We start from the raw sequence: 56,267 nt of genomic DNA on the forward strand, positions 1-56,267 counted from the left end.
GTGGTGTTCTCCGACCACCTGGGGCGGGGGCTGATCTTCGACCCGGGGTGGCGGGGGCCGCTGTGCGGGCTGCCGCCGGTCGGCGGCAGCGTGCCCGTGGTCTACGCGCAGGACCGGCCGGCCACGGCCCGGTTGTGGACGCTGCGGTATCTGCTGGCGCCGTCGTTCGGATGGTTCCTGTCCTCGACCCTGGCGTTCGGCACCGGCGTCGTGGTCTCGTCGTGAGCCCTCTGCACCCGTGTCGTGGGCTCGTCGTGAGCCGGGGCTCGTCGTGAGCCGGGGCGCGGCGGCGGCGCGGCGGGGCGGGGGCGGATCCGACGGCCTCGGGCGGGTTCACGGGGTCGACGTGCTGCGCGGGTTCGCCCTGTTCGGCATCCTGCTCGTCAACGCCCAGCTCATGGCGGGTCCTTACACGGCGTTCGGCGGCGGCCCCGACGCCTCCGGCATCGACCGGGCGGCGGCGTGGGCGGTGACCGCGACCACCACCGTCTATCAGCTCCTCTCCTTCCTGTTCGGCTACAGCTTCGTCCTCCAGAGGCGTGCCGCCGGGAAGGCGGGTGCCGCGTTCGCCGCGCAGCATCTGCGGCGTACGGCCGGGCTGTTCGCACTGGGTCTCGCGCATGCCGTGCTGCTCTATCCCGGCGACATCCTCATGACGTACGCCGCTCTGGCCCTGGTGCTCTACGGCCTGCGCGACCTCGGCCCCCGGGCCGCCCTGCGGGTCGCGGTCTGTCTGGTGGCGGGCCTGGCCGTCCTGCTGCTCGGGTACGGGCTGGCGACCGTCGCCCTCACCGAGCCGCTCACCCCGGCCCGGTACGCCCCGCAGGTCGCGGACGCCGTGGCCGCCTACCGGGGCGGTGCCCTGTCGGTGATCGGGGCGCACCTGCGTGAACTGCCGACCGCGCTCGGCGCCAACCTGATGTACGCCCCCGACATGCTGGCCGCGTTCCTGGCCGGACTCGCGGCGGCGAAGGCGGGACTGGTCGAGCGGCGCGGGCGGGACCGGGTGTGGCTGCGGCGGACGGCCGCACGGTGGCTGCCGGTCGGTCTGGCCGGCGGCGCGGTCACCGCGTGCTGCGCGAACGGGCCCCTGGACAGCCGGTGGTTCCTGGTCGGCCACGCGGTGTCGTTGCTGACCGCGCCGGCCCTCACGGTGTCGTACGCGTGCGGAGTGCTCCTGCTGGCCGACGCGCTGCGCCCGGCGGCGGGCGTGCTCGCCGCCTCCGGGCGCATGGCGCTCAGTCACTACCTCACCCAGTCGCTGGTCCTGGCCTGCGTGTTCACCGGGTACGGCCTCGGGCTCTACGACCGTGTCGGCACGGCCGTCGTCCTGGCGGGCTGCGTGCCGCTGTACGGCCTCCAACTGGCCCTCGGCGCCTGGCTGATGAACCGGGTCCGGTACGGGCCCGCCGAACTGGTGCTGCGCACGGTCACGCTGGCGCGGCGTCCCGCCCCGGGACCGTCTTCTCCAGGGCCACGCCCGGCAGCAGACGGCCCGCTGCCCGTTCCGTGATCGCCGCCGTCTCCGCCTTCGCCGCCGCCGAGATGACGCCCGCGCCGGGCTCCTTGTACCAGGGGCGCAGCCGGATCAGGGCGGGCCTGACCCCGGTCGCGAGGAGCAGCGCCGTGCCCTTGGGCAGCGCGCGGATCCTGTCGGGCGGCAGGACGGCCTCCTGACGGTAGGAGTACGAGCGTGACGTGCCGTCCTTGCTGCGCGAGATGCTCGGGGTCCTGACGTCGTGCTGGCCGACCAGGGTGGAGATCTTCTGGACGAAGTCGGCGTCGTCCAGGCCCGCGCCGAGGAGCTTGATGGTCGCTGCGCTCCACAGCGCGTCCATCCCGACCTCGCCCCACACCCGGGCTCCCTGTCGGTAACTCTGGAGCAGCGTCACGACGTTGATGCCACGGGAGCCGAAGTGCGAGTACAGATCGGGGAGATCGGAGATGCGGCAGACGTTCGCCGCCTCGTCGAGGACCGCGGTCAGCGGCGGGTCGAGGCGCCCGCCCATGCGCTCGGCGGCGACGACTCCCGCCCGCATGGTCGCGTCGGCGAGACCCGCGATGACGCCTGCCGCCGAGCCGCCGCCGTCCTTGGACAGCAGGTAGAGCGTGTCGTGGCCGAGGACGTGCCGGTCGGGACGGAACTCCGGGAGGTCGGGGTCAGGGGTGACCCAGGCGAGGATCTCGGGGTCGAGGAGGCAGGAGACGGTCTGCCGGGCGGTCTCGTAGATGCCGTCCCGCGTCTCGACCGCGCCCCGCACCGTGCCCTGCAACTGCTCGGCCATCGCGACGAGTCCGACCTGGCGCAGGAGGTCGATCGGGGCGCGGTCGGCGGGGTCGGCGAGCCAGGCGAGGATCTCGGTCACCGGGGCCCGGCCCCGCGCGGCGGCGAGGAAGAGCGCGGTGAGCGTGTTCTGGGCGGCCGAGATCCAGAAGTCCTTCTTCGCGGTGTCGTCGTTGACGGACGCGACGAAGTGACCGGACATCCGGCGGGCGCCCTCGATGGTGTGGCACTCGCCGAGGAGGTTCCACCACATCGCCCGCGGGGTGTGGGCGATGCCCTGCGGGTCGAACGTCCAGACCGTGCCCGCCTTCGCGCGCTCGGCGCGGGTGACGGCGTACACGTCGGCCTTGTTGGACGTGAGCAGGACGGCGCCCTGGGCGCGCAGCACCCGGGGCACGGCGATCCCGGTCGACTTGCCGGCCCGGGGTGCCATGAGGTCGAGTTCCACGTCCTCGTAACTGCTGCGCAGCTCGGGGCCCTTGGGATCCAGGTCGCCGAGGAGGTTGCCGGTCTCGTCCGGGTGCACCTGGTCGCGGCCCTTGAGCCCGGGGCGCAGTTCGCGGGCGCGGGCCTCGATGCCCTTCGGGCACATGGCGGCGAGTTCACGGCGCCCGGCCAGGCCCTTGGGGCGGGCCGAACGGTCCATGAAGAGGCGTACGACGAGGGCGACGGGCAGCGCGACGAGCGCCAGCAGGCCGAGCATGCCCGCGTAGACGGCGGCGGCCGGCGCCGTGGGCCACAGCGCGCCCGGTCCGTCGGAGACCAGGTGGGTGACGGTGGAGAGGGCGAACGGCGGTGCGTCCCAGCCGTTGCCGGAGAGACCGGCCCCCAGAGTGCCGCCCGACCAGGCCACGGTGAACATCAGCAGACCGGTGCCGGCGAGGGCGACGATGGCCCACGGCAGCAGGTCGTGCGGGTCGCCGCCACCGCCGCGGGAGGCGCTCACGCGGTCCACCGCCCGGCCGCCGCCTCGGTTCCGGGAGTGCCGGGGAATCCGTGGACACCTTCCTGGGCGGCCCGCGCCACCTGCTCGGCGGCACGGGCGGCGGCCTGCTCGACTGCCTCCTCGTTGGTCGTCCAACGGGTGTTGGTGTTGTGCAGCCGGCGCTCCGCGTCGGTGATGGCGACCTTGATGGGGATGCCGGGACGGCCGCCGACCTTGATGAGGAAGCGGCCGCGGCCCGGCGGTTCCTCGTTGTCGCCGTTGACGCCCCAGCCGGGCGGTGAGGACCAGGACGACACGAGTTCGATCTCGCGCCGGGACAGGCCGACCACCTTGCCGAGGTCCTCCATCTCGGTCTTCGGCAGCCCGGCGCACACCACCATCCCGGCCCGCTCGACGAAGCCGCGGGCCTTGGCGCGGTCGGCGTCGGTGCCGAGCGCCTCGGCGTCCTTGAGGGTGTGGGTGATCTTCGCGTCGCCGAGGCCGAGCGAGCGGTTCAGCCGGGTCAGCGCGTCGATGCGGTCGACGATGCCGGAGGCGGCCCGCAGCGGGCGCCACAGTTCGTCGAGGACGGTGAAGAACCAGCGCCTGGGGGCGAGTCCGGCGTCCGCGAGGGCGTGCGAGGCGGCCACCGTGCCGAGTCCGTCGGACCAGGCGGCGAGCATCGCGGCGGCGGTGAGCTGGGTGTCCGCCTCGCCGATGCCGGAGATGTCGATGCACACGGCGGGCGCGTCCGGGTCGATCCGGGTGGACGTCTCGGAGGCGAAGGTGTCGCCGAGCGGGCCGTCGAGGATGCCGAGCAGCGAGCGGTGCAGCGGGTCGACGGCGTCCCGGTAGCGGGCGTCGTCACCCCGGTCGAGGGTGACCGCGCGGACCCGGGGCGGGCCCTCGGTCAGCACCCGCAGCACGTCGGGCAGCAGCAGCGCGCGGCCTCCGACGGTGCGCTCGCGCAGATGGTGCAGGACGGCGGAGAGCACGGACTGCTCGTGGTCGTCCATGGGCCGCCCGCGGACGATGGTGATGAGGGCGGCGACCATGTTCAGTACGCGGCCGTGGGCCTCGGCCTTCAGGACCTCGCCGGCCTCGCCGCCGATCTTCGCGGCGGCCTCGCCCATGGCACCCGGGTCGAGGACGTTGATGCCGCCCCGGCCGCGGCCGATGGAGATCACCTGGCCGCCGAGCGCGCGGACGGTGTCGGCGTAGTCCGGCTTGAGGTCGCCGAGGACGAGCGGGACGACACCGGTCGCGGCGAGCCCGATCAGCATCCGGTTGATCAGGGTGGACTTGCCCAGGCCCGGCATGCCGAGCATGAACAGCGAGGGGTTGGAGATGTAGCGGGCCCGGGTGAACCAGTTCAGCGGGTCGCCGCACACGGTGGCGCCGGTGAACAGGTGCTGCCCGAGCGGGACCCCGGTCATGGGCGAGCCGGAACCGGCGGCGAAGGGCCACATGCCACAGGCCTGCACGGTAGTTGCCCGCCACATGGTGGGCGGGTCCATGTAGCCGACGCGCCCACCGCCCACGCCGTACCAGCCGCGGTGCGGGACGAACAGTTCCTTGGGCTTCGCCGGAGTCTTCTCCTTGGGGGACTTTGCGGACCTGGCGGACTCGGGCGGGCTGCCCGACGGGACGGTGGCGGGGGCGAGGCCCGTTCCGCCGTCCCGGCCGCCGGAGCTCCCCGCCCTGGACTGCTTCTTCCGTCCGGACGTCTGCGCCCAGGGCTCCGCGCCGGTCCCGCCGGGGGCAGGTGCCCTGAGCGCCTGCTCCTCGGCCAGCCGGTCGGCCCGCTCGGCCTGCTTCTGCTCGCGCCGGCTCACAGCGCCTCCTGAAGTTCGTGCGGGACGAGGGTCTGCTCCCAGGGGAGGATTCCGGCGGGCAGGGTGCAGCTGAACGCCGCCGCCTGCATCCGGTCCGCGGGCCGCATCAGCACCCGGGACGCGGCGGTCAGGTTGCGGACGGTGACGCTCGCGTCCGCCAGTTCCTCCACGCTGTCGACGGTGACCGTCAGCATCAGCGAGAACTCGACCAGTCCGGCGCCCGACGCCTCCTCGGCGGCGGTCTGCTCCGCCGCCCTCACCTCGGAGGCCGCGCGGGCCTGCACCATGCCCTTGCCGGACGACGCCATGAACTGGGCGCTGCGTCGGTCCGCCTCGACGATGCGGGCCGAGGTGGCCGGGTCGATGGGCCGGTAGACCAGGGCGACCCGCTTGCGCCGGGTGCCGGGGGCCGCCTCCAGCATGCCCCGGAGCACCGAGGAGCGGATGGTGCCGCGCGGCGCCAGGGTCAGCATCCAGGTCCGGGAGACGCCGGAGTCGTGCTGGTAGCTGTTCACGGTCTCGACGGCGGCGGCGGGCCCCGCGTCGTCCCACTCCAGACCCGTTCCGCCCTGCTGGGCGCGGGCGTTGAGGACGTCGGCGGCGACGGCGGGGTCGTAGGCGACCCGGACGACCTCGGCGATCCGCTCGGCCGACAGCGGGTACGCGGCACCGCCGCCGGCCGCGACGAGCCCGCTGAGCAGGCCCGGGATACGGATGGCGAGATCGGTGATCACGTCGTCCTTCTTGCGCCGCTGGCCCGGCGGGATGCCGTAGGTCAGGGTGATGTAGGTGTGCATCTCGGAGGACGCGCTGGGGTACCGCTCCACGACCTCCTCCATGACCGCGCGGGCGGCCGGCGGAGCGTCGGGGTGGATGCGGGGCAGCACCTCGTGGGCGAGCCGGGTACCCGGGTCGGGGGCGGTCTCCACGATCACGGTGGCGCCGCGCAGACCGGGTTCGTGGGCCAGCCGGGCCAGCCACTCGCCCCACAGCGCGACCCAGACGTCGACCTGGTCCGGGTCGATGAGCGAACCGCCGTCGGGGTCGCAGCCGAGGACGATCGTGTACAGGTTGCGGACCGGGTGGTGCAGGACGCCGAAGGGGCGGTCGTAGGCGTCCCGGCCCTCGGTCGCGGTGACCTTGTTGAGCAGGCCCGGCGGGCGGAACCGGCCACCGGGGCGGGCGGACAGCGGGCCGGAGACGTAGAGGTGCGCGCCCTTCGCCTTGCGGCGCATCCATCCGATGCGCAGGGTGATCAACTGGTAGACGTTGCGCCCGTCCTGGGTACGGATGGCGAGCGGCACGAGGAACACGACGACCGGTACGAGCACGACCAGCGCCGCGTACAGCGAGATCAGCGACGCCAGCAGGGTGACGACGAGTCCGCCGAAGACCCCGAAGGTGCCGACGAGTCCGAGCGGTCCGAGCCCCGGCCGCCGTGGCCTGCGCCAGTTTCCGTAGGTCGGATGGATGACGGCTTCCGTGGACATGAGTCCGGTTTCCCTTCGTGGAGTGACGGGGGCGGCGCGGCGGTGGGAGACCGCCGGGCTCCCAGGGGGGAGCGGGAGCCCGGCGGCCGTTCATGGGGGGGGAGGGTCGGGGAGGGGAGACGACGGGGAGTCGGCCGGTCACCGGCGGGGGCCGCCCGCGGGTGACGACCGGTCGCGCCCGCGCCGGGCACGCGGTCCGGACGCCGCCGTCTCCCCGGGGATCACTTGTTGTGGCCCAGTTCGCCGTCGGCGCCCTCGACGGCGCCGGAGACGGTGGAACTCGCCACCTGTGCCGCGGCCACCGCCGCGAGGACGGCGACACCCGCGGGTCCGGCCGCCGCTGCCGCGCCGCTCGCACCCCCGCCGGCCGCTCCGGCACCCGAGGCACCGGCCCGGCCCGCCCCGGCCGCGCCACCCGATCCGGTCGCGCCGGCCTCTCCGCTCCCGCCGGAGGAGCCGCCCGCACCGGACGAGCCGCCCGAGCCGCCGGATCCGGTCGCTCCGCTCGGACCCATCTGCCCGCCGCCGCCCGAGCCGCCGCGGCTGCCGCCGAGCTGGACGGCGCCACTGGCCAGGCTGGAGCCCGCCTGTCCGATGCTGGACATGGGGTTGCCGGTGCCCATGGCGGCCGTCGCGGGAACGATGAGCTTCAGCAGCGCGGGCAGCGCGATGGCGGACAGCAGCATCACGCCGATGCCGGCGATCCGGGTGTTGATGGTGGCGGTGTCACCGGTGCCGCTGTTCTTGCCCGAGTTGATCATCGCCATGCCCGCGTTGAGGACGAGGGCGACCGCGGGTTTGTAGAGCAGCCAGGCGATCATCCAGCCGATGTGCTTGCGCCACCAGCCGGCGCCCCAGTCCGTCATCGAGGCGGCGGCGGCCAGCGGGAGCGTGCCGAGGAGCAGCATCATCACGCCGAGCCGGATGTACATCAGGACCGTGTGGACGATCCCGGCGATCAGCAGCAGGAACGCGAGGACCAGCAGCAGGAAGGACTGGATCCCGCTGCCGTCCGAGCACGCTCCGACGTTGCTCAGCGAATCCCGTACGGCGTTGTTGAACAGGTAGTTGGAGTAGCTGTCCCCCACGGCCGCGGCGGCCACGACGACGGTGGTGGCGGCACCCGAGACGAGCACCACGCGCATGATGCCCTTCAGCGCCGTTCGGCCCGCGTCGCCCTTCCGCTCGATGGCCATGCGGCAGGCGGCGAAGAGCAGCGAGCCGACGGCGAGGTAGACCACGATCCACTGGGTGTCGCTGCTGATGTCCTTCGACGTCTGGGTCTGCTCCAGCGTCGGGACGTTGGTGGTCAGCGCCGCGAACACCGCGACCGCGCCCGCGAGGATGGTCTTCGCGATCAGGTCGACGATGGTCCCGATGGGATCGCCGAGAAAGCTGAAGAACCCCTTCACCAGGTCGATGACCGGATTCCCGGACGTGCAGTTCACGTCAAACCCCCCAAAGAATGAAGCCGTTGGTGCTCTGGACGGCCGACACCGGCGTGTGCAGCGAACCGTTGTCGTCGGGCTCGACCTTCCAGTCGCCGCCGCTCCAGAGCAGGGAGATGTCGGTCGCCGCGTATCCCTGGGCGCTCTTGAGGAGCAGGCGGACGGTCGCCGCCGTGTCCGTGTACGAGGTCACCGAGAAGCCGGTGTACGAGGCGACGGCCGTACCGCTGTTCTGGCTGTCGGTGCTCTGGACGGTGCCGCGCTGGAACTCGAACATCTTGCGGCCCTGCCCGGAGACGACCTGCTGCTCGGTGACGGTGCGCCAGTCGGATCCGCTCATCTGCGAGGGGATGATGTGGGCGGCCAGCGCGGCCCCGGTGGGCGTGTGCGCGTAACACCACCACAGGGGCCCCTGGATGCGGGTCGGCCCCGCCGAGACGGAGACGGGCACCCGCGCGACACCGAGCGTGCGCCAGCTCACGTCCTTGGGCGCGGCCTGCGGCAGTGCCGCGCCCGCGCTGTCGTCGGTACGGCAGCCGTGGGGCCGGCCGTCCTTCGTGGCGGACGCGCCGGCCAGCGGGCCTTCGGAGGCCGCGGCGTTCGCATGGGCCGTGGTCGTGTCCGGGCCGGACAACATGGTGACGATCCCGCCCACCACGACCACGATGCCGAGGAATCCCGCCGACAGCTGCCAACCGCGCTGCTTGTAGTACGGACCGGACTCCGCGATCCGGCGCTCCCTGCGTTTGAACATCACGACCGTCCGCCGGGCCTACGCGAAGACGAAGCTGATCAGCGGGCCCGCGGTGGCCACGAGGACACAGCCGCCGAGCACCATGCCGAGCCGGCTCATGTGCTCCGAGCTCTCACCCCGCTTGACGGAGACGGCCATCATCGCGCCGGTGATCAGCACGCCGGCGACACCGGCGGCGGTGCCGGCCCAGGCGGCTATGCCGAGGACGGTGTTGACCTTGGAGGTGAGTTCGCCGGGGGCGTTGGCGGCGGGTTGGGGGACGCCGGCGGCGAGGATGTTGGAGGCTTCGTAGAGCAGAGAGGACATGAGGATCTCCGAGGGATTCGGCGCCCGGCACGAGCGGTGGGCGGGAAGGTGACTGGCTGTACGACTGGGTGTGCTGGGTCAGGGGCCGAGGAGTTGGAGGCTGCCGAGGGCCGCGACGAGCGGACCGGCGCAGGTGGCGACCAGGCAGCTCAGGGTGACGAAGAAGACGCCGCGGAAGTGCTCGCCGCCCTCGCCGGGGTCGCCGCGGCGCAGTTGGAGCGCCATCTGGATGCCGACGATGATCAGTCCGCCGACGCCACAGGCCGAGGCGCACCAGGCCAGCAGGCCGAGGATCGTGTCGGCCTCCACCGGCGGGGTGTAGGCGGCCAGGAACCGCGCGTCGAGGAGGGGGTGGGTCACGACACGGCTCCCTCGCCGTAGAGCTCGCCGCCCACCAGCTTGGCGAGCGTGACGAGTTGTCTGGGGACGGACTTCGGGCGGCCGCCCGTACGCCAGGCCGGTATCCACGGCACACGGTGCACGCGGGCGACGGAGCGGAGCACGCGGACGCGGCGCAGCAGACCGAGCGGCAGCCGTCCGGGGGCGTCGGCGACGAGGACCACGCCCAGCAGTTCGAGGCCCTGCGGGGCGTTGCCGTCCGTGAGGGCGCCCAACGCCTGGGAGACGGACCGCAGTCCGCGCGCGCTGGTCCGGCCGACCAGGACGACCCGGCGTGGCTCGCCGCGGGCGGGGTCCGGCCAGCGGGCTCCCACCTCCACCCCGCCGAACGCCTCGGCCAGCGAGGTCGCGCCGGACCCGCCGTGCGCCTTGACCCAGCCGACCTCGTCGCGCGACGTCCCGCGCGTCGCCCTGGGCCGCTTCGACTGACCCCAGGCCGCCTCCGCGTCGGCGGCGGCGGGCGCCGAGCGCCGCCCGGGAGCGGACTTCGACGAGACCGCCTTGGGCCGGAGCGCGACCGGCGGGGCCTGCGCAGCCGCGGTGAACACCGGCTGGGCGGCGCGGACTTGACGTGACGTGTGCTGAACCGCCGGGGCCGGAGCGAACACCGGCTGAGCCGCGGGGACTTGTTCCGGCGCGTACCGGACCGCGCGGTCCTGCGCGGACGCCGGCTGGGCGGCACGGGCCTGCGGTGACGTCGGTTGGGTCGCGTGGGCCTGTGGTGACACCGGCTGAGCCGCGTGGGCCTGTGGTGATGCGGGATGGCCCGCGGGACCGGGGCCCTCGGGGTGCGCGGGCTGTCCGGTGGGAAGCACCGGCCCCCCGCTGGGGGCCGGGGTACCGGCCGGTGGCACCGGGGTGACCGGTCCGCCCGGCGCCGCCGGCCGGCCGGTTCCGTCGGTGTCAGGAGCGGGCCGCGCTTCCGGCGGCGTCGGCTGCGGGTTCTTCGGTCCCCGTACCCATGACCCCGGGCCCGACGGCATTGCCGAAGGAGTGCCCATGTGTGCCCCGCCCCCCTCTTCGCTTGCTGATCCGCTGCTCTGGCTCATCTGGTTTCCACTGGTTTGAACTTATTTGCTCCGGGCGCCGTTTCGATCTGTCGAGCCCGTCGGACAGCACAACGGGCCATGTGGCCACAGCGGTTCAAGGCGGAGGGAAGAAGGCGGGCGCCCATGAGCGGAGAAGGCGGAGAAGGCGGTTCGTCGACCGCCGTCAGGAACGGGATCATCGCGGGCACCGGCTGCGGTTGCCTGCTGTCGCCGCTCGCCCTGGCCGGAACGCTGGTCGTCGTCGTGGTCCTGGGCGGGTTCGGTGTTCTGCTCGCGCCGCTCATCGCGCTGTACCTGCTGTTCCACGGCGGAGGCGGCAGTCCCCCGAGCCAGGCCGACGCGGACCAGTCGCTCGGCATCTTCCAGGGCGACGGCAAGGGTCAGCTCGACACCTCCACCGTCCCCGCGGACCTGGTGGACCCGATTCAGAAGGCCGGTGAACTGTGCGGCGCCATCGGCCCGATCGTCATCGCCTCGCAGATCGAGAAGGAGTCCGGTTTCAACAGCGCCCTGGTCGGCCCGAACGGCGAGCAGGGCCTCTCGCAGCTACCGCCCGACATCTTCACGCAGTACGGCAAGGACGACGACGGCAACGGCAAGACCTCGGCCCTGGACGCGAAGGACTCGATCATGGCGCAGGGCCGCTACCTGTGTGAACTCGCCAAGCAGGGCCAGCAGATGGTCGACAACGGCGAGGTGAACCAGAGCGACGGGAACGGCACCACCAACACCGTCCTCGACCTCGCCCTCGCCGGTTACGACGTCGGGATGGACGCCGTCCACGCGGCCAAGGGGGTGCCGCAGACGAACGAGGCCCAGGGCTATGTCCTCGCCATCCGCGCCCAGTTCGCGAAGTACCAGGGAATCGGCGCCCCTCCCTCGGGCGCCACCCCGGGCGTCACGCCCACCCCTGACGCGACCACGACCACGAGCACGCCCGTCACCACTTCCACCCAGACCGCCGCATGAGGAGGACAGCCGTGGCCCACTTCGATGTGTACATCTCCGGCGAGGGGCTCGCCGAGATCGACGGACACACCCTTGTTCCGGCGCCCGGCCAGTCCGTGCACGAGGCCGTCCTCGACCGGTTGCAGGGGCACGCGGAGGAACGTGCGGGCGCCGTCGTGGCGACGGTCTACGACAGCCCCGGCGCCGCCCGCTTCGTCCTGGAAGTACTGCCGGACGGTTCGAGCCGCGTCCTCGAACCGGAGGAGGAGCCGTCCCACGAGCCCGGACCCGCGGCTCCCGCGGCGGCCGTTCCCGTCGCCACCGTCGTCGTTCCCCCCTCCGACGCGGACACCGCCTCCGCCGTCGCCACCGCGGTCGCCCGGGCCCGCGCCACGGCCGCCGCCCGCGCCGAGGTACCCGACCCGGGCGCCGTCGCCGCGCCCGCCGTCACCAGCGGTCTCCCCGACGGCCTCACCGAACGGATCGGCCGTATCAACGCGCTCGCCGCCGACGGCCGGCTCGACGAGGCGTTCGCCGACGCGACCGCGCTGCGCGAGAGCCTGACCGCCTCGATGGGCGCCGAGCACCCGCACGCCGTGGAGGCGCGGGCCGTCGAGGCGTACCTCGCGCACCTGCGCGGGGACCACCGGGAGGCCATCGTGCTGGCCCTGGCCGTGGCCCGGATCCGGTGCCGGGCCAGGGACGGCAGGGCACCCGCGGAGGTGGCGCGGGCCGCGGCGGCCTGGCAGCAGCTCGACGACGACCGGGCCGTCGTCGCCCACGGGCGCGAACTCCTGCACATGTGGCACACGTTGGACCGGCACGGCCTGCTGCCCCCCGGCTACGCGGCACTCGTCGGTCAGGTCCGCGGACAGGTCGACGCACTGGAGGCGTACGTCTGAGTCACCGCGCGCGACCTCACGCGTACCGCCGGTCACACCCGACCCGACCAGCTCGTCCATCACTTCGTAGACCCGACGTCAAACGAACGTGGAACACCCCTCGGAACACTCCGTTCCCCAGGAGGCCCCGACCCCAGGTCCCCCTTGACCGGGGCCGGTCATCCCAAGGACAGGAGCACACCATGAACGTCATGGTCATCGGATCGGCGAGCGCGGTCTCTCCCGAGGAACGGGCGCTGCGTGACCTCTACCTGGAACACGGCCCGGCGCTCTACACGTATGTCCTGCGCATGCTCGGCGGGGACACGCACCGCACCGAGGACGTCATCCAGGAGACGCTGCTGCGCTGCTGGAACAAGCGGAACCTGGCCGACGACGAGGGGATGGCCGTACGCCCCTGGATGTTCCGGGTCGCCCGCAACCTTGTCATCGACGCGCACCGGACGCGGATGGCGCGGCCGTTGGAGATAGGCGGCGCCACCTGGCTGAGTGAGCTGGGCGCCGAGGTGGACGACATCGAGAGGATGCTGTCGTCGATCGTGGTGCGGGAGGCCCTGCGGACGCTCACTCCCGCTCACCGCGACGTGATCCGGGCGACGTTCTTCGAGGACCGCACCACCCAGGAGGCGGCCGAGGCGCTGGGCATCCCGCAGGGCACGGTCAAGTCGCGGGTGTACTACGCGCTGCGCAGTCTGCGGCTGGCGCTGCGCGAACACGGTGTCTTCGCGGACGAGGACGGCCGACCGCGGGAGCAGGAACAGGAGCCCGAGCGGCAGCAGAAGCGGGGGCAGGACCCGGATCGGCAGCAGGAGCAGGAGCAGGAGCAGCGGTACGAGCAGGGGCGGGAGCCGGTCCGGGCGGCAGCCTGACCACGGACCACACCCGCCCGCGCCTGATCCCGGCCCGGTCGGTCCCGTCGCGCCCGATCGGATCCGGTCGGTCCCGACGCACCCGGTCTCACCCCGGTCGGTCCCGACGCACCCGGTCTCACCCCGGTCGGCCCCGCCGCGCCCGATCGCATCCGGCCGGGCCCGACCCCTCCGTTCACGCCGGACCGCTCGCTCCGGGTTCGGAGGCGTTCAGGTCGAGCAGGGTCTGCCGCAGGTCGGCGGCCTCCGGGTGGGAGTTCTCCTCCAGGAGGGCGAGCGCCGCCCTGAAGGCGCCGATCGCCGCGTCCCGGTCCCCGGCGGCGAGCCGGGAGTCGGCGATGTGGCGCAGGGTGTCGGCCTCCAGATAGTGGTCGCCGATCTCCTGGTACAGCGCCAGCGCGTGCTCGAAGCGTTCGACGGCGGCCTCGTACTGGCCGAGCTGGTGGTGGGCGTAGCCGACACTGTCCTGTGCCCCGGCCTCGCCGGTCGGGTTGCCGATCTCCTGGTGCAGGGCGACGGCCTTCTCGCAGTGTTCCAGCGCCTTGTCGTGCTCACCGAGCAGGATGTACGTCCAGCCGACCTCGTTGAGGACGATGGCCTCGCTGCTCGTGTCGCCCTTGGCCCGGTACAGCTCGCGGGCGTGCGCGTAGTGGTCCAGCGACACCGTGTACCGGCTCTCCCCGTTGGCCTGGTAGGCCAGGCAGCGCCGGGTGCGTGCCTCGCCGAACGCGTCGCCCTCGGCCCGGAACAGCTCCAGCGCCCGGCCGAGGTCCCGCCGCGCCTCGGCGGAGTGTGCGAACCGGGTGTGGAAGAAGCCCAGACCGCGCAGGGCGTGCGCCTCGCCGAGACGGTCGCCGACGGCCCGGGCGGCCCGGAGCGCGGCACTGTTGATCTCCATCAGGTCGTGCCAGAAGCCCAGCCGGTCGAAGTACAGGTCGAGGCCGACGGCGGTGCGCCAGGCGTGGTCCTCGTAGCCGTGGGCGGCGGCGTGCTCGACGACCGCCCGCAGGACGTGCCGTTCCGTGCGCAGCCACTGCATGGCTTTCTTCGGTCCGGTGAACCGGACCGTGCCGCCGTCCGTTGTGCTGGGCGGCAGGGGAAGGGTCTCGCGGAGCGGGCTGATGATCGCGGAGGCGTGGTGGGTGGTGTGCAGATAGTGGTCGTGCATGCGGCGCAGCGCCGTGCCGCGCCGCTCCGCGGTGTCCTCGGTGCCGGCCAGTTCGCGGGCGTAGGCGCGCAGCAGGTCGTGGAAGGCGAAGCGGCCGGGCGCGTGCTCACCGAGCAGGCTGGCCCCGGTGAGTTCGGCCAGCAGCGCGCGGGCCGGGCGCGGGGGCACCGCGGCCAGCGCGGCGGCTGCCGCCGTGCTGATGTCGGGGCCCGGGTGGAGGGACAGCCGGCGGAACAGTTCCGCGGCGGGCGACGGCAGCGCGTGGTACGACCACGAGAAGACGGCGCGCGCGTCCGTGTGGGCGTCGCCGCCGGTGAACGCGTCCAGGCTTCCGTGGGTCTCGCGGAGTTCCCCGGCGATGTCCGTGAGCCGGAATCCGGGGTGGTGGGCGGCCCGCGCCGCCACGATGGCGAGGGCCAGCGGCAACCGGTCGCACAGCTCGACGATGGCGTCGGCGGCCTCCGGTTCGGCTTCCACCCGGGCGGCGCCGATGCGCCGGGTGAGCATCGCGCGGGCCTCGCCGGTGGTCAGCGGGCCCAGGGTCAGCGGGTGGGCGCCGTGGCCTGCCACCAGTCCGGTCAGCCGGCTGCGGCTGGTGACGATGACGAGACAGCCCGGTGTGCCGGGCAGCAGCGGGCGTACCTGCCCGCTGTCACGGGCGTTGTCCAGCACGATCAGGACGCGCCGGCGAGCGAGGACGCTGCGGTAGAGGGCGGCCTGCGCGTCGAGCCCTTCGGGGACGGCCTGCGGGGCCACCCCGAGGGCGACGAGGAACGTCTCCAGCGCCTCGGACGGGTCCATGACCGAGCCGCCCTGGTCGTATCCGCGCAGGTTCACATAGAGGCTGCCGTCGGGGAAGCGGTGGGCGACGCGGTGTGCCCAGTGCACGGCCAGAGTGGTCTTGCCCGCCCCCGCCATACCGTTGATGAGGCCGATGACGGCCGTGTCCGGATGGTCCTCGGCGGGCAACAGCGCGTCCACCCGTCCGAGTTCGATGTCACGCCCGCTGAACAGGGCCAGGTCGGCCGGGAGTTGGGACGGGTGTACGTCACCCGTGGTGGTCCGTACGCGCTCGTCCCGGTCGGGGTCGTCCGGCTGCTCGGGGTCCGGGCCGTCCCCGGTGTCCGCGGCCGGTACCGGGACCGGCGGCGGCGACAGGTCCGCGTCCCCGGCCAGCAGCCGTGCGTGCGCGGCGCGCAGGGACGGGCCGGGTTCGATGCCGAGTTCGTCGACGAGCGTGCGGCGGGTGCTCGCGTAGACCTCCAGGGCCTCGGCCTGCCGCCCGCAGCGGTACAGGGCCACCAGCAGTAGTTCGCACACGGCCTCGCGCAGCGGCTGCGCGGCGCGCAGTGCCACCAGTTCGGGCAACACCGCTTCGTGGCAGCCGAGTTCGAGCTCCACCCGGATCCGGTACTCCAGGGCGGTCAGTCGCCGTTCGGTCAGCCGCGCCCGTTCGGTCTCCGCGAACGGGCCGGGAACGCCGGCCAGGGGGGTGCCGTGCCAGCCGGCGAGCGTGGTGCTCAGCAGCCGGGCCGCCGCGCGGCTGTCGCCCCGGGCGCGGAACCCCTCGGCCCGTGCCAGGTTCTCCTCGAACTCGGCGAGATCGCTGGTGATCTCCTCGGTCCGCAGCGCGTATCCGTCACCGATGGACACCAGCAGCCGGGGCGGGTCGCCCGGGGTCCGTTCGGACTCCAGCAGCTTGCGCAGCCGCGACACATAGGTGCGCAGCGCGGGGACGGCACCGGTCGGCGGGTCGTGCCCCCAGATGCCGTCGACGAGTTCGCCGACACCGGCCGGACGCCCGCGGCGCAGGAGCAGCACCGCGAGCACGGCCCGTTGCTGCGGGGAGCCGAGTGCCAGTTCCGTCTCGCCCCGCCAGGCACGCATCGGGCCCAGTAGGGAGAAACGGAGTTCCGCACCATCGGTAACCTTCACAGCACCAGAGAGTAGCCAGCACGGTACGAACACTTTGTCGATTCGGCCAATTTCATCGTTCGTGCCGTGTACGCGGCAGATCGGCGGCTCTGCGGCTCTGCGGCTCGGCGGATCGGCCAGGTCGGCGGGTCGCGCCCCCGGATCCCGGGAAGCGACGGGCCTCAGCCGCGCTTTCCGAGCGTCTCCAGCGCCTCGTCCGTGAGCCGGTACACCGTCCACTCGCCCTGCGGGCGCGCGCCCAGAGACTCGTAGAAGTCGATCGAGGGCCGGTTCCAGTTCAGGACGGACCACTCCAGACGCTGGTAACCGCGCTCCCGGCAGATCCGCGCGAGCTCCGTGAGCAGCGCCTTGCCGTGTCCGGCGCCGCGCGCGGTCGGGCGTACGTACAGGTCCTCCAGGTAGACGCCGTGGACGCCGCGCCAGGTCGAGAAGTTCAGGAACCACAGCGAGAAGCCGACCGGCTCACCCGTGACGTCGTCCTGCGCGATGTGCGCGTACGCGGCCGGATTCTTTCCGAACAGCGCCTCGCGCAACTGCTCGGGCGTCGCCCGCGCCTCCTCCAAGGCTTTCTCGTACTCGGCGAGTTCACGGACCAGGGCGTGGATGACGGGGATGTCGTCGGGAGTCGCGGTACGGATCATGGGCCGAGACTAGCTCCGGAGGGCTCCGCCGGAGGGGGCTCGGCCGGGGGGCTCCGCCGGAGGGCTCCGCCGGAAGTTCCCGCGACGCGGGCGGCTCGTCCGGAATGTCGATCGCACGAGGGACACTGCGGGCATGGGTGAATCGGGCCATGCGCATTGACCGGGTCTTCCACAGGGTGTGGATGTATGTGCGCGGCGCGCCGGGCACATACATCTGGCTGACCATTCTTTTCATCACGACAGTCGCCCTGCACCACATGTCTCCGGATTTCGAAGAGGACTTCCTGCGCCAGCGCTCGACGAACATCCACGAGCTGTCGAACAACCCGGTGCGGGTGCTCTTCGCGAGCGCGATGTGGATCGACGGCGGTCACTGGGTGCCGTACGCCGTGCTGTACACCCTCTTCCAGGCGCCGGCCGAACGCTGGCTCGGAACCGCGCGCTGGCTCGCGGTCAACGCGGCCGCGCATGTCCTGTCGACGCTGGTCAGCGAGGGGGCGCTGCTCTGGGCGATCAAGCACGGCGTGGCACCGCACTCCGCCGTCGACACGCTCGACGTCGGGGTGAGCTACGCCCTGGCGGGGGTGGTCGGCGTGCTCACCTACCGGATCGCCACGCCCTGGCGGTACCTGTATCTGGTGATCGTTCTGGCGGTGTACGGGATTCCCTTCATGACCTCGCGCGCCTTCACCGATCTCGGGCATTTCACCTCCGTCCTGATCGGTCTCGCCTGTTATCCGCTGGCCAGAGGGCGCGGAAAAGCATGGAATCCTAAGGAGACAGCCGATACTCCCCGGGGTCGGTAACTGCTGCTCGGTGACTGGCATGAGGGTGTTCCGGCGTGCGTGAGTGAGCGCCGATGGTCTTCGTTCGTACAGGGCCAAGAGGCGTGACCGGGTCGAGGGCGACCGGGCGGTGGCCTACCGCATTCACGAGGACACCGGCCGCCGGCGCTGGTATTTGACCGCCTCCTGGACCCTCCCTCCCGTCCAGACGGTGCCCCTGACGGCCGTCCGGGCCGGTGGCCTGATCGGGGTGGACACCAATGCCGACCACCTCGCGGCCTGGCGGCTGGACGCGCACGGCAATCCGGTCGGCGCCCCGCGCCGCTTCGACTACGACCTGTCCGGCACCGCCGACCACCGCGACGCCCAGGTACGCCACGCACTGACCCGCCTGCTCCACTGGGCTACCCGCCACCACCTGGCGATCGCGGTCGAGGACCTCGACTTCACCGCCGAGACCAGCCGGGAGAAGCACGGCCGCCGGAAGAAGTTCCGCCAGCTGATCTCCGGGATGCCCGTGGCCCGGCTGCGCGCCCGCCTGGTGTCGATGGCGACCGAGCTCGGCATCCCGCTGGTCGCGGTAGACCCCGCCTACACCAGCAGGTGGGGCGCCCAGCACTGGCAGAAACCCCTCACCAGCACCACCAGGAAAGCCACCCGCCACGACGCGGCCGCCGTGGCCATCGGAAGGCGCGCCCTGGGGCATCCGATCAGGCGTCGGACGGCACCGCCCCGTACCCACCAGAGCGATGGGTACGGGCATCGGACCGTCCAGGCCCGACCGGGCTCTCCGGGACGTGAGGCGATGTTCATCAGCGACCTCCGGCCGCGGGCCGCCCCCGCATTCCCGGACCACGGACACGATCCGTGCCGCCCGGACGCGGAGCGAACGCGGGCAACCAGAACACCCAGCACCGTCCGGGGCGTTCGGCTGAGCAGGGGTTCTGGCAACAGGACTCACTTCCGCTCAGTCCCTAGGAACGGTTAGCGTCCGGCCATGAACAGCTCGGCGAGCAAAACCGTGAACGGCGGCATCTCCTTCTGGTACGCGGACGACGGCCTCCCCGCCCCCCGGGAGCCGCTGCCCGGCGACGCGTCCGCCGATGTCGTCGTGGTCGGCGGCGGCTACACGGGACTGTGGACCGCGTACTACCTGAAGAAGGCGGCCCCCTCCCTGCGCGTCACCGTCCTGGAGCAGAAGTTCTGCGGCTACGGCGCCTCGGGGCGCAACGGCGGCTGGCTCTACAACGGCATCGCGGGGCGCGACCGGTACGCGAAGCTGCACGGCCGGGACGCGGCCGTACGCCTCCAGCAGGCCATGAACGACACCGTGCGCGAGGTCGTCGAGGTGGCCGCCGAAGAGGGCATCGAGGCCGACATCCACCAAGGCGGCGTCCTCGAAGTGGCGTACACGCCGGCCCAGCTGGCCCGGCTCAAGGCCTTCCACGCGCACGAGCTGTCGTTCGGCGAGACGGACCGCGAGCTGTACGGCGCGAAGGAGACCGCCGAGCGGATCCGGGTCGCCGACGCGGTGGGCTCGGCCTGGACCCCGCACGGGGCCCGGCTGCACCCGGTGAAGCTGGTCAAGGGCCTCGCCGCGGCCGTCGAGGCGCTCGGCGTGACCATCCACGAGCAGACGCCGGTGACCGAGATCCGCCCGCAGCACGCGGTGACGCCGTACGGCACCGTCCGCGCTCCCTACATCCTGCGCTGCACCGAGGGCTTCACCGCGAACCTCAAGGGCCAGAAGCGCACCTGGCTGCCCATGAACTCCTCCATGATCGCGACGGAGCCGCTGACCGCCGGCCAGTGGGCGGAGATCGGCTGGGAGGGCCGCGAGACGCTCGGCGACATGGCGCACGCCTACATGTACGCCCAGCGCACCGCCGACGACCGCATCGCGCTCGGCGGCCGCGGTGTCCCCTACCGCTTCGGCTCGCGCACCGACAACGACGGCCGCACCCAGCCGGCGACCGTCGACGCCCTGTACGAGATCCTCGTGCGCTTCTTCCCGTCGCTGACCGGCGTCCAGGTGGCCCACGCCTGGTCGGGCGTCCTCGGCGTCCCGCGCGACTGGTGCGCCACGGTCACCCTGGACCGGGCGACGGGCCTCGGCTGGGCCGGCGGTTACGTCGGCTCCGGCGTCGCCACCACCAATCTCGCCGCCCGCACCCTGCGCGACCTCGTGCGGCAGGACTCCGGCCAGGCGGGCGCGACCGACCTGACCGCCCTGCCCTGGGTGAACCACAAGGTCCGCAAGTGGGAACCGGAGCCCTTCCGCTGGATCGGCGTCCACGGCATGTACGCGACCTACCGCACCGCGGACCGCCGCGAACTGACCACCCGCACTCCCGAGTCGTCCCGGCTGGCCCAGGTCGCGGACCGGGTGTCGGGGCGCCACTGACCCGCACGGACGGCCGGTGGCGCCGGTCACGCCGGTCCCGGCGGTCGGGCGCGGGAGCCCCCGCCGGGGAACGGAGCCGCAGCCGTCAGCCCACGGACTCGGTGACGGCCGCGCCCGTGGCCGCGTGCCTCGGGGCCTTCGCCGTGACCATGAGGCCCGCGACCAGACCGGCCAGCAGCAGGATGCCGGTGGCCCACCAGATGGCCACGGTGTAGCCGTGGACGACGCCCTCCCGGACGATCAGCGCCTTCTGGGCGGGGTTGTGGAGATGGGCGGCGATGTACGCCGTGCTGGTGGTGGTGGCGATGGTGTTCAGCAGGGCCGTGCCGATCGAACCGCCCACCTGCTGCGAGGTGTTGACCGTCGCGGAGGTCACGCCCGCGTCCTGCGGGGCGACCCCGGCGGTCGCGGTGGCGAAGACCGGCATGAAGACCAGGCCCATGCCGAGACCCATCAGGAGCAGGCCGGGCAGCAGCTGGCCCGCGTAGTCGGAGTTGACCGTGAGCTGCGTGAAGATCACCATGCCGCCGGCGGCGAGGACCGCACCCGGGACCATCAGCGTGCGCGGCGCCACACGGGGCAGCAGCCGCGCCGAGATCTGTGTCGAACCGATGATGATCGCGACGGTCAGCGGCAGGAACGCGAGACCGGTCTTCACCGGCGAGTACCCGAGGATGACCTGGAGGTAGTAGGTCATGAACAGGAACATGCCGAACAGGGCGATGACGGCGAGTCCCATCGTCAGGAAGCAGCCGGCGCGGTTGCGGTCCTTGACGATGTGCAGCGGCAGGAGCGGGCTCGGCGCCCTGTTCTGCCACCACACGAACGCCACCAGCAGCGCCACTCCGCCCGCGATGAGGCCCAGCACCAGCGGGTCCGTCCAGCCGCGCGAATTCGCCTCGCTGACCCCGTAGACGATCGCCACCAGTCCGCCGCAGCCCAGCACCGCGCCGGGCACGTCGAGGTGGACGTTCTTGAAGCCCGGCCGGTCACGCAGCAGCCCGAACGCGCCGATGACCGCGATGGCCGCGATGGGGATGTTGACGTACAGGCACCAGCGCCAGTTCAGGTACTCCGTCAGCAGGCCGCCCACGATGAAGCCGATCGCCGCACCCGAGCCCGCCAGCGCTCCGTAGACACCGAAGGCCTTACCGCGTTCCCTCGGATCGGTGAACGTCGTGGTCAGCAGGGACAGCGCGGACGGCGCGAGCAGGGCGGCGAAGGCACCCTGGAGGGCGCGGGCGCCGAACAGCATGCCGGACGTGGTGGCCGCGCCGCCGATCCCGGACGCGAGGGCGAAGCCGATCAGCCCGATGACGAACGTGCGTTTGCGGCCGACGAGGTCGGCGATCCGGCCGCCGAGCAGCAGCAGCCCGCCGAAGGCCAGCGTGTAGGCGGTGATGACCCACTGCCGGTTGCCGTCGGACATGCCGAGGTCGTGCTGAGCGGAGGGGAGAGCGATGTTCACGATGGTCGCGTCCAGTACGACCATCAGCTGGGCCAGCGCGATGACGACCAGCGCCCACCAGCGGTGGGGGTCGGGGCCCACGGGCGACTCTGGTTCACCTGTCCGGGTGACACTCATTCGCTCAGAAGACCATGAATCAGGACCAGTCGCATCTTTGGACGACATGGCTTCGCCGGACGCGTTCCACGGGCTCGCGGTCATGGTTCCAGCACCACCTTTCCGATCGTGGCCCTGTTCTCCAGGGCCCGGTGCGCCGAGGCGGCCTCGGCGAGGGGGAAGCGGGTGACGGCCGGGGTGAGGCGCCCGGCCGCGGCCTCGGCCAGGGCCCGCAGTTCCAGGGTTCGTACGGGGTCGGGTCCGCCGGCCTTCCGCATCATCACGGGGCCGAGCACCTGCTCCGACACCCCTTCCACGAGGTACGGGGAGCCGCCGCGGATGCCCGTGCCGGACCAGCCGAAGACGATGTGCCGGCCGCCGGGGCCGAGCAGTCCGACGGCGTCCCGGGCGACATCGCCGCCGACGCCGTCGAGCACGACGGTCGCCGCCCGGCCGCCGAGGTGCGCACGGACCTTCTCCGGCCAGCCCGGCACGGTGTAGTCGACGGCCGGATCGGCGCCGTTCGCGCGGGCCCGCGCCACCTTCTCCGGGCCGCCCGCGAGGCCGACCACGGTCGCGCCCGCGTGGTGCGCGTACTGCACGAGGAGCGTGCCGATGCCTCCCGCCGCCGCGGGCACCACGACCACGGAGGACGGGCCGAACTCGGCGAACTGCACGATCCCCATGGCCGTACGGCCGGTCCCGATCATGGTGACGGCCTGGGCGAAGTCGAGGTTCGCGGGAATGTCGCGGAGGCGCTCGACATCCGTGACGGCCAGCTCTGCGTAGCCTCCGGGCGCGAAGCCGAGGTGGGCGACGACGCGCCTGCCGAGCCAGAGTGCGGCGACGCCCTCGCCGAGGGACTCGACGGTTCCGGCGACCTCGCGGCCGGGGACGGTCGGCAGGGTGGGCGCCGGGGCCGGGCCGCCCCGCATGCCCGCGCGCAGGGCGGTGTCCAGGAGATGGACGCCGGCGGCGGCGACGGCGATACGGACCTGGCCGGGACCCGGCTCGGGGTCCTCGGTCCGTTCGTGGACGAGGTTCTCGGCGGGACCGAAGGCGTGCAGGCGGATCGCGTACATCGGGGGCTCCTCAGCATCTACGAGGTCTGCGAGGCGGCGGGGTCTCGCGAGGTCCGTGAGACCCCGCGAGGTCCGCGAGGTCCGTGTGGCCGCGGGAGCGTCTCGCGAGGTCGGGTGAGTAACCACTCTTCAACCTCAAGCTCGCTTGAGGTCAAGGCGCTGTCGGATGCGCAGGGCCAGCGCCACGGCCTCCATCGCGCTGTTGAAGGACACCTCCGAGAGCACCCCCGGGGCGGCGACCTGGTCGCCCACGAGATAGACGCCGTCACCGCGGTCGATGCGCGGGCGGTCCCGCCAGCTCGTGCCGGGCGGGTCGACCGCGCCCGTACGGCCGTTCGCGACGCTCGCGCGCCGCCAGGTGACCCGCTCGCGCCAGCCCTCGAAGGCGAGGTCGAGCAACCGCTCGGCGCGGGCGACGCCGTGCGCCCCGGTCTCGCCCGGGGCGATCGGGATCTGCCCCTGGAGGAGCTGCTCCCCGGCCGGGGCGAGGGTGCGGTCCCGGGCGGTGAACCGTTCGATCCAGCCCGGCGCGTCCAGGTCACCGACGGCGAACGCGTCGCCGCGGCGGGTCCGCAGCGCCAGGTCCACGAGGGCGGTACGGCCGCTCGGCCAGGTCAGCGACGGGTCCTTGAGGAGGCGGCGGGCCGCGTCGAGCGAGGTGGCCACGATGACCGGACCCCGGTCCGCGGGGACGGCGTCCACCCGGGACAGCGTCTCCATCCGGACGCCGAGGTGCCAGGCGCGCCCGGCCATCCGGTCGATGACGTTCGCCCAGCCGCCCCGGGGGCAGTTCGCCTCCGTCGGCAGTCTCATGGCCCGGCGCAGCCGCTCCTGCACGAACGCCGCGGACAGCGAACCGGGATCGTGGTGGAAGAGGGCGACGGCGGAGTAGTGGGCGGCGGCCCGCGCGCCCTCCGCGCCGGCCTGCCCGGTGGCCCAGGTCATGAAGTCGACGTCCGAGGGGGCCCGCCGGCAGGAGCGGCGCAGCAGTTTGAGCATCGCGAAAGGCGGGGTGCGGCGCAGCGCGCCCTTGTGACGCAGCCGCAGCCGGGCCGCCTCCAGGGGCGGGATCGGGGCCAGTGCCCCGATCAGGTCCCGTTGTTCGAGCCAGGTCCAGTGCGGCCCGGCGCTGTAGAGGGCGTGCGGTCCCTCGTTCGTCCGGTAGGGCCCCTCGGCGGTCCTGGCCCGCCCGCCGAGGGTGTGGTGGGCTTCGTGGACGGTGACCTCGGCGCCCGCCTCGGCGGCGGTGATGGCGGCGGTGAGTCCGGCGAAGCCGCCGCCGATGACGGTGATGCGACGCATGGCTGGAGGTCTCCTCTGCTCGGGGTCGATGTCCGGGGTCGATGCCCGATGTGGATGTCCGAAGTGGATGTCCGGGGTCCGGTGCGCGGGTCCTTCGGCGCTCTGACAGCGGGCCTTCTGTGCGTACGACGGTTCGGGGGCCGGGAATGTGACATGCGGGCGGTTCTCGCGGGCCGGCGCGGATTGTCAGTGGGGGCGGGCAGGATGGGGGCATGGCGAGGAGAGTGGCGGGCGGGCGCGGCGGGACGGGTGCGAAGGCGCCGGAGGCGGGGATCAAGGCGGCGCGGCGGCCGGAGGTCCGGCTGCCGGTGCTGGAGCCGCACGACGGCGCGGCGCTGGAGCCGGACGGCGACTACGACGGCCTGGAGTTCCGGGACGCGGACTTCGCCGGACAGGACGGCGGGGGAGCCCGCTTCATGGACTGCGCGCTGACGGGCTGCGCGCTGGACGAGACGCGGCTGCACCACGCGCGTGTGCTGGACTCGGTCCTGACGGGCATACGAGGTGTGGGCACCGACCTCGCCGAGTCGACACTGCGTGACGTCGAGGTGATCGACGCCCGCCTCGGCGGAGTGCAGCTCCACGGCTCCGTCCTGGAGCGGGTGGTCGTGCGCGGCGGGAAGATCGACTATCTGAATCTGCGCAAGGCGAGACTCAAGGACGTCGTCTTCGAGAGCTGCGTCCTGGTCGAGCCGGACTTCGGGGGCGCCCGCCTGGAGCGGGTGGAGTTCGTGGACTGCGTTCTGAAGGGGGCGGACCTCACCGAGGCCACCCTCGTGGACGTGGACCTGCGCGCGGCGGCGGAGCTGGACATCGCGCGAGGCGTGGACCGGCTCGCGGGCGCGGTCATCAGCACGGCCCAGCTCCTGGACCTGGCGCCGGTGCTGGCGGCGGCGCTGGGGGTCAGGGTGGAGGGCTAGGACCCGTCAGGCCGTGGAGCCGGGCCACCGCTTCGGGGCGGCGCCACCTACGCGCGGCACAACGGACCCGCGGTCCCGCCGGTTCAGGAGACGCGGGGGAAACGGGCCTGGAGCGTCCAGATCGCCGGGTTCTCGGCGAGGTCGTCGTGCAGGTCGGTGAGGTCCGCGAGCAGGTCGTGCAGGAAGTCACGGGCCTCGCGGCGGAGCTCGGTGTGGGAGAACGTCAGCGGCTCCTCGTCGCGATGCATCCAGTCGGCCTCGACGTCCACCCAGCCGAAGCGGCGCTCGAAGAGCATCCGGTCGGTCGACTCGGTGAAGTCCAGCTCTGCCTGCTGGGGGCGGGAGGCCCGGCTGCCGAGCGGGTCGCGGTCGAGCTGCTCCACGATGTCGCACAGCGCCCACGCGAAGTCCAGCACCGGCACCCATCCCCAGCCCGTCGACACCTCCCGGTCCGTCTTGGTGTCGGCGAGGTAGACGTCGCCGCAGAACAGGTCGTGCCGCAGCGCGTGGACGTCCGCGCGGCGGTAGTCGGTCTGCGGGGGGTCGGGGAAACGGTTGGAGAGGGCATAGCCGATGTCGAGCACGAGGTGATGGTGTCACGCCCGGCGGACCGCTTCCGCTCCGCTTTCCCTCCACCTTCCCTCCGCTTCCCCGCCGGTGGTTTCCGGCCGTCCGCGGGGGTCGGCGAGGGGGCCCGGAGTCGCTCCGGGGCAGGGCCGGAGGGCCGGGGAGCCTCCGGCCCCGCCCCGGGCGTCGGGGAGCCGGAGCGGCCCCCGGCGGACGCCGGAGCCGCGCCGGCGGCCGGGCGCGGCGGTACGGGTGCGAAGGTGCCGGGGCCGCCCTCGATCCGGGTGGCACGGCGGCGGTGGTTTCCGGCCGCCTCGGGGGCCTTCGGCCGACGGGCGTCGCCTCGCCCCGCCGCAGCGGGGGAGCGGCGGCCTAGGATCGCGGATGTGCCCCGATCTTCCGTCACCGTCCCCTTTGCCCTGGCTCTCGCGCTCGTCGTCGGCCTCACCGCCTGCGGCGGGGACGGCGTGCACGGCAAGCCCGGCGCGGCCGGTGTCGGCGACCCGTACTTCCCGAAGATGGGCAACGGCGGGTACGACGTCACGCACTACGGTCTGACCCTCGCCTACGACCCGCGGGACAAGCGGCTGACGGGAACGGCCGAGATCACCGCGCGGGCGCTCCAGGACCTCAGCGCCTTCCATCTCGACCTGCTGGGGCTGCACGTCTCCGACGTCACCGTCGAGGGCCGGAGCGCACGCTGGAGCCGGGCGGGCCAGGAGCTGACCGTGCGCCCGCACGACGACCTGGACAAGGGCAGGACGTTCCGTACGACGGTCCGCTACTCCGGCACCCCCCGGACGATCACCGACCCCGACACCTCCAAGGAGGGCTGGCTGCGCACGGCCGACGGCGCCCTCGCCCTCGGGGAGCCGACGGGGTCGATGGCCTGGTTCCCCGGCAACCACCACCCCTTCGACAAGGCGGCGTACGACGTCAGGATCACCGTCCCGAAGGGTCTCCAGGCCGTCTCCAACGGTGAGCTGACGAGCGAGACGACCGCGAAGGACCGTACGACGTACGCCTGGCACACGGCCGAACCCATGGCGAGCTATCTGGCGACACTCGCGATCGGCCGCTACGACATCACCCGCTCGACGACGAAGAAGGGGCTGCCGGTCTATGTGGCGGTGGACCCGACCCAGACACAGGCGAGCAGGAAGGTGCTCGGCGGGATCCCGGGGATCATGGACTGGGAGGAGCGCAACTTCGGCCCGTACCCCTTCTCCTCCACCGGCGCGATCGTGGACCGCCCCGACGACGCGGGCTACGCCCTGGAGACCCAGACGCGCCCCGTCTTCCCCGGCGCCCCCGACACCAGGACCCTGGTCCATGAACTGGCCCACCAGTGGTTCGGCGACTCGGTCACCCCGAAGTCCTGGCGGGACATGTGGCTCAACGAGGGGTTCGCCACCTACGCGGAGTGGCTGTGGCAGGAGGACCACGGCGGCGACACGGCCGACGAGATCTTCAACTCCCTCTACAAGGGCGACTATTACGAGCCGGTCGACAGCGGCGAGGTGTGGGCCTTCCCGCCCGCCGACCCGCCCGGCGCCGCGCAGATCTCCGATCCGCCCGTCTACTACCGCGGCGCGATGGTCCTGCACAAGATTCGCCGGCTGGTGGGCGACGACACCTTCTACGACATCATCCAGGGCTGGGCCGCCACCCGTCGTCACGCGAACGCGGACACGGCCGACTTCACGGCGTACGTCGAGAAGGCCGCGCCGGACAAGGACTTCAGCGGAATCTGGAAGGACTGGCTGTACGGGAAGGGCAAGCCGGCCCACCCGTGAGCCAGCGGGCACCGCGAGGGGCACCTGCCGGGCATCACGGGGCCACGGTCTCCGGGCGTCGCGGGCGGTGCGACTGCCGGGCATCACGGGCGGTGCGGGTGCCGGGTGTTGCGGGCGGGCGGCCGTACGAGAGGAGCCCCCGGCCGAAGTCCGGGGGCTCCTCTCGTCGTGCGGGTGCTCAGGATCAGACGCTGACGCCGAAGTCCTGCGCGATGCCCGCCAGACCCGAGGCGTAACCCTGGCCGACCGCGCGGAACTTCCACTCCGCGCCGTTGCGGTAGAGCTCGCCGAAGACCATGGCGGTCTCGGTGGCCGCGTCCTCCGAGAGGTCGTAGCGGGCGATCTCGGCGCCGCCGGCCTGGTTCACGATGCGGATGTAGGCGTTGCGGACCTGGCCGAAGTTCTGCGAGCGGTTCTCCGCGTCGTAGATGGAGACCGGGAAGACGATCTTCTCGACGTCGGCGGGGAGGCCCGCCAGGTTGACGTTGATCGCCTCGTCGTCGCCGGCGCCCTCACCCGTCGTGTTGTCACCGGTGTGGACGATGGTCTGGTCGGGGGTCTGCTTGTTGTTGAAGAAGACGAAGTGGGAGTCCGAATAGACCTTGCCCTGGGGGTTGACCGCGATGGCCGAGGCGTCGAGGTCGAAGTCGGTGCCCGTGGTGGTGCGGACATCCCAGCCGAGGCCCACGGTGACGGCCGTCAGGCCCGGTGCCTCCTTGGTGAGCGAGACGTTGCCACCCTTGGACAGGCTTACAGCCATTGTTGGGAGTCCCTTCCCTCGTGACGTACGGGCTTCGTACTGGGGACGAAGCTACCGTCACCTCTATGAACGCCAAGGGGGGTACTCGAGGTTCCGTCTGTCTTTACCTTTTTTACCCGGACCCCCCTCTTCACCCGGAGAGACGCGTTTCACCCGGAGAGACGTCGTTCACCCCGAGAGACACCGAAAAACGGGTGACGCGGACCGGCCGGGCACGCGACCATGAACACATGTCCGGTCCCTATGTCATCCGCGGCTCCGTCTCCCTGCCCGAGGCCGAGCTGATCTGGCGTTTCTCGCGTTCCGGCGGGCCGGGCGGGCAGCACGTCAACACCAGCGACACACAGGTCGAGCTCCGGTTCGACCTCGCGAACACCGAGGCGCTGCCGCCCGTGTGGAAGGACCGTGCCCTCGCGAAACTGGAGGGGCGGCTCGTCGACGGGGTCATCAGCGTCCGGTCGTCCGAGCATCGCTCCCAGTGGCGCAACCGCGAGACGGCGGCCGTGCGCCTCGCCTCCCTTCTCGCCGAGGCCACCGCGCCGCCGCCCAAGCCGCGCCGCGCCACCCGTATCCCCCGGGGCATCAACGAACGCCGCCTGCGCGAGAAGAAGCAGCGCTCCGACACCAAGCGCGGCCGCACCGGCCGCGACTGGGGCTAGACCCGGCCCCGCCCCGCTCTCCGGCCCGCCTGTCACATCTTCGTCGCGGGGTCCGTCACTTCCATGACGGCCCGCGACAAGGAGTGGTGACCAGCGATGAGCGACAGCGCCCACGAGGACTTCCCGAAGGACGCGCGGACGGCGGACGGCGGGGGAGCGCACGCGCGCGACGGTATCGAGTTCCTCGCCGCGCGGTTCGAGAGCCACCGCAGCCGGCTGCGCGCCGTCGCCTACCGCATGCTCGGCTCGTTCGCCGAGGCCGACGACGCCGTGCAGGAGGCGTGGCTGAGGCTCAGCCGCGCCGACGCGAGCGGGGTCGGCAATCTCGGGGGCTGGCTGACGACCGTGGTGGGCCGGGTCTGCCTGGACATGTTGCGATCGCGCAGGACCCGCGGGGAGGAACCGCTGGAGAAGGCGGCGGAGTGGCAGGGGGTGCGGATGCCCGATCCGGTGCTCAGTCCGCTCAGCGGGGTCGACCCGGAGCAGGAGGCGCTGATCGCCGACTCGGTCGGTCTCGCGCTGCTCGTCGTCCTGGAGACGCTGACGCCCGCCGAGCGGCTCTCCTTCGTTCTGCACGACCTGTTCGCCGTGCCCTTCGACGAGATCGCGACCGTCCTGGGCCGGACGCCCGCGGCCTCCCGCCAGCTCGCCAGCCGGGCCCGGCGCCGGGTACAGGGCGGCGCGCCGGTGTCGGACGCCGATCCGGCCCAGCAGCGGGAGGTCGTCGAGGCGTTTCTCGCGGCGGCCCGCGAAGGGGACCTGGAGGCGCTCGTCGCCGTCCTGGACCCCGATGTCGTCGCCCGCTCCGACCGGGGTGTGACGGCCGGTGCCGTCGCCGTGGCCTCCAACGCGAGCGCCTTCGCGGACCTGGCCCACATCGCGCGGCCCGCCCTCGTGAACGGCGTCGCGGGTGTCGTGGTGGTCGTCGAGGGACGCCCGGTCGGTGTTCTCGCCTTCACAGTCGTACACGGCCGGATCGCCGTGATCGACATCGTCAACGACCCGGAGCGACTGGCGGTTCTCGACGTCACCGTCCTGGATCGCTGAGCCGGCCGGTCCGGCGGTCGGGCGGGCCCTGCGGGAGCGGCTCGCCGGGAGGCCGGCTCAGCCCAGTTGCCGGTAGCGGCCCTTGAAGTACGCGAGGGGGCCGCCGTCGGCGCTCGGCACGTGGGCCGTCAGGACGCGGCCGATGACGAGGGTGTGGTCGCCCGCGGGGATCCGCTGTTCGGTGCGGCACTCCAGGGTCGCCAGGGCGCCGCCCATCAGGAGCGCCCCGGACGTCTCGCCGCGGACGTAGGGGAGGTCCTCGAAGAGGAGCCGGTCGCTGATCCGGCCCTTCATGGAGAAGCGGCCGGCGATGTGGCGCTGGCTCTCCGAGAGCACGGAGACGCCCCACAGGGGCTGTTCGTCGAGCAGGTCGTCCATCCGCGAACCCTCGCGCAGGCTGACGAGGACGAGCGGCGGGTCCAGGGAGACGGACATGAACGCGGTCGCGGTCATGCCGACGTCCTCGCGGCCCGGTCCGTCCGGCGCCAGCGCGGGCTCATGGGCGGTCACCAGGACCACACCCGCGGCCAGCCGGGTCATGGCGGCGCGGAACTCGTCGTTGCTCACCCCCTCAGCATGCACGGACGGGGTGACGGGAAGGGCAGGGGAAGTCGTGAGCACGCCGAAACGCTAGTCTCCGCTCCGGGGACGGCGCATCGGACCTCGGCCCGAGCCGGGACCTAGGTCCGGGGACGGAGAGCCGCCCAGGACGGCGCCGGGAACGGTGCCCGCCCCGGTGCCGGAGCCGGCGCCGGACACGGAGGCGGGATGGGGCGGGGTGGACGGAAGCGGAGACGGGGACGGCCGTACTCTCATCCGTACTCATTCAGTGAGCGCAAGAGTGCACAGGTTCTGCACAGTCGTCCAATAATGCATTCGGTAAACGCACACTGAAATGCAGAAACTCCACTCAATTGCTCAGGTTCTGCTGTGACTTGAGTCACAGGGCTCATATTTTGTTGACCCTGTGTACCGAGTGGGGAGCGCGCTGTGATTCAGTGGCGGGGGTGTTACGCAGGAAGCTACCAAGCAGTACGGCGCGAAGCGGTTCACCGGAAGCGCCGAGCAGTCAGCACGGAACCGATCAGCACCTAGTACGCCGAGAGAACCCTGGAGTTGCTGCGAGGTCTCGAGGGGAGGGCGAATGGAGACCGAGTCGGAGCCCTACGTCCGTCTTGCGACCCTGCGGCAGCTGCACCAGGTGATGGCGGACATGAACACCGCCCGCAGCCTGGCCGACACGCTGCAGACCGTCGCCGACGGCGTGGTCACCGGGCTCGGCTACGAGCTGGCCTGCGTCAACCTCGTACGCCCCGACGGCGACCTCGTGGTCGCCGCTCTCGCCGGGAACTCCGCCGCCGAAGCCCTCATCACCGGCCGCGTCGGCTCCCGTGCCTCCTGGGACCGCCGGCTGACCATGGGCGAGGCCTGGGGCGACCTGCGGTTCATACCGCACACCGAGGGCTGGGTCCTCGACGAGGACGACGTACCGCAGTGGTACACCGACGGTCCCGCGCCCCGCTTCGAGGACGAGTGGCACCCCTCCGACCGCCTCTTCGCGCCGATGTACACCCCGAGTGTCTCCGGCAGCGGCGGCAGCGGCGGCGGCAAGGGCGGCAGCGGCCACGGCGAGCTGATCGGCGTGCTGTCGGTGGACCGGCCGCGCAACGGCCGCAGGCCGGGCGCCTGGGGACGGGAGGCGCTCCAGATGTACGCCTTCCAGGCCGCCATCGCGATCAGCAACGCGCGTCTACGTGCGAATATGCAGCGCGCCCTGGTCCGTCTGGAGCGCGACCAGCAGGCCCTGCGCGCCAGCGAGGAGTCCTTCCGGCAGGCCTTCGAGTACGCCCCCTCCGGCATGGCGATCGCCGAGATGGGCGGCGATCAGCACGGCCGCATCCTGCGCACCAACGACGCCCTGTGCCGGCTCCTCGGTCGGCCCGCCTCCGCGATGCGCCGCTACTCCTTCTCCGACCTCGTGCACCCCGAGGACATCGGCACGCTGCTGCGGACCTCCGCCGAGGGCGGCCGCGCCGAGCTGCGGCTCGGGCGCCGTGACGGCACCTACGTCTGGGTCCATCTGCGCAACTCCGTCGTCGCGGACGCCGCCGACGGCCCCCGCTTCCTGCTCACCCATGTCGAGGACATAGAGGACCGCAAGCGCCGTGAGCTCCAGCTCGCGCACCGCGCCTCGCACGACGCCCTCACCGGCCTGCCCAACTCCGCCGAGCTGCGATCCCGGCTCGGCGCCCGGCTCTGCCAGCGCCCGCAGTCCCTGCCGCCCGGCGCGGTCGCCTCGCTGGACGCGGCGTACGGGCACGGGGACTTCGCGGAGCCGGCGTCCGGCGAGTACGACGACAACGGCCACCCCGCCTACGACGGGAACGGGCACGGCTTCGACTTCCGCGCCGGCGTCGAGGCGTTCGACGCCTTCGACCACCATGTGCACACCAGCGCCCCGGAGGGGGAGACGGACGACGGCGCCAAGGGGCTCGCGGTGCTCTTCTGCGACCTCGACGGCTTCAAGTCGATCAACGACCGGTTCGGGCACAACGCGGGTGACGAGGTTCTCATCGAGGTCGCCCGCCGGCTCACCCACGGGGTCCGGGACGGCGACACGGTGGCCCGGCTCGGCGGCGACGAGTTCGTGGTGCTCGCCGACGGTCTCGGCCGGGCGGACGCCCAGGACCTCGCCGTCCGCCTGCGGAACGCGATCATCCCTCCCATCAGGGTCGATGGGCGGGCCGTCCGCGTGGGCGCGAGTTTCGGCATCGGGTGGGCGCACTGTGGCATGACGGCGGACGAGGTGTTGAAATCCGCTGACGAACGGATGTACGTGGAGAAACGTTCGCGTCCCAAACAGCACCGGCGTGCGGGATAAGACACAGGTCAGTAGGTTGATGCGGTGGATGCCCCCCGTTCGGCCCAGCGAAACCGGGTAGGCTCGCCAATCATTCGTGTACCGCATCAGAACCGCACCCGCTGAGGAGACCAAGGGATGACGCCCGGCAACAACGGCGCGAGCACGCCCGAGGACGACGACCCGTTCGGCTATCTCTACGCCGACGGTCAGGCCAACGGAGCCACGCCGCCCTCTGGAGGCGGCGGCTACGGCTACCCGGGCTCGGTCAACCGGGTGCGGGCGGTCGGCGAGCGCAAGTACGGTCAGCAGACCGCTCAGGGCACCTACGGCCAGCAGGCCGCCCCCACCGCCCCGTACGGCCAGGTGCCGCAGCAGGGCGGCTACGGCCAGCCCAGCGCGCACTACGGCGCGCCCGAGACCGTTCCCGGCGGCGCGCAGACGGCGCGCACGCCGATGCCCGGTCACGGTGACGGTGGTGGCCGCGGTCGCGGCCCCAACACCAAGGGCCTCCTCATCGGCGCGATCGCCGTGGTCGCGGCCGTCGTGATCGGCATCGCCGTCGCCATGACGGGCGGCGGGGACGGCGACAAGGGCGGCGACCAGGCGGGCTCGACCCCGTCGACCTCCCAGAGCGCGTCCCCGAGCGAGACGACGACGAAGGCGCCCGGCGCCGCCGTGGCACTCCCCAAGATCGACGCGAAGGCACTCAACCTGGGCACCGGCGTGACGACGGCGTCCGACGTCCAGGGCGCCAAGGCGGACGGCGGGGTGTACGTCACGGGGTTCAACAACGTCGGCGCGTCCATCACGTGGAGCGTCAACGGAATCACCAAGGCCGGCAAGTACACGCTGTCCGTCAACTACGGCGTGCCCGGCAAGGACGCCAACGCCACGCTCACCGTGAACGGCACGCCCCAGGACCGCCCGCTCAACTTGAAGAACTTCGCCAATGCCCCCGAGGGCGACTACGCGAAGGGGTGGACCAACACCTGGGCGGACATCACCCTCAACAAGGGCACCAACACCATTCAGATCTCCTGCGGGCAGGGCAACCAGTGCGACGTCAACTTCGACCAGCTCTGGTTGGAAGCGGGCTGGAAGTAGGCGGGCCGGCAGCGGCCTGCTGAGGGGCGTCACGACAGCGAGGCTGCCGTGGCGCCCCTCAGTCGTTCAGGCCGGGCGATCCGGACACACGTCGCGGGGCCGAGTCACGCCGCCGTCGTGTCCGCCGTCACGGCGATCCGGTCGAGCAGGCTCTCGTACAGCGGGCGGTCGAACTCGCCCGCCGTGGGCGCCGCCACGGTCGCCGTCGACAGGGCGACGGCGCGGGCGAGACGGGCCGGCCAGGGAAGCTTCTCGACCAGGCCCGACAGCAGGCCCGCGACGGCCGAGTCGCCCGCGCCGGTCGGGTTGCCGCGGGCGCGGACGGGCGGGGTGGCGCGCCAGCGGCCATCGGGCGTGTGGGCGAGCAGCCCGTCCGCGCCGAGGGAGGCGACCACCGCGTGGGCGCCGCGCCGTCGGGCGTTCCGGGTGGCCTGCAACGGTTCGTGGGAGCCCGTGAGTTCGGCGAGTTCGTCGGCGTTCGGCTTGACGATGTCGGGGCGGGCGGCGACGCCCCGGCGCAGCGGTTCGCCGCTGGTGTCCAGCAGCACCGGCACGGCCAAGGTGCGCGCGGTGCGGACGAGTTGGGCGTAGGCGCCGACCGGGACCCCCGGCGGCAGGCTGCCGCACAGGGCCACCGCCGAGGCGGAGCGCAGCAGATGCTCGTACGTCTCCTGGAAGGCCGACCACTCGGCGGGGGTTATCGCCGGTCCCGGTTCGTTGAGCTGGGTCGTGTCACCGGTGGTCGTGTCGACCACGGCTATCGTGCGGCGCGTCGATCCCTCGACCGGGACGAGCGCGTCCACCACCCCGGCGGTACCGGCCAGTTGGTCCCGCACGGTGCGGCCGGTCGCGCCGCCCGTGAAACCGGTGACCGTCACCTCGTGGCCGAGCGCGGCGAGCACCCGCGCCACGTTCAGGCCCTTGCCGCCCGGGCGTTCGGTCACCTCGCTCACCCGGTGTGAGCTGTGCGGACGCAGTGCCCGCACGCGATAGGTGATGTCGAGAGCGGTGTTCAGCGTGACCGTGAGGATCACCTGGGCCGACCTCCCCCGAAGAAGTGTGTGTGACGTGGACGCCTCTCGGGCGCCCGCCGGTGGTTCCGGAGGCTCGATCATGCCAAACGCAACGGCGGTCGGCCCAGTCCCCCCGGGTCAACCGCCGTCGGCAACAATGGTGTGAATCACCCTAGTCGGGGATCGACCACCCATTCTCCGCCACGCATCACGCCCTTGAGCGCGAAGTCGGCGTCCAGGACCACGAGGTCCGCGTCCTTGCCCGGTTCCAGGGAGCCCACCCGGTCGTACCGGCCCAGCAGGCGGGCGGGGTTGGCGCAGATGGCCGCCACGACGTCCTCGACCGGCAGCCTGTCGACCGTGACGGCGCGCTGGAAGGCGCGGTCGAGGGTGAGGGTGGAGCCCGCGATCGAACCGCCCTCCACCAGGCGGGCGACGCCGTCGGCGACCTCGACCTCCAGCGGGCCGAGCATGTAGCGGCCGTCGCCGAAGCCCGCCGCGTCCATCGCGTCGGTGATGAACGCGACCCGGCCGGGACCGGCGTGATGGAACGCCAGCTCCAGCGAGGCGGGGTGCAGATGCGTGCCGTCGTTGATCAGCTCGACGGTGATCCGCTCGTCCTCCAGGAGGGCGGCGATGGGGCCCGGCGCGCGGTGTCCGAGCGCCGGCATCGCGTTGAACAGGTGCGTCGCCACGGTCGCGCCCGCGTCGATGGCCGCCTTCGTCTGCTCGTACGACGCGTCGGTGTGCCCGATCGCGGCGATCACCCCGTGTTCGGCGAGCAGGCGTACGGAGTCGAGGCCGCCCGGCAGTTCGGGGGCGAGCGTGACCATGGCGGCCCGGCCGCGCGCCGCGTCGATCAGCTTGCGGACCTCCGCCGGGTCCGGGTCGCGCAGCAGCTCCTCGGAGTGCGCGCCCTTGCGGCAGGGCGAGATGAACGGGCCCTCGAAGTGGATGCCCGCGATATCGCCCTGCTCGGCCAGTTCGGAGAGCATCCCGGCGCGCTCGGCGAGGCCGTGCATGTCACCGGTGACCGTCGAGGCGACGACGGTCGTGGTGCCGTGCAGACGGTGGGTGTGGATGCCCCGCAGGACGTCCTCGACCGTTCCCGAGGTGAAGGAGGCGCCACCACCGCCGTGGTTGTGGATGTCGACGAAGCCGGGGACCACCCAGTGGCCGGACAGGTCGATCACCGGCGTGTCCGCGGGGGCTCCCCCAAGGACTCCGGCAGGTTGTGCCGAGGGGTCACCCGCGTCGGCGATCCGCGGACCGTCGATGATCACGCGGCCGTCGTGCACGATCCCGGTGGGCAGTACCACCCGGGCGCCGGCGAGAACCTTGCTAGGGGCCATCGGGTGGTTACCTCCGGGGAGTCGTAGAAGTGGTGTTCAGGAGGTCCCGGGCGAGGAGCCCGGCACCGAGGCAACCGGCGGTGTCCCCGAGGGCCGCGGGGACGATCGACGGCAGCTTCTGGAAGGTGACGCGGAGTTCGACCGCGGCCCGCAGCGGCGTGAACAAGGTTTCCCCCGCCTCGGCGAGCCCGCCACCGATGATCAGGGTGCGCGGGTCCAGCAGGGTGAGCGCGGTGACCAGGCCGTCGGCGAGCGCGTCGACGGCCTCCTGCCAGACGGCCCGCGCCCTCGGGTCGCCCGACGCGACGGCCTTGGCGCAGTCCGCCGCGTCCGCCTCCGGGTCGCCGGACGCCTCGGCCCAGGCCTGGCTGACGGCCGACGCGGAGGCGAAGCGTTCGAGACAGCCGCGCTGCCCGCAGGGACACGGGGTCCCGCCGGGCCGTACGACGATGTGGCCGATCTCGCCCGCGAAGCCGTGCGCGCCCTCCTCGACGCTGCCGTCGATGCCGATGGCTCCCGCTATGCCGGTGCCCAGCGGGACGAAGAGGAAGCGGTCCGCTCCCCGGCCTGCCCCGATCCGGCCCTCCGCGAGCCCGCCCGTGCGCACGTCGTGCCCGAGCGCGACGGGCACACCGCCGAGGCGCTCGCCGAGCAGCCGGCGCAGCGGGACGTCGCGCCAGCCGAGGTTGGCGGCGAAGACGGCGATGCCGTTCCTGGCGTCGACGATGCCGGGGACGGCGACTCCGGCGGCCAGGGCGCTCTCGCCGAGGTGCTCCTCGCCGTAGGCGCGCAGCTCGGCGGCGAAGTCGAGGATCTCCTCGACGACGGCGTCGGGCCCGCGCTCGCGGCCGGTCGCCCGGCGGGCCTGGTACAGCAGCGCGGGGTGCCCGGGGGTCCGCGGCGGCGGCACGTCGGGGCGGCCCGGGGAAGGCTCGGTGTCCACCCCGACGAGGGCGGCCTTCATCCCGGTGCCGCCCACATCGAGGGCGATGACATGTCTCACGGGGGACAGTGTCGCCCTTTACCCCTAGAGAGGTCTAGTCCACTCGCGTGGTGCAGGCCTTATGTCCGCATTCCGAGGCGCATGCGACAACGGATGCGACAACGGATGCGACAACGGATGCGACAACGGATGCGACAACGGCTGCGGCAACGGCTGCGGCAGACGCAGGCCCGGTCCCTGTTCCGGTGCCCGTCCCCGGCGCCTGTCGGTGCCGGGGACTACCGTGCTGTCCATGGAAGAGCTGCCCGCGCGCGAACGGAGCATTCTCGCCCTGGAGCGCCGCGGCTTCTCCGGCCCCGGTGCCAAGGAGCGCGCCATACGCGAGAAGCTGGGCCTCGCCCCGGTCCGCTACTACCAGCTTCTCAACGCGCTGCTGAACGACCCGAGGGCCCTCGCGCACGATCCCGTCACGGTGAACAGGCTCCGCCGGGTACGGGAGGCCCGCCGGGACGAGCGGTGAGGGCCGGCGGCGGGACCGGGCGGCGGGACCGAGGCATTCCGGCCGAAAGGACCCCCGCTCGGCCATGAGTCAGAGGTGCGTCCGCCGCCACCCGGATAGGGTCGCCCCATGGGCAGCCACCCCGAATCCAAGGACTCCTTGCCGGCCCCGGTGACCCCCGCCGGGCGCGACGCTCTGGAAGCGATCCTCACGCGCCCCGCCCGGACGGTCGTCGCACTCGACTTCGACGGAACCCTCGCCCCCATCGTCCCCGACCCCGACCGGGCCCGCGCGCACCCCGACGCGGTCCCCGCCCTCGCGGCGCTCGCCCCCAAGGTCGCCTCCGTCGCCGTGGTCACCGGCCGCCCGGCCGGTGTGGCCGTGCGCCACGGCGGCTTCGCGGGCGTCCCCGGCCTTGAGCACCTCGTCGTCCTCGGCCACTACGGCGCCGAGCGCTGGGACGCGGTGAGCGGCACGGTCACCGCCCCCGCCCCGCACCCCGGTGTGGCCGCCGTCCGCGCCGAACTGCCGGGGTTCCTCGACCGGATCGGCGCCTGGCAGGGCACCTGGATCGAGGAGAAGGGCCGCGCCGTCGCCGTGCACACGCGCCGCGCCGAGGACCCCCAGGCCGCCTTCGAGGCGCTCCGGGAGCCGCTGGCCGAACTGGCCACTCGGCACGGCCTGATCGTCGAGCCCGGCCGCATGGTCCTGGAGCTGCGCCCGCCCGGCATGGACAAGGGCGTCGCCCTCATGGAGTACGTCCGGGAGATCGGCGCCGAGGCCGTCCTGTACGCCGGTGACGACCTGGGCGACCTGCCCGCCTTCGCCGCCGTCGACAAGCTCCGCTCCGACGGGGTCCCCGGACTCCTGGTGTGCAGCGGCAGTTCCGAGGTCGGCGAACTCGCCGAACGGGCCGACCTGGTGGTGGACGGCCCCGCCGGAGTCGTCCACCTGCTCGCCGCTCTCGCGGCCCACCTCACCTGACCCGGCCGCTCGCCGCCTGAGCGGGCGGGTGGGCCGCAAGCTGGTTTCGCCCCTCCGCCCCTCCGCCCCTCCGCCCCTACCCGTCCCGCCCCTGGGGGCTCCGCCCCCGGACCCCCGCTCCTCAAACGCCGGAGGGGCTGAGATTTCCCCGGCCGGGGCTGAAAATCGCAGCCGCAGCCGGGATCCAGCCGGAGGGGCTGGACCGTGCTCAGGTCTCCAGTGCCTGGAGCTGGTCCAGGAACCACTGGGCCGGCGGCAGGGCGGTGGCCGCGGCGGCCAGCCGCTTGGTGCGCTCGGCCCGCTCGCCCGGCTGCATGCCGAGCGCCTCGTGCAGCGCCCGCGCCGTACCGATCACGTCGTACGGGTTCACCGGGATCGCGTCCTCGCCCAGCTCCTCGTACGCCCCGGCCTCCCGCGAGAGCACCAGCACACAGCCCTCGTCGGAGACGACCGGGACCTCCTTGGCGACGAGGTTCATGCCGTCCCTGATGGGGTTGACGAGGGCGACGTCGGCCAGTCGGTACGCGGCGAGCGAGCGCGCGAAGTCGTCCTTCACGTGCAGCACCACCGGGGTCCAACCCGGCGTCCCGTACCGGGAGTTGATCTCGTCGGCGACCCGCTGCACCTCGGCCGTGTAGTCCCGGTACACGGCCAGGTCCTGCCGCGAGGGATAGGCGAACGCCACATGGACGACCCGCTCGCGCCACTCCGGGTGCTCGTCGAGGAGCTGCCGGTACGCCAGCATCCCCCGCACGATGTTCTTGGACAGTTCGGTCCGGTCGACGCGTACGACGGTCCTGCGGCCCTCGCCGATCTCCTCGCGCAGCGCGGCCATCCGCTCCTCGACGTCCGCCCGGTGCGAGCGCTCGCGCAGGAACTCGGCGTCCGCGCCGAGGCCGTGCACACCGACGCGGGTCCGGCGGGGCGGGCCGCCGTCCAGGTGCTCGACCGCGGGCGCGGCGTCCGAGGGCGGGGTCACGCGGTAGCGCTCGGGGTCGACCTCGCCCGCGCAGCGCATGAAGGCCGCCGCCCACCGCCAGGTCAGGAACGCCACCCGGTCGGCGCCGAGCATGCCGTCCAGCAGCTCCGCGCGGATGTCGTCGGGGAGCATCCGGAAGTAGTCCTCGGGTGCCCACGGGGTGTGGGAGAAGTGGCCGATGCGCAGGTCGGGGCGCAGCTCGCGGAGCATCCCCGGCACCAGGCACAGGTGGTAGTCCTGGACCAGCACGGAGGCGCCGTCGGCGGCCTCCTCGGCCAGCGCCTCGGCGAAGGCGCGGTTGTAGGTCCGGTACGACGCCCACTGGCGCCGGAACTCCGCGTCGAAGACCGGCTCCAGCGGGGTCTGGTACAGCATGTGGTGGACGAACCACAGCACGGAGTTGGCGATGCCGTTGTACGCGTCGGCGTGCACCTCGGCGTCGATGGCGAGCATCCGCACGCCGTCCTCGCCGACTCCGCGCCGTACGGCCTCCCGGTCGCCGTCGCCGAGGGCGGAACACACCCATAGGGCGCCCGCGTCCGGCCCGATCGCCGAGAGTCCCGAGACGAGACCACCGCCGCCGCGCCGGGCGTGCAGCGAGTCGTCCTCCCGTACCTCGTAGGTGATCGGGCCGCGGTTGGACGCGACCAGAATCCGGTGGGCACCGTGCGTTGAAGCCATGCCTCGAAACCTAGCCCCGTGTCGAAACGCTCAAACGTTCACTTCGGCCGTATGCGGCCGCGGTCGGTCGGTCCTGCCTACGCGGCCTTGCGCCGCTGGTACTCGGAGATTTCGGTCATCGGTGGCCTTTCCTCCGTGTCGACCGAGTACGTGCGCGGCTGGAAACCGTCCCGGCCGCGCTCGAACTGGGTGAGGGCGGGTCGGATCAGATGGCCGCGCGCCAGCCGGAGCTGGGCGGTGCGGTAGATCGCGGCGGCCATTCGGCCGAGCGCCTGGCCGTCCTGGTGGCGGTGCTTGCGCACCCCGACGTCGACCTGGGCGAGCGCGTCCAGGCCCACCAGGTGCAGGGCGTCGACGAGCATGCCCAGTTCCACGCCGTAGCCGACGGGGAACGGGAGCTGTTCGAGCAGTGAGCGGCGGGCCGCGTACTCGCCGCCGAGCGGCTGGACGAAGCCCGCGAGCTGCGGCCAGTGCATGTTCAGCAGAGGGCGGGCCATCAGCTCGGTGACCCGGCCGCCCTGGCCGGTGGCGCCGCCCAGCGGACGGTCGTACATGGCCTTGACCAGATCGACGCCGGGATCGGTGAGCAGCGGGCCCACGATGCCGGAGACGAAGTCGGACGAGAACTCCTTGAGGTCCGCGTCGATGAAACAGACGATGTCCCCGCTCGTCACGAGCAGCGACCTCCACAGCACCTCGCCCTTGCCGGGCACGGCCGGGATCCGCGGGAGGATGTCGTCGCGGTGCACGACGCGCGCGCCCGCGGCGGCGGCGACCGCGGAGGTGCGGTCCGTCGAGCCCGAGTCGACGACGACGATCTCGTCGACGAGGGGCACCTGCTGCATCAGGTCGTGGCGGATGATCGCGACGATCTCGCCGACCGTCTCCTCCTCGTTGAGCGCGGGCAGCACGACACTGACCGTCGACCCGGTGATGCGTTTGGCGGCCATGAGCCGGTGGAGGGGGCGGTCGGTCACGGACCAGGAGCGTGTGCTCAGCCAGCTTTCGACTTCTTTCAGCACGGTCTGCGGCTCCTCACTGTCTGATCACACGCTCTCATCGGCGTGCCCGCTGCGGCCAGCGGCAGATCGATTGCCGTCGTCTCGCGGTTCGGACGACTATCTCAACTGTCCTGGCCTTCGGTTACAGTCTTGAACAACGCGGATGACCATCGCATGTCCTGGATCATCGGCATGTATCGCGTTCAACAGTTCAACAATCAAATACCGCTCATCCAGAGGGGCAGAGGGATACGGCCCGATGAAGCCCCGGCAACCCTCCAGCCGGTCTCGTACCGATCGATGTCGATCGCGTCGCGAGGCTCCCGGCTCGGGAAGGTGCCAAATCCGTCTCACGGCGAAGTGCGTCGTGAGGAAGATGAGGAAAGGGCCTCGCCTCCATGGCTGCGCAGACAGATGCAAGTACCACGAACTCCGCCGAAGCGGTGGACCTCGGCCCGGCCGCGGCGCTTTCCTGCCGCGAGTGCGGACACCGCGTCCCGCTCGGCCCGGTCTTCGCCTGCGAGGAGTGTTTCGGCCCGCTGGAGATCGCCTACGACTTCTCGGCCTACGAAACCGAAGAGCTCCGCAAGCGCATCGAAGCGGGACCCGCGAACATCTGGCGCTACGCGCCCCTCCTGCCCGTCCCCGCGGACGTGGCCGACAAGCCGAACATCAACCCCGGCTGGACCAAGCTCGTCCAGGCCGACAACCTGGCCCGCGAGCTGGGTGTCGACACCGGAAAGCTGTTCGTCAAGGACGATTCCGGCAACCCGACGCACTCCTTCAAGGACCGCGTCGTCGCCCAGGCCATCGAAGCGGCCCGCGCCTTCGGCTTCACCACCCTCTCCTGCTCCTCCACCGGCAACCTCGCCGGCGCCGTGGGCGCCGCGGCGGCCCGCGCCGGCTTCCGCTCCTGCGTGTTCATCCCGCACGACCTGGAGCAGGGCAAGGTCGTCATGGCCGCGGTCTACGGCGGCGAGCTGGTCGGCATCCAGGGCAACTACGACGACGTGAACCGCTTCTGCTCCGAGCTGATCGGCGACCCGGCCGGCGAGGGCTGGGGCTTCGTCAACGTCAACCTGCGGCCGTACTACGCCGAGGGCTCCAAGACGCTGGCCTACGAGATCTGCGAGCAGCTCGGCTGGAAGCTCCCCGACCAGCTCGTCGTGCCGATCGCCTCCGGCTCCCAGCTCACGAAGGTCGACAAGGGCCTCCAGGAGCTCATCAAGCTCGGGCTCGTCGAGGACAAGCCCTACAAGATCTTCGGCGCCCAGGCCGAGGGCTGCTCCCCGGTGTCCGTCGCCTACAAGGCAGGACACGACGTCGTACGGCCGCAGAAGCCGGACACCATCGCCAAGTCGCTTGCCATCGGCAACCCCGCGGACGGGCCGTACGTGCTCGACATCGCGCGGCGCACCGGCGGTGCGGTGGAGGACGTGAACGACGAGCAGATCGTCGACGCGATCAAGCTGCTCGCGCGCACCGAGGGCATCTTCGCGGAGACGGCCGGCGGGGTGACCGTGGGCGTCACGCGCAAGCTGATCGAGAACGGTCTCCTGGACCCGACCCTGACCACTGTCGTGCTGAACACCGGCGACGGCCTCAAGACCCTGGACGCGGTGGCCTCGGACACCGGGCTGACCGCGACCATCCGCCCGAACCTCGACTCCTTCCGAGAGGCTGGCCTCGCATCATGAGCGTCAACGTCCGCATCCCCACCATCCTGCGCACCTACACCGGTGGCGCCGCCGAGGTGACGGCCGAGGGCACGACCCTCGCCGAGGTCATCGGTGACCTGGAGAAGAACCACACGGGCATCGCCGCGCGCGTCCTGGACGACCAGGGCAAGCTGCGCCGCTTCGTCAACGTGTACGTCAACGACGACGACGTGCGGTTCGAGCAGGGTCTGGAGACGGCGACCCCGGACGGTGTGGGCGTCTCGATCATTCCGGCCGTCGCCGGGGGCTGATCGTTACCCTCGGTAATGCCGAACACGCAGAGTTCATCGAATTGCCCCCTCCGTGAGAGAAACGGAGGGGGCAATTCTGTATGGTTGAGGGCGCTACAGTTGGGGAAGCGACTTCGCTTTCGATGTTGGTTCCATGCCGGACGCATATGAGTACCCGTTCGGCGGCCGACAAGAAGTAGCCAAACTGCCTCCCCTTTATGGGTTGTTTATGGCATTTACGGGGCCCGAATTGCCCTGAATCCTTGCGGTCCCTCCGCATATCATTGATCAGCCATGCCCAGAATTCTCGTCCGATTGACCTGTTGCAGAGGGCAGTTGGACAGATACATTCAGCCGCGGTCGACGCGTTCCGGCGCACACCCCCAACCATTGGGGGGTGAGGTCTGACCCGGATCCGCGAAGTGTGGATCTGTGCAAGGGCCAGTAATAGGGGAGTTAGGCATGGCTCAGGGCACCGTCAAGTGGTTCAACGCGGAGAAGGGGTACGGCTTCATCGCGGTCGACGGTGGTGCGGACGTCTTCGTGCACTACAGCGCGATTCAGATGGACGGCTACCGCACCCTTGAAGAGGGTCAGCGAGTGGAGTTCGAAATCTCGCAGGGCCAGAAGGGTCCGCAGGCGGACATGGTCAAACTCGCCGTCTAGTCCGGGCGCGAACGGCCACCGACGCACTCACGCCGAGGGGCCCGCATCCCACCAGGGATGCGGGCCCCTCGTGCGTCCCCGGCGCCCTTCCCCTGTCTCGTGCGCGCCCGCGCGCCCGCGAGCGCCCCCCGTGCGAGGGCCGCACCCGGAGGGCTGTCTGGAGGGCGCTCGATGGGCTCGCTTCGCGAGCACACCTTGCTCCCGCCCGTCGCCCGACCGTCACCCCTCAACGAGCTAGCTTCGCGAGCACACCTTGCACTCGGCGGGGTCGAGTGCTAATCATTGGCGTTAGCACTCTCCCAGTGAGAGTGACAGAACTTGGATCGGGTCAGCGAGGCCCGCGGGCCTGTGGGGCAAGGAACCACAGGGCTCGCAGGCCGTCCGTCGCGGGCGCGGGCACGATCCGGAGAAATCCACCCCGTCCGGGAGGACCACTTCACATGGCCAAGATCATCGCGTTCGACGAGGAGGCACGGCGCGGTCTCGAGCGCGGGATGAACCAGCTCGCCGACGCCGTCAAGGTCACCCTCGGCCCCAAGGGCCGTAACGTCGTCCTCGAGAAGAAGTGGGGCGCGCCCACGATCACCAACGATGGTGTTTCCATCGCCAAGGAGATCGAGCTCGAGGACCCGTACGAGAAGATCGGCGCCGAGCTGGTCAAGGAAGTCGCCAAGAAGACGGACGACGTCGCCGGCGACGGTACGACCACGGCGACCGTGCTGGCCCAGGCGCTCGTGCGCGAGGGTCTGCGCAACGTCGCCGCCGGCGCCAACCCGATGGCTCTCAAGCGCGGTATCGAGAAGGCCGTCGAGGCCGTCTCCGGTGCCCTCCTCGAGCAGGCCAAGGATGTCGAGACCAAGGAGCAGATCGCTTCCACGGCCTCCATCTCCGCCGCCGACACCCAGATCGGCGAGCTCATCGCCGAGGCGATGGACAAGGTCGGCAAGGAAGGCGTCATCACCGTCGAGGAGTCCCAGACCTTCGGTCTGGAGCTGGAGCTCACCGAGGGTATGCGCTTCGACAAGGGCTACATCTCGGCGTACTTCGCCACCGACATGGAGCGTATGGAGGCCGTCCTCGACGACCCGTACATCCTGATCGCGAACTCCAAGATCGCGAACGTCAAGGACCTGCTCCCGCTCCTCGAGAAGGTCATGCAGGGCGGCAAGCCGCTGCTGATCATCGCCGAGGACGTCGAGGGCGAGGCCCTGTCGACCCTGGTCGTCAACAAGATCCGTGGCACCTTCAAGTCCGTCGCCGTCAAGGCCCCGGGCTTCGGTGACCGCCGCAAGGCCATGCTCGGCGACATCGCCATCCTCACGGGCGGCGAGGTCATCTCCGAGGAGGTCGGCCTCAAGCTGGAGAACGCGGGTCTGGACCTGCTGGGCCGTGCCCGCAAGGTCGTCATCACCAAGGACGAGACCACGATCGTCGACGGCTCCGGCTCTGCCGACCAGGTCGCCGGCCGGGTCAACCAGATCCGTGCCGAGATCGAGAACTCGGACTCGGACTACGACCGCGAGAAGCTCCAGGAGCGTCTGGCGAAGCTGGCCGGCGGCGTGGCCGTCATCAAGGCCGGTGCCGCCACCGAGGTCGAGCTCAAGGAGCGCAAGCACCGCATCGAGGACGCCGTTCGCAACGCGAAGGCGGCCGTCGAGGAGGGCATCGTCGCCGGTGGTGGCGTGGCCCTGCTCCAGGCTTCCTCGGTGTTCGAGAAGCTCGAGCTCACGGGTGACGAGGCGACCGGCGCCAACGCCGTGCGTCTGGCCCTGGAGGCCCCGCTCAAGCAGATCGCCGTCAACGGTGGTCTCGAGGGTGGCGTCATCGTCGAGAAGGTGCGCAACCTGCCCGTCGGTCACGGCCTGAACGCCGCGACCGGTGAGTACGTCGACATGATCGCCGAAGGCATCATCGACCCGGCGAAGGTGACGCGCTCTGCCCTGCAGAACGCCGCCTCCATCGCCGCGCTGTTCCTGACCACCGAGGCCGTCATCGCCGACAAGCCGGAGAAGGCCGCCGCCGGCGGCGCTCCGGGCGGCATGCCGGGCGGTGACATGGACTTCTGATCGACCTCTGGTTGATCTGCGTCCTTACCGAGGGCGGCATCCCCTGCTACGGCGGGGGGTGCCGCCCTCGGGCGTTTCCCGCTCTTCCCGCTCCCCGCGTGCCCCGCGTTTTCTGTGGGTCCCCGGTGAGCGTGGTCCGGATCACAGCGACAGGTTCCGGCACGGCGGAATGCCCTGCCCGGCGGGGCGGTTGACGCTGAGGAGCAGTTGATGCATGTGCACATACCGCACGGGATCTCCTGCCTCGCCGACCACTCGACGTCATATCGACCACCTGTTCGAGGAGCCCCCACGTGACCGCTGACGCCGCGTCCCGCGCAGCCGAGATCCTTTCCCGTCCCGTCTCGATCAACGGCCTGACCGTCCCGAACCGGATCGCCATGGCCCCGATGACCCGGATGTTCTCGCCGGGCGGTGTACCGGGGGAGAACGTCGTCGGCTACTACGCCCGCCGCGCCGCCGCGGGCGTGGGCCTCATCGTGACCGAGGGAACGTACGTCGGCCACGACTCGGCCGGACAGAGCAACGACGTGCCGCGCTTCCACGGCGAGGACCAGCTCGCCGGCTGGACGAACGTCGCCGACGCCGTGCACGCGGCGGGCGGCACGATCGTCCCGCAGCTCTGGCACATCGGCATGGTCCGCAAGGCGGGCGAGCCGCCCTTCGCCGACGCCCCGCCCGTCGGCCCCTCCGGCCTCTACAAGGAGGGCGCCGAGGTCACCGGCAAGAGCATGACCCAGCAGGACCTCGACGACGTCATCGAGGCGTTCGCCAAGGCTGCCGCCGACGCCGAGCGCATCGGCTTCGACGGTGTCGAACTGCACGGCGCCCACGGCTACCTGCTCGACCAGTTCCACTGGGCGGGCACCAACCGGCGCGAGGACGCGTACGGCGGCGACCCGGTGGCCCGTACGCAGTTCTCGGCGGAGATCGTCGCCGCGGTGCGCGCGGCGGTCTCGCCCGAGTTCCCGGTCATCTTCCGCTACTCGCAGTGGAAGCAGCAGGCCTACGACGCCCGGCTCGCCGAGACCCCGGAGGAGCTGGAGGCGATCCTCGCCCCGCTCGCCGCCGCCGGAGTGGACTCCTTCCACGCCTCCACGCGCCGCTACTGGGTGCCCGAGTTCGACGGTTCCGACCTCAACCTCGCCGGCTGGACGAAGAAGCTGACGGGCAAGCCCACCATCACGGTCGGCTCGGTCGGCCTGGACGGCGACTTCATCAAGGCCTTCGCGGGCGAGGGTTCCCCGGTCAAGGGCATCGACGACCTCCTCGACCGCATGGAGCGCGACGAGTTCGACCTCGTCGCCGTCGGCCGCGCGCTGCTCCAGGACCCCGAGTGGGCCGCGAAGGTCCTGGCCGGCCGCTTCGACGACCTGGCCCCGTACGACGCCGCCGCGCTGGGTTCGCTCAGCTGAGCCGAGCCGACTCACTGACCTTGCTGTCCCGGAGGGACGGCGCCCGCTGTGACGCGGGCGCCGTCCCTTTTCCGGTCAGCCGGTCGTGCCGAGGTGACCGACGAAGGTGCCCCAGGCGGCGGCCCCGAAGGTGATCACCGGCCCGAGCGGATTCTTGGAGTCCCGGACGGGGACGAGGCTGGGGTGACCGTCGGCGACTTCGAGGCAGTCGCCGCCCTGGCCTCCGCTGTAGCTGGACTTGCGCCAGCGAGCGACTTCGAGGCAGTCGCCGCCGCTGCCGCCGCTGTAACTGGACTTGTACCAGGTGGCGGTGGTCAGGTCGTTCTCACGGGTGTGGGTCTCCATGTTCGTAATCCTGCGCCACGGATTCGATCAGGGCCAGGGAGTCCTGAGGCGAAAGCGCCTCCGCCTGAAGGAGGTTGAACATCAGGGTGTGTCGGGCGACCGTGCCCGGGTCATCCAGCAGCTTGCCCATGTCGGGTGCCTCGACGAAGGAGAGTGTCGGTGCGTCCTCGAATTGCATGAGTTTGAGTGGACCGTCCATCGACGCGTGTGCCCCAGAGCCGAACGGCAGCACCTGCGCGAGGATCCGGTGCCGTCGGATCAGCGCGGTCAGGTGACGCAGGGCCTCCGCCATCACTCCGGTTCCGCCCACCTCTCGGCGCAGCACCGCCTCGTCCAGAACCGCCCACAACAGCGGCGTTGTTGGATCGTCGAGCAAATGCGCACGCTCCAGCCGGGCAGCCACCAACTCGTCGATGACGTCCTTCGTCGCCGTCGGCCGGTACGCGCGGAAGACTGCTCGCGCGTACTCCGGCGTCTGCAACAGGCCCGGGATCAGCAGCGCCGCGTACTGCCTGATCGCCGTAGCGATCGCCTCCGCCTCCGCCGCCTCGGCGAAGTGGTCCGGGTACCTCGACTTGGCGAGGGCGGCGCAGTTGCGGGTGAAGAACCCGTTCGTCCCCAGGATCTCGTCTATCTGGACGGCGTACTCAAGCTGCAACCGCCGTGTCCCCGACTCCAGTTGGCCGATGAAGGAACCGCTGACGAAGAGCGGTTCGCCCAGTTCGGCCTGGCTGAGGCCGGCGTTCTCGCGGGCGTGCCGCAACTCCGCGCCGATCATGGCGCGGGGTGAGGAGGACGGATCGAGGTCCTTGGGTCCGGGCATGGCAACTCCCTGTCGCACAGGAGGGGTTGTTGGAGCGCCGACTCTGGCCAGGCTAGAGGGGTTTCGGTCACGCTGGGTGGTGAATGCGAACACTCAGCGTGGAAGGTGCGGTGCGATGGAGATGACGTCGAGCAAGCGCGTGCGGCCGACGGAGGAGATCGTCGAGGAGCTGCGGGCGGCACTGACCGGGGTCGGTGTGGTGCTGCCCTCGCTGCGGGTCGATCCGGTGACCGGCGCGAGCGACGAACCCTTCGCCCTCGTCGCGCTCGGCCGCTGCAACGTGGGCACCGCCCAGAAGCTGGCCGCCGTACTGCGCGCGTGCGGCACCGGCGACGGTGGTGGCGAGGCGTGAGCGCGGAGTACGCCGTCGACGTGCGGGACGGACGGCTCGGCCAGGTGATGGGGCGCGAGGGCGGCCTCGTACAACTGCGGCCGCCCGGCGGCGGTTGCGAGTGGGACTGTCCCGAGGAGGCCCTCGGGGAGGCGCCGCCGGGGGAGGTACTGCGGGAACGGGTGCGACGGCTCAACGCGGAGGGACGCCTGCCGTGACCCCGGGCCAGGGGCGGGCCGGGTCTCCGGCGGGCTTGCTCGCGGATCTGTTGGCGAGTTCCCCCGGCGCTCCAGGACCGTTCGCCTACAGGTTCCCCATCGGCTCGATGTCCACCTTCACCGGCGTGCCCCAGATGCGGAGCACCTCGTAGTCGGTGAACTCGTGGACGAGGCGGTAGGCCATGCCGGGGCGGGGGGCGTGGCGTTCGGCGGCGAGGTAGCGCTCGGCTTCGTGGCGGTCGCGACGGGGGGTGCCGCAGAGGTGCCACTCCTGGCCGCTCCAGACCTCCGGGAGCCAGCGCTGCTGGGGCTGGGGGCGGTCGGCGCGGACTCCGTAGCGGGTCATCGTGCGGTCGGGCAGCTCGTCAGGGGCGGGCGCCCGGCCGTGCGCGTACGCGTCGTTCACCTCGGTGCGGCGGGCGGTGCGGCGGCGGGTCTCGCAGAGCAGACAGCGGTCCGGGGCGCTCTCGTCCACCGGGCCGTTCGGATGCTCGGCGCAGCGGGTGGTCGGCTTGGCCGTTGCGACCGTCTCGTCGAGCAGGCTCAGGGCCCGCTTCAGGTCCGCCTTGACCTCGTGCAGCTTGGCGTCGGGGGTGTCGGTGCTCAGGGCGTCGCCGTGCTCCCCGAGCACCCGCAGGGCGCGGCCCAGTTCGGCCAGCTGTGCGTGGTTCATGCTCCCAGCCTCGCACGTGCCACCGACAGTCCGGCCGGGACAGGTCCTAGACGGCGGCCTGTTCCGTGGCCCGTTCCGCCCGGCGGGCCGGTGTCAGGCCGCCGAGGCCGAAGAAATAGGTGGCCGCGAAGCCGACGGCGTACCCGGTGAGGAGTCCGCCCGCGTAGATCGCCGCGGTGAGGGCGAGGCCCCGGTTGCCGGACAGCAGCGGGAACAGGGCCAGGCCCGAGGGGCCGATGGCCGTCGAGCCGACCCGGTCGCCCAGCATCGAGAAGAATCCGATGAAGGCGCCGCCCGCCGCGCCGCCCGCGCAGGCGGTGACGAACGGGCGGCCGAGGGGGAGCGAGACGCCGTAGATCAGGGGTTCGCCGACGCCGAGGAGACCGGCCGGGAGTGCCGATCTGATCGTCGTACGCAGCGAGGTGTCGTGGCGCAGCCGGACGTACACCGCGAGGGCGGCGCCGACCTGGCCCGCGCCGGCCATGGCCAGGACGGGCAGCAGGACGGTGTAGCCCTGCTGCTCGATGAGCGTGGTGTGGATGGGGATGAGGGCCTGGTGCAGGCCCAGCATCACCAGGGGGAGGAACAGGGCCCCGAGGACGAGCCCGGCGAAGGCGCCCGTGGTGGACAGCAGCCAGGCGGCGGCCGTGCCGATGGCGGAGGAGAGGGCGCCGGCCGCGTACATCAGCGCGTACAGCGTCACCAGGCCGGTCAGCAGCACGGTGAGGGTCGGGGTGACCAGGACGTCCAGAGTCGGCGGTACCCAGCGGCGGCACCACTTCTCCACGTACGTCCCGAGCAGGGCCGCGGCCAGGGCGCCCAGGACACCGCCCTGGCCGGGGGCGAGGGTCACGCCGAGGACCGTCACCTTGGCGACCCCCGCGTACACGATCACCGCGGCCACCGCGCCGCCCAGGACCGGGGTGCCGCCGAACTCCTTGGCCGTGTTGTAGCCGACGAAGACGGCGATCAGGGCCATGAATCCGGCGGCGATCGCGGTCAGCGCGGGGGTGAGGCCCGGCAGCACGCCGAGGTTGACCAGCAGGCCGTTCAGGCCCGCGATCACCCCGCAGCCGATCAGGGCGGGGATCAGCGGTACGAAGATGTCGGCGATCCGCCGCAGCAGCAGTTTGAGGGGGGTGGCGTTGCGGCGGGTCCTGGCGGCCTTCAGTTCGGCGCCGCGCAGGGACAGCAGGTCGGCCGTGGTGGTTCCGGCGTCGTGCGGGGCGAGCCGGTCGGCCGTGGTGGTTCCGGCGTCGTGCGGGGCGAGCCGGTCGGCCGCGGTCGTCAGCAGCGCCTCGAACTCCGGCGTGACGCGGGCGACCGTGCCGGGGCCCAGCACGATCTGGCAGGTGGTGGCGTCCTTGACCAGGCCGAGGACGGCGGGCAGGGCCCGCAGGCCCTCCTCGTCCACCAGGCTCCGGTCCCGCAGACCCAGCCGGAGCCGGGTCATGCAGTGGGCGACGGTCAGGACGTTCGCGGGGCCGCCCACGAGGGGGAGGATCGCCGCTGCTGTGGTGGAGTCCGGTGTGCGCACTCCCCGAGCGTGCTGGTCATCCGGACGCCTTCGCCAGCGCGGCGCGCAGATGGCCCTCGGACTCCTCCAGAAGGCGGGCGGCGGCGGGCCCGTCCACACCGCCGAGGATGGTCAGGATGGCGTTCTTCACCTCGCCGTCCGTGCCGGCCAGCGCCCGCTCGATCTCCTCGTCGGAGGCGCCGGTGGCGAGCGCGACGATCCGGCGGGACCGGGCCCGCAGCTTCTCGTTCGAGGCGCGCACGTCGACCATCAGGTTCCCGTACGTCTTGCCGAGCCGGATCATCGTGATCGTCGAGAGCATGTTCAGGACGAGCTTCTGCGCGGTGCCGGACTTCAGGCGGGTGGAGCCGGTGAGCAGCTCGGGGCCCACCACGACCTCGATGCCGTGGTCGGCGGCTGCGGCGAGCGCGCTGTGCGCGTTGCAGGACAGGCCGACCGTGAGCGCGCCCTGCTTGCGGGCGTGCTCGACCGCGCCCACGGCGTACGGGGTGCGGCCCGAGGCGGAGACACCGACCACCGTGTCGTCGGCCGTCACGGCGAGCGCGTCCAGGTCGGCCGCCGCCAGCTCCCGGGAGTCCTCGGCACCCTCGATCGAGGTGACCATGGCGGTCGGGCCGCCCGCGATCACGCCGACCACCTGGGAGGGCTCGGTGTTGAAGGTGGGCGGGCACTCGGAGGCGTCCAGGACGCCGAGGCGGCCCGCGGTGCCGGCGCCCGCGTAGATGAGACGCCCGCCGCGGGCCATGCGCTCCGCGATGTCGTCGATCGCGGCGGCGATGAGCGGGAGCTGTGCGGCGACGGCCGTCGGCACCGTCGTGTCCTCCCCGTTCATGAGCCGCGCGATCTCCAGCGTGGGCAACCGGTCGATCTCGGACAGTTCCGGACGGAACGCCTCGGTGGTCAGCGTCTCCAACTCAGCTCGAAGATCGCCGTGGTGGGGCATGGAGGTCATGGGAGGAGCGGCTCTTTCCGGTGAGGTGTCGTACCGCGCCCCGGAGGCGGGGTGCGGGCCGGGACGAAGTGCGGCGGGGCGCGTGGGCGCGACCAGTCACCCACGGACCGCAGTCTCCCCGCTGCATCAGATCCCCCGTGCTCGGTTCGCGCGGGGCGGCTACCGTCCGCCGCGCGGGGAGTGGCGGTGTGCCAGGGCCTCGTACGAGGCGGACAGCGCGGGCGCCGCCGTCTCGTAGGTGCGCTGGGCGACCCCCACGAACAGACAGTCCACCACCAGGAGCTGGCTGGTGCGCGACGACATGGCCGCCGGGCGCAGCTCGCTCTCGCGGGCGGTCGAGGTGGTGAGGATGTGGTCGGCGTACTGCGCGACCGGTCCGCCGGGGCGGCCGGTGATCGCCACCGTCGTCGCCCCGTGCTCGAAGGCGACGCGGAGCGGTTCGATGACGTCGCCCGTCGAGCCGGAGTGCGTGATGGCTATCGCCACGTCCTTGGCGCGGAGCTGCACCGCGTTGGTCACCGCGAGGTGCGGGTCGCTGTGGGCGTGGGCTATGAGCCCGATCCGCATGAGCTTCTGCAGGAGATCCTGGGCGACCAGGCCGGACGCGCCGACGCCGTAGATGTCGACGCGGCGGGCGGTGGCTATGGCGGCGACGGCATGGCCGAGCTGGACCGTGTCGAGCGCGGCCGCGGTGTCGGCGAGGGTCTGCTGCTCGTCGTACGCGAGCTTCGCCACGACGTCCGCGATCGGGTCGTCGACCGCGATGTCGGCGGTGACGGCGGGGGCCCGGCCCGACTGCTGCTGGGCGGCGAGCCCGGCGAGCGCGAGACGCAGGTCCCGGTATCCGGGATAGCCGAGGAGGCGGGCCGTGCGCACGACCGTGGCCTCGCTGGTGCCGGTGAGCTCGGCGAGTCCGGTGACCGTGAGGGCCGCGCAGCCGGCCGGGTCGGCGGCGACGGCCTCGGCGACCCGCTGCATGGAACGCGTCATCGAGGGGGCGAGGGTGCGCACCTTGGCCGCGAGGGCGGCGGGGGCGGGCGGCGCCTCACCCGCGAAAATTTCCTTCACGTCATGGGTCACATTATGAAAGATATTTTCCGTCGGGGTGTCGGTCAAGAGTGCGCACGGGCGTCAGGCGCTCACCCCCTGGAGACGGCCGCGCCCCAGCCCTTCTCCAGGAGGTCGAAGGCGCGCGTGACGGCCTGGCGGGGATCCTGGCTGCCGCGGGCGATCCGGGGTGCTTCGAGGGCGAAGTGGGCGAGGGCGGCACAGGCCGGGTCGTCGGCCGGAAGTCCGCTCTCCTCGGCAATGGCGTGAGCGAGGGCGGTTTCGTGGCGCAACCACATGCGCTGGGCGTAGTCCCGCAACGCCGGGGTGTTGTCCACCAGCTCGATGAACGCGGTGAAATCGGCGTCGTCGTCCACGGCCGCGGCGCGGTGGCGCAGGGCATGCTCGCGCAGGGCCGCGGGGATGGACCGGCCCGGGGGCCGCTCGTGCACGGCGGCGAGCAGACGGGCTTCCTGGTCGGCGTCCTCGTCGAAGGCGAGGGCTTCCTTGACCGGGAAGTGCTTGAACAGCGTGGTGGTGGACACGTCGGCGGCGTCCGCGATCTCACGGATGCCGACCTGCTCGTATCCCCGCTCGACGAAGAGGCGCAGGGCGGCGTCGGCCAGGGCTCGGCGGGTGGCGGCCTTCTTGCGTTCGCGGCGCCCTACCGGTGCCGGTGCCGGTGCCGGGCCTGTCGCCGAGGTGCCGGTCGTCGCGTTGGTCATGCCACGACCCTACACATTTGATTGCCCAACTTCAAAAGTTGTGTCGTTGCACTTATTGAGCTGGTGTGCTCTTCTGGAACGGCGGCGCCGCGTGGCACAGCCCGGCCCGTTCCGCACGCTCCCCTCTGCCCGAAAGGCGTGACCAGCCATGCCCACCCACCGCATCGCGATCATCGGCGCCGGCCCCAGCGGCCTGACCTGCGCGCGCATCCTGCAGCAACACGGCATCACCGCGGCCGTCCACGACCTGGACGCGTCCCCCACCGCCCGCAACCAGGGCGGCACCCTCGACATGCACCCCGACTCCGGTCAGCACGCCCTGCGCGCGGCCGGCCTCTGGGACGACTTCCTTGCCCGAGCCCGCCCCGAAGGCCAGCAGATGCGCCTGGTCGGCCGCGACGGCCGCATCCTGTTCGACGCGATCCCGCCCGAGGCCGACGGCGCCGAAGGCAACCCCGAGATCGACCGCGGACAGCTCCGCGACATCCTGCTCGACTCGCTCAAACCCGACACCGTGCGCTGGGGACACAAACTCACCCGCACCGAAGCCCTCGGCAACGGCACCCACCGCCTGCGCTTCGCGGACGGCACCAGCACCGAGGCCGACCTCGTCATCGGAGCCGACGGCGCCTGGTCCCAGGTCCGCCCCCTCCTGTCCGACGCGACGCCCCTCTACACGGGCGTCACCTTCGTCGAGGCCGGACTCGACGACGCCGACGCCCGCCACCCCCGCCTCGCCGCTCTCACCGGCAACGGCACCATGATGGCCCTCGACGACAACCAGGGCTTCGTCGCCCAGCGCAACAGCGGCGGACACATCCGCGTCTACATCGGCATGCGCACCGCACAGGACTGGCATCAGCGGGCAGGCCTCGACCTGACCGACACCGCAGCCGTCCGCGAAGCCCTCCTGGAGAAGTTCACCGGCTGGAGCCCCGACCTGCTCGGCCTCATCACCGCCACCGACACCGGCTACACCAACCGGCCCCTGTTCGCCCTGCCCGTCCCCCACACCTGGACCCACACCCCCGGCGTCACCCTCCTCGGCGACGCCGCCCACCTCATGTCCCCGTTCTCCGGCATGGGCGCCAACCTCGCCATGCTCGACGGCGCCGACCTCGCCCACGCCCTCATCGAAAACCCCACCGTCGACGACGCCGTCCGCGCCTACGAAACCGTCATGCGGCCCCGCTCCGTCCAGGCAGCCGAAGGAGCCGCGGAAGGCATCAACGGCGCCTTCTCCCCCGACGGCGCCACACAGATCCTCGCCCACATGGCCCAGCACCAATGACATCGAGGACCACGGTCCAGCCCTGCCCGAAGGCCAGGATTCCCTGCGAAGATTGAGGGATGGACCCCACCGGCAACCCCCTCAGTCCCCTGGAACAGGCGTTGCACGCGGCGCGCGCCCGTGTGCTCGCCGACCTGATCGCGGGCCAGGTCGCCGAGGCGGACGTCGTCTCCCTGGTCGAGGACTCGGTGGTGCAGCGCCGCTGGTGGGTCGAGCAGTGGCCGGAGGGTGCCGGATTCGTCGCCGGACTCGTCGCCCAGGACGTGCAGGACGCGCTCCTGGAGCGGTACGGACGGTGGCCGCTCTGCCCGGTGTGCGCCGCCGGCGACCCGCACGCCCTCGAAGTCGAGCCCGAGCTGGGACCCGACCCGCACTGGGTGTGCCACCAGGCGGGCGTGAAGGTGTCCCCGGTGGGCTCCCTCGCCTCGGCGACCGGCGGAAACCCACCCTCGTGACCGTCTACATCGATCCCCCCACCTGGCCGGGCCACGGCCGGGTGTGGTCCCACCTGATCAGCGATGTCTCCTACGACGAACTCCACACGTTCGCCGAGGAGTTGGGCGCACCCCCGCGCGCCTTCGAGCGCGACCACTACGACATCCCCTCGCACCGCTACGCCGACGCGGTCGCCGCGGGGGCGGTGGAGGTCAGCAGCCGCGAGGTCGTACGGCTGCTGCACGGGTCGGGACTGCGCCGCCGCAAGCGCTCGGTGACCGGGCGGGGTGATCGGGCAGGGTGACCGGGCGCGGTGACCCGGTGGGATGACTGGGCGGGCTGACCGGGTGCGGTGACCCGGGTGGGATGACTGGGCCGGGTGATCGGGCGGGCTGACTGGGTGTGGTGACCGGGTGGGCTGACCGGTCCTGGTGACCGGGTGGGGTGAACGGGCCCGGTGGCCGGGTGCGGTGGCTCGGCGGGATCCGCCTGTTCGGTGCTCAGTGGTCGCGGGCGTACAGCCGCAACGAGTCCTCC

General features: G+C 72.0%; 53 protein-coding genes, 2 pseudogenes and 1 riboswitch (2 of these 56 running past the window's edge). Of the genes and pseudogenes, 26 read left to right on the forward strand and 29 right to left on the reverse strand.

Going from position 1 to position 56,267, the window contains the following annotated elements; genetic code table 11:
- Positions 1-225 carry the 3' portion of a hypothetical protein gene (locus tag ACIQRL_RS10815; protein WP_401329870.1) on the forward strand. It extends 168 nt beyond the left edge of the window, so only the last 225 of its 393 coding nucleotides appear in the window; its start codon lies beyond the left edge, outside the window; it ends in the stop codon at positions 223-225.
- Positions 226-238: 13 nt separating this feature from the next.
- Positions 239-1,513 carry a DUF418 domain-containing protein gene (locus ACIQRL_RS10820; protein WP_401329873.1) on the forward strand — a complete coding sequence of 425 codons (1,275 nt, stop codon included), beginning with the start codon at positions 239-241 and terminating at the stop codon, positions 1,511-1,513.
- Here ACIQRL_RS10820 and ACIQRL_RS10825 read toward each other — a convergent pair.
- From ACIQRL_RS10825 to ACIQRL_RS10860, 8 genes are all read right to left on the reverse strand, one after another.
- On the reverse strand, positions 1,431-3,230 hold the full coding sequence (locus ACIQRL_RS10825; RefSeq protein WP_401329876.1) for a type IV secretory system conjugative DNA transfer family protein: 1,800 nt from the start codon (positions 3,228-3,230) through the stop codon (positions 1,431-1,433). The genes ACIQRL_RS10820 and ACIQRL_RS10825 overlap by 83 nt on opposite strands.
- Positions 3,227-4,726, reverse strand: a complete 1,500-nt coding sequence (locus tag ACIQRL_RS10830; RefSeq protein WP_401330798.1) for an ATP/GTP-binding protein — start codon at positions 4,724-4,726, stop codon at positions 3,227-3,229. Before ACIQRL_RS10830 ends, ACIQRL_RS10825 begins: the two co-directional genes overlap by 4 nt.
- 314 nt (positions 4,727-5,040) lie before the next feature.
- Positions 5,041-6,534 carry an SCO6880 family protein gene (locus ACIQRL_RS10835; RefSeq protein WP_401329878.1) on the reverse strand — a complete coding sequence of 498 codons (1,494 nt, stop codon included), beginning with the start codon at positions 6,532-6,534 and terminating at the stop codon, positions 5,041-5,043.
- Between the two features lie 221 nt (positions 6,535-6,755).
- Positions 6,756-7,982: a hypothetical protein gene (locus tag ACIQRL_RS10840; protein WP_401329881.1), complete on the reverse strand. Its 1,227-nt coding sequence runs from the start codon at positions 7,980-7,982 to the stop codon at positions 6,756-6,758.
- 1 nt (position 7,983) lies between these two features.
- Complete coding sequence (locus ACIQRL_RS10845) at positions 7,984-8,736, reverse strand: hypothetical protein (RefSeq protein ID WP_401329884.1); 753 nt, start codon at positions 8,734-8,736, stop codon at positions 7,984-7,986.
- Between the two features lie 18 nt (positions 8,737-8,754).
- The gene (locus tag ACIQRL_RS10850) at positions 8,755-9,042 is read right to left on the reverse strand and encodes a hypothetical protein (RefSeq protein WP_355977472.1); all 288 of its coding nucleotides are present in this window, start codon (positions 9,040-9,042) and stop codon (positions 8,755-8,757) included.
- A 78-nt stretch (positions 9,043-9,120) separates the two neighbouring features.
- Positions 9,121-9,402: a hypothetical protein gene (locus ACIQRL_RS10855; protein WP_401329888.1), complete on the reverse strand. Its 282-nt coding sequence runs from the start codon at positions 9,400-9,402 to the stop codon at positions 9,121-9,123.
- Complete coding sequence (locus ACIQRL_RS10860) at positions 9,399-9,989, reverse strand: hypothetical protein (RefSeq protein ID WP_401329891.1); 591 nt, start codon at positions 9,987-9,989, stop codon at positions 9,399-9,401. Before ACIQRL_RS10860 ends, ACIQRL_RS10855 begins: the two co-directional genes overlap by 4 nt.
- A 624-nt stretch (positions 9,990-10,613) precedes the next feature.
- On the opposite strand from ACIQRL_RS10860, the gene ACIQRL_RS10865 reads away from it, so the two are divergent.
- The 3 genes and pseudogenes from ACIQRL_RS10865 to ACIQRL_RS10875 all read left to right on the forward strand — a co-directional run.
- On the forward strand, positions 10,614-11,459 hold the full coding sequence (locus ACIQRL_RS10865; protein ID WP_401329894.1) for a transglycosylase SLT domain-containing protein: 846 nt from the start codon (positions 10,614-10,616) through the stop codon (positions 11,457-11,459).
- A gap of 11 nt (positions 11,460-11,470) precedes the next feature.
- Positions 11,471-12,340: a hypothetical protein gene (locus ACIQRL_RS10870; protein WP_401329896.1), complete on the forward strand. Its 870-nt coding sequence runs from the start codon at positions 11,471-11,473 to the stop codon at positions 12,338-12,340.
- 182 nt (positions 12,341-12,522) lie between these two features.
- Positions 12,523-13,068: pseudogene (locus ACIQRL_RS10875) on the forward strand (sigma-70 family RNA polymerase sigma factor); the annotation flags it as partial.
- Between the two features lie 316 nt (positions 13,069-13,384).
- Here ACIQRL_RS10875 and ACIQRL_RS10880 read toward each other — a convergent pair.
- Both ACIQRL_RS10880 and ACIQRL_RS10885 read right to left on the reverse strand, forming a co-directional pair.
- Positions 13,385-16,264 (reverse strand): AfsR/SARP family transcriptional regulator, encoded by a 2,880-nt coding sequence (locus ACIQRL_RS10880; protein WP_401329898.1) that lies wholly within the window; start codon positions 16,262-16,264, stop codon positions 13,385-13,387.
- A 209-nt stretch (positions 16,265-16,473) separates the two neighbouring features.
- A complete protein-coding gene (locus tag ACIQRL_RS10885) occupies positions 16,474-16,953 on the reverse strand; it encodes a GNAT family N-acetyltransferase (protein ID WP_401329900.1) in 480 nt (159 codons plus the stop codon).
- A 149-nt stretch (positions 16,954-17,102) separates the two neighbouring features.
- Here ACIQRL_RS10885 and ACIQRL_RS10890 point away from each other — a divergent pair, with 149 nt between their 5' ends.
- The 3 genes and pseudogenes from ACIQRL_RS10890 to ACIQRL_RS10900 all read left to right on the forward strand — a co-directional run bounded on the left by ACIQRL_RS10890 (position 17,103) and on the right by ACIQRL_RS10900 (position 20,142).
- Positions 17,103-17,759 carry a rhomboid-like protein gene (locus tag ACIQRL_RS10890; RefSeq protein WP_401329902.1) on the forward strand — a complete coding sequence of 219 codons (657 nt, stop codon included), beginning with the start codon at positions 17,103-17,105 and terminating at the stop codon, positions 17,757-17,759.
- Positions 17,760-17,844: 85 nt separating this feature from the next.
- A pseudogene (locus ACIQRL_RS10895) lies at positions 17,845-18,716 on the forward strand (IS200/IS605 family accessory protein TnpB-related protein); the annotation flags it as partial.
- Positions 18,717-18,735: 19 nt separating this feature from the next.
- Entirely contained in the window at positions 18,736-20,142 is a 1,407-nt protein-coding gene (locus tag ACIQRL_RS10900) for an NAD(P)/FAD-dependent oxidoreductase (RefSeq protein WP_401329904.1), read from the forward strand.
- Between the two features lie 85 nt (positions 20,143-20,227).
- Here ACIQRL_RS10900 and ACIQRL_RS10905 read toward each other — a convergent pair whose 3' ends face one another.
- The 3 genes from ACIQRL_RS10905 to ACIQRL_RS10915 form a co-directional block, all read right to left on the reverse strand.
- On the reverse strand, positions 20,228-21,727 hold the full coding sequence (locus ACIQRL_RS10905) for an MFS transporter (RefSeq protein ID WP_401329907.1): 1,500 nt from the start codon (positions 21,725-21,727) through the stop codon (positions 20,228-20,230).
- Between the two features lie 80 nt (positions 21,728-21,807).
- Entirely contained in the window at positions 21,808-22,788 is a 981-nt protein-coding gene (locus tag ACIQRL_RS10910; protein ID WP_401329910.1) for a zinc-binding dehydrogenase, read from the reverse strand.
- A 135-nt stretch (positions 22,789-22,923) separates the two neighbouring features.
- The gene (locus ACIQRL_RS10915) at positions 22,924-24,090 is read right to left on the reverse strand and encodes an NAD(P)-binding protein (protein ID WP_401329913.1); all 1,167 of its coding nucleotides are present in this window, start codon (positions 24,088-24,090) and stop codon (positions 22,924-22,926) included.
- Between the two features lie 212 nt (positions 24,091-24,302).
- Between ACIQRL_RS10915 and ACIQRL_RS10920 the strand changes: the two genes are divergently transcribed.
- A complete protein-coding gene (locus ACIQRL_RS10920) occupies positions 24,303-25,010 on the forward strand; it encodes a pentapeptide repeat-containing protein (RefSeq protein ID WP_401329915.1) in 708 nt (235 codons plus the stop codon).
- 83 nt (positions 25,011-25,093) lie between these two features.
- Here ACIQRL_RS10920 and ACIQRL_RS10925 read toward each other — a convergent pair whose 3' ends face one another.
- The gene (locus ACIQRL_RS10925) at positions 25,094-25,594 is read right to left on the reverse strand and encodes a hypothetical protein (protein ID WP_261701895.1); all 501 of its coding nucleotides are present in this window, start codon (positions 25,592-25,594) and stop codon (positions 25,094-25,096) included.
- Between the two features lie 369 nt (positions 25,595-25,963).
- Between ACIQRL_RS10925 and ACIQRL_RS10930 the strand changes: the two genes are divergently transcribed.
- Positions 25,964-27,373, forward strand: coding sequence for a M1 family metallopeptidase (locus tag ACIQRL_RS10930; RefSeq protein WP_401329918.1), 1,410 nt, complete (start codon positions 25,964-25,966; stop codon positions 27,371-27,373).
- A 184-nt stretch (positions 27,374-27,557) separates the two neighbouring features.
- On the opposite strand, the gene ACIQRL_RS10935 is transcribed toward ACIQRL_RS10930, so the two are convergent.
- Complete coding sequence (locus tag ACIQRL_RS10935; protein ID WP_328554824.1) at positions 27,558-28,133, reverse strand: TerD family protein; 576 nt, start codon at positions 28,131-28,133, stop codon at positions 27,558-27,560.
- A 230-nt stretch (positions 28,134-28,363) separates the two neighbouring features.
- Between ACIQRL_RS10935 and arfB the strand changes: the two genes are divergently transcribed.
- Positions 28,364-28,792, forward strand: a complete 429-nt coding sequence (gene arfB, locus ACIQRL_RS10940) for an alternative ribosome rescue aminoacyl-tRNA hydrolase ArfB (protein ID WP_389070316.1) — start codon at positions 28,364-28,366, stop codon at positions 28,790-28,792.
- A 96-nt stretch (positions 28,793-28,888) separates the two neighbouring features.
- A complete protein-coding gene (locus ACIQRL_RS10945; protein WP_401329921.1) occupies positions 28,889-29,839 on the forward strand; it encodes a sigma-70 family RNA polymerase sigma factor in 951 nt (316 codons plus the stop codon).
- A 57-nt stretch (positions 29,840-29,896) separates the two neighbouring features.
- Here the strand turns inward: ACIQRL_RS10945 and ACIQRL_RS10950 are convergent, their stop codons facing one another.
- Positions 29,897-30,379: a flavin reductase family protein gene (locus ACIQRL_RS10950; RefSeq protein WP_401330800.1), complete on the reverse strand. Its 483-nt coding sequence runs from the start codon at positions 30,377-30,379 to the stop codon at positions 29,897-29,899.
- Between the two features lie 604 nt (positions 30,380-30,983).
- On the opposite strand from ACIQRL_RS10950, the gene cdgB reads away from it, so the two are divergent.
- A complete protein-coding gene (gene cdgB, locus ACIQRL_RS10955) occupies positions 30,984-32,720 on the forward strand; it encodes a diguanylate cyclase CdgB (RefSeq protein WP_401329923.1) in 1,737 nt (578 codons plus the stop codon).
- A 117-nt stretch (positions 32,721-32,837) separates the two neighbouring features.
- The gene (locus ACIQRL_RS10960) at positions 32,838-33,806 is read left to right on the forward strand and encodes a carbohydrate-binding protein (protein WP_401329925.1); all 969 of its coding nucleotides are present in this window, start codon (positions 32,838-32,840) and stop codon (positions 33,804-33,806) included.
- Positions 33,807-33,910: 104 nt separating this feature from the next.
- On the opposite strand, the gene ACIQRL_RS10965 is transcribed toward ACIQRL_RS10960, so the two are convergent.
- From ACIQRL_RS10965 to ACIQRL_RS10975, 3 genes are all read right to left on the reverse strand, one after another.
- Complete coding sequence (locus ACIQRL_RS10965) at positions 33,911-34,840, reverse strand: 1-phosphofructokinase family hexose kinase (RefSeq protein WP_401329928.1); 930 nt, start codon at positions 34,838-34,840, stop codon at positions 33,911-33,913.
- A gap of 146 nt (positions 34,841-34,986) precedes the next feature.
- Positions 34,987-36,171 (reverse strand): N-acetylglucosamine-6-phosphate deacetylase, encoded by a 1,185-nt coding sequence (nagA, locus tag ACIQRL_RS10970; RefSeq protein WP_401329930.1) that lies wholly within the window; start codon positions 36,169-36,171, stop codon positions 34,987-34,989.
- Between the two features lie 7 nt (positions 36,172-36,178).
- Entirely contained in the window at positions 36,179-37,174 is a 996-nt protein-coding gene (locus ACIQRL_RS10975) for an ROK family protein (protein WP_401329933.1), read from the reverse strand.
- 232 nt (positions 37,175-37,406) lie between these two features.
- On the opposite strand from ACIQRL_RS10975, the gene ACIQRL_RS10980 reads away from it, so the two are divergent.
- Positions 37,407-37,634 (forward strand): DUF3263 domain-containing protein, encoded by a 228-nt coding sequence (locus ACIQRL_RS10980; RefSeq protein WP_401329936.1) that lies wholly within the window; start codon positions 37,407-37,409, stop codon positions 37,632-37,634.
- 108 nt (positions 37,635-37,742) lie between these two features.
- Positions 37,743-38,597: a trehalose-phosphatase gene (gene otsB, locus ACIQRL_RS10985; RefSeq protein ID WP_401329937.1), complete on the forward strand. Its 855-nt coding sequence runs from the start codon at positions 37,743-37,745 to the stop codon at positions 38,595-38,597.
- A 208-nt stretch (positions 38,598-38,805) separates the two neighbouring features.
- Here otsB and ACIQRL_RS10990 read toward each other — a convergent pair whose 3' ends face one another.
- Positions 38,806-40,257, reverse strand: coding sequence for a trehalose-6-phosphate synthase (locus ACIQRL_RS10990; protein ID WP_401329940.1), 1,452 nt, complete (start codon positions 40,255-40,257; stop codon positions 38,806-38,808).
- Positions 40,258-40,334: 77 nt separating this feature from the next.
- Positions 40,335-41,279, reverse strand: a complete 945-nt coding sequence (locus ACIQRL_RS10995) for a glucosyl-3-phosphoglycerate synthase (RefSeq protein ID WP_401329941.1) — start codon at positions 41,277-41,279, stop codon at positions 40,335-40,337.
- Positions 41,280-41,484: 205 nt separating this feature from the next.
- A riboswitch (SAM riboswitch) is annotated at positions 41,485-41,641 on the forward strand.
- Positions 41,642-41,656: 15 nt separating this feature from the next.
- Between ACIQRL_RS10995 and thrC the strand changes: the two genes are divergently transcribed.
- From thrC to ACIQRL_RS11020, 5 genes are all read left to right on the forward strand, one after another.
- Positions 41,657-42,955 carry a threonine synthase gene (gene thrC, locus ACIQRL_RS11000; RefSeq protein WP_401329944.1) on the forward strand — a complete coding sequence of 433 codons (1,299 nt, stop codon included), beginning with the start codon at positions 41,657-41,659 and terminating at the stop codon, positions 42,953-42,955.
- Entirely contained in the window at positions 42,952-43,227 is a 276-nt protein-coding gene (locus ACIQRL_RS11005) for a MoaD/ThiS family protein (RefSeq protein ID WP_362393058.1), read from the forward strand. The genes thrC and ACIQRL_RS11005 overlap by 4 nt, the downstream gene beginning before the upstream one ends.
- Positions 43,228-43,668: 441 nt before the next feature.
- A complete protein-coding gene (locus tag ACIQRL_RS11010; protein ID WP_005315736.1) occupies positions 43,669-43,872 on the forward strand; it encodes a cold-shock protein in 204 nt (67 codons plus the stop codon).
- A gap of 440 nt (positions 43,873-44,312) precedes the next feature.
- Positions 44,313-45,938 (forward strand): chaperonin GroEL, encoded by a 1,626-nt coding sequence (gene groL / locus ACIQRL_RS11015; RefSeq protein ID WP_365871436.1) that lies wholly within the window; start codon positions 44,313-44,315, stop codon positions 45,936-45,938.
- Between the two features lie 293 nt (positions 45,939-46,231).
- Positions 46,232-47,353 (forward strand): NADH:flavin oxidoreductase, encoded by a 1,122-nt coding sequence (locus ACIQRL_RS11020; protein WP_401329947.1) that lies wholly within the window; start codon positions 46,232-46,234, stop codon positions 47,351-47,353.
- A gap of 75 nt (positions 47,354-47,428) precedes the next feature.
- On the opposite strand, the gene ACIQRL_RS11025 is transcribed toward ACIQRL_RS11020, so the two are convergent.
- The gene (locus tag ACIQRL_RS11025) at positions 47,429-47,698 is read right to left on the reverse strand and encodes a DUF397 domain-containing protein (RefSeq protein WP_401329948.1); all 270 of its coding nucleotides are present in this window, start codon (positions 47,696-47,698) and stop codon (positions 47,429-47,431) included.
- Complete coding sequence (locus tag ACIQRL_RS11030) at positions 47,679-48,521, reverse strand: helix-turn-helix domain-containing protein (protein WP_401329950.1); 843 nt, start codon at positions 48,519-48,521, stop codon at positions 47,679-47,681. The genes ACIQRL_RS11025 and ACIQRL_RS11030 overlap by 20 nt, the downstream gene beginning before the upstream one ends.
- Before the next feature lie 115 nt (positions 48,522-48,636).
- On the opposite strand from ACIQRL_RS11030, the gene ACIQRL_RS11035 reads away from it, so the two are divergent.
- Positions 48,637-48,873 (forward strand): hypothetical protein, encoded by a 237-nt coding sequence (locus ACIQRL_RS11035; protein WP_401329953.1) that lies wholly within the window; start codon positions 48,637-48,639, stop codon positions 48,871-48,873.
- Positions 48,870-49,070 (forward strand): hypothetical protein, encoded by a 201-nt coding sequence (locus tag ACIQRL_RS11040; protein ID WP_401330867.1) that lies wholly within the window; start codon positions 48,870-48,872, stop codon positions 49,068-49,070. Before ACIQRL_RS11035 ends, ACIQRL_RS11040 begins: the two co-directional genes overlap by 4 nt.
- Positions 49,071-49,155: 85 nt before the next feature.
- Here the strand turns inward: ACIQRL_RS11040 and ACIQRL_RS11045 are convergent, their stop codons facing one another.
- From ACIQRL_RS11045 to ACIQRL_RS11065, 5 genes are all read right to left on the reverse strand, one after another.
- Complete coding sequence (locus ACIQRL_RS11045; RefSeq protein WP_401329956.1) at positions 49,156-49,743, reverse strand: hypothetical protein; 588 nt, start codon at positions 49,741-49,743, stop codon at positions 49,156-49,158.
- Between the two features lie 46 nt (positions 49,744-49,789).
- Entirely contained in the window at positions 49,790-51,280 is a 1,491-nt protein-coding gene (locus ACIQRL_RS11050) for a PTS transporter subunit EIIC (protein ID WP_401329958.1), read from the reverse strand.
- Between the two features lie 16 nt (positions 51,281-51,296).
- Positions 51,297-52,232 (reverse strand): N-acetylmuramic acid 6-phosphate etherase, encoded by a 936-nt coding sequence (murQ, locus tag ACIQRL_RS11055; protein WP_401329960.1) that lies wholly within the window; start codon positions 52,230-52,232, stop codon positions 51,297-51,299.
- Between the two features lie 159 nt (positions 52,233-52,391).
- Positions 52,392-53,312, reverse strand: a complete 921-nt coding sequence (locus ACIQRL_RS11060; RefSeq protein ID WP_401329963.1) for a MurR/RpiR family transcriptional regulator — start codon at positions 53,310-53,312, stop codon at positions 52,392-52,394.
- A gap of 59 nt (positions 53,313-53,371) precedes the next feature.
- On the reverse strand, positions 53,372-54,004 hold the full coding sequence (locus ACIQRL_RS11065; RefSeq protein WP_401329964.1) for a TetR/AcrR family transcriptional regulator: 633 nt from the start codon (positions 54,002-54,004) through the stop codon (positions 53,372-53,374).
- Positions 54,005-54,152: 148 nt separating this feature from the next.
- Here ACIQRL_RS11065 and ACIQRL_RS11070 point away from each other — a divergent pair, with 148 nt between their 5' ends.
- The 3 genes from ACIQRL_RS11070 to ACIQRL_RS11080 are packed head-to-tail and all read left to right on the forward strand — an operon-like array spanning position 54,153 to position 56,034.
- Positions 54,153-55,295 carry an FAD-dependent oxidoreductase gene (locus tag ACIQRL_RS11070; protein ID WP_401329967.1) on the forward strand — a complete coding sequence of 381 codons (1,143 nt, stop codon included), beginning with the start codon at positions 54,153-54,155 and terminating at the stop codon, positions 55,293-55,295.
- 59 nt (positions 55,296-55,354) lie between these two features.
- Positions 55,355-55,750, forward strand: a complete 396-nt coding sequence (locus ACIQRL_RS11075) for a hypothetical protein (protein WP_355841335.1) — start codon at positions 55,355-55,357, stop codon at positions 55,748-55,750.
- Entirely contained in the window at positions 55,747-56,034 is a 288-nt protein-coding gene (locus tag ACIQRL_RS11080) for a DUF4031 domain-containing protein (protein WP_401329970.1), read from the forward strand. Before ACIQRL_RS11075 ends, ACIQRL_RS11080 begins: the two co-directional genes overlap by 4 nt.
- A gap of 196 nt (positions 56,035-56,230) precedes the next feature.
- Here ACIQRL_RS11080 and ACIQRL_RS11085 read toward each other — a convergent pair whose 3' ends face one another.
- Positions 56,231-56,267: the 3' end of a GNAT family N-acetyltransferase gene (locus ACIQRL_RS11085; protein WP_401330802.1), read on the reverse strand. It continues 1,046 nt past the right edge of the window; 37 of the gene's 1,083 nt are visible here — the last part of the coding sequence; its start codon lies off the right edge, out of view — the gene reads right to left on this strand; its stop codon occupies positions 56,231-56,233.

This window comes from Streptomyces sp. NPDC091209 (genome assembly GCF_044757755.1).
GTDB lineage: Bacteria > Actinomycetota > Actinomycetes > Streptomycetales > Streptomycetaceae > Streptomyces.

Coding starts and splice junctions, on each gene's coding strand:
- ACIQRL_RS10830 (WP_401330798.1), bottom strand. CDS start 4,726: ATGGACCCGCCCACCATGTGGCGGGCAACTACCGTGCAGGCCTGTGGC.
- ACIQRL_RS10835 (WP_401329878.1), bottom strand. CDS start 6,534: ATGTCCACGGAAGCCGTCATCCATCCGACCTACGGAAACTGGCGCAGG.
- ACIQRL_RS10845 (WP_401329884.1), bottom strand. CDS start 8,736: ATGTTCAAACGCAGGGAGCGCCGGATCGCGGAGTCCGGTCCGTACTAC.
- ACIQRL_RS10850 (WP_355977472.1), bottom strand. CDS start 9,042: ATGTCCTCTCTGCTCTACGAAGCCTCCAACATCCTCGCCGCCGGCGTC.
- ACIQRL_RS10865 (WP_401329894.1), top strand. CDS start 10,614: ATGAGCGGAGAAGGCGGAGAAGGCGGTTCGTCGACCGCCGTCAGGAAC.
- ACIQRL_RS10880 (WP_401329898.1), bottom strand. CDS start 16,264: ATGCGTGCCTGGCGGGGCGAGACGGAACTGGCACTCGGCTCCCCGCAG.
- ACIQRL_RS10885 (WP_401329900.1), bottom strand. CDS start 16,953: ATGATCCGTACCGCGACTCCCGACGACATCCCCGTCATCCACGCCCTG.
- ACIQRL_RS10890 (WP_401329902.1), top strand. CDS start 17,103: ATGCGCATTGACCGGGTCTTCCACAGGGTGTGGATGTATGTGCGCGGC.
- ACIQRL_RS10900 (WP_401329904.1), top strand. CDS start 18,736: ATGAACAGCTCGGCGAGCAAAACCGTGAACGGCGGCATCTCCTTCTGG.
- ACIQRL_RS10905 (WP_401329907.1), bottom strand. CDS start 21,727: ATGAGTGTCACCCGGACAGGTGAACCAGAGTCGCCCGTGGGCCCCGAC.
- ACIQRL_RS10910 (WP_401329910.1), bottom strand. CDS start 22,788: ATGTACGCGATCCGCCTGCACGCCTTCGGTCCCGCCGAGAACCTCGTC.
- ACIQRL_RS10915 (WP_401329913.1), bottom strand. CDS start 24,090: ATGCGTCGCATCACCGTCATCGGCGGCGGCTTCGCCGGACTCACCGCC.
- ACIQRL_RS10920 (WP_401329915.1), top strand. CDS start 24,303: ATGGCGAGGAGAGTGGCGGGCGGGCGCGGCGGGACGGGTGCGAAGGCG.
- ACIQRL_RS10935 (WP_328554824.1), bottom strand. CDS start 28,133: ATGGCTGTAAGCCTGTCCAAGGGTGGCAACGTCTCGCTCACCAAGGAG.
- arfB (WP_389070316.1), top strand. CDS start 28,364: ATGTCCGGTCCCTATGTCATCCGCGGCTCCGTCTCCCTGCCCGAGGCC.
- ACIQRL_RS10945 (WP_401329921.1), top strand. CDS start 28,889: ATGAGCGACAGCGCCCACGAGGACTTCCCGAAGGACGCGCGGACGGCG.
- ACIQRL_RS10950 (WP_401330800.1), bottom strand. CDS start 30,379: ATGACCCGGCTGGCCGCGGGTGTGGTCCTGGTGACCGCCCATGAGCCC.
- cdgB (WP_401329923.1), top strand. CDS start 30,984: ATGGAGACCGAGTCGGAGCCCTACGTCCGTCTTGCGACCCTGCGGCAG.
- ACIQRL_RS10960 (WP_401329925.1), top strand. CDS start 32,838: ATGACGCCCGGCAACAACGGCGCGAGCACGCCCGAGGACGACGACCCG.
- nagA (WP_401329930.1), bottom strand. CDS start 36,171: ATGGCCCCTAGCAAGGTTCTCGCCGGCGCCCGGGTGGTACTGCCCACC.
- ACIQRL_RS10980 (WP_401329936.1), top strand. CDS start 37,407: ATGGAAGAGCTGCCCGCGCGCGAACGGAGCATTCTCGCCCTGGAGCGC.
- otsB (WP_401329937.1), top strand. CDS start 37,743: ATGGGCAGCCACCCCGAATCCAAGGACTCCTTGCCGGCCCCGGTGACC.
- ACIQRL_RS10990 (WP_401329940.1), bottom strand. CDS start 40,257: ATGGCTTCAACGCACGGTGCCCACCGGATTCTGGTCGCGTCCAACCGC.
- thrC (WP_401329944.1), top strand. CDS start 41,657: ATGGCTGCGCAGACAGATGCAAGTACCACGAACTCCGCCGAAGCGGTG.
- ACIQRL_RS11005 (WP_362393058.1), top strand. CDS start 42,952: ATGAGCGTCAACGTCCGCATCCCCACCATCCTGCGCACCTACACCGGT.
- ACIQRL_RS11010 (WP_005315736.1), top strand. CDS start 43,669: ATGGCTCAGGGCACCGTCAAGTGGTTCAACGCGGAGAAGGGGTACGGC.
- groL (WP_365871436.1), top strand. CDS start 44,313: ATGGCCAAGATCATCGCGTTCGACGAGGAGGCACGGCGCGGTCTCGAG.
- ACIQRL_RS11025 (WP_401329948.1), bottom strand. CDS start 47,698: ATGGAGACCCACACCCGTGAGAACGACCTGACCACCGCCACCTGGTAC.
- ACIQRL_RS11030 (WP_401329950.1), bottom strand. CDS start 48,521: ATGCCCGGACCCAAGGACCTCGATCCGTCCTCCTCACCCCGCGCCATG.
- ACIQRL_RS11035 (WP_401329953.1), top strand. CDS start 48,637: ATGGAGATGACGTCGAGCAAGCGCGTGCGGCCGACGGAGGAGATCGTC.
- ACIQRL_RS11045 (WP_401329956.1), bottom strand. CDS start 49,743: ATGAACCACGCACAGCTGGCCGAACTGGGCCGCGCCCTGCGGGTGCTC.
- murQ (WP_401329960.1), bottom strand. CDS start 52,232: ATGACCTCCATGCCCCACCACGGCGATCTTCGAGCTGAGTTGGAGACG.
- ACIQRL_RS11065 (WP_401329964.1), bottom strand. CDS start 54,004: ATGACCAACGCGACGACCGGCACCTCGGCGACAGGCCCGGCACCGGCA.
- ACIQRL_RS11070 (WP_401329967.1), top strand. CDS start 54,153: ATGCCCACCCACCGCATCGCGATCATCGGCGCCGGCCCCAGCGGCCTG.
- ACIQRL_RS11075 (WP_355841335.1), top strand. CDS start 55,355: ATGGACCCCACCGGCAACCCCCTCAGTCCCCTGGAACAGGCGTTGCAC.